This window comes from Pseudoalteromonas sp. SMS1 (assembly GCF_021530565.1).
In the GTDB taxonomy this organism is placed as follows: Bacteria; Pseudomonadota; Gammaproteobacteria; order Enterobacterales; family Alteromonadaceae; genus Pseudoalteromonas.
Genome location: NZ_JAKGBI010000029.1, coordinates 1 through 49,550, shown reverse-complemented (window position 1 = coordinate 49,550; position 49,550 = coordinate 1). Strand labels below are relative to the sequence as shown.

The following is a 49,550-nucleotide window of genomic DNA, read 5'->3' as shown; positions in this document are numbered from 1 at the left end:
ACTGTTAAACGCATTCGCTCGTGACGGGATATCGAGCATCACTCCAGGTTGCAACTCAGAGCCGGCTCCTAAACCATTCAGGTCTGCGATGATGTACCAGAGGTTTTCATTACCATAATAAAGCTTAGCAATGCCTTTGAGGGTATCCCCTGCTTGAACCTGATGACGGGCCATGACAGACGACGTTTTGCTATCTGGCGCGCTAAAATGCTGCTCCTTTATTGAGTTTGAGCCCGTTTTGCTCAGCTCTCCAAGGTAGTTGCTACTACTGTATAAGTAATAGCTGCCTGTCTCTCGGCCTAAGTAGTTTTCGTCTTCTTTAAAGCCCACGTTTTGTGCAACCGTAGTTTCCCAATCAATGACTTCGCCAGAGCGAGGGTTATAATATGAGCGTTTAGTATTTAAATGTGCACTTGTTAATACTTGCGTTTGCTGCCCGGTCACCTTAGAAATCAGCTTACCTTCAGCGTCGTATCGCATGTAACGTGCATTCACGTCTTTGTCGCCTTGATAACGAGAATCGGTAATATGCTCTTCAATACGTGTGCGATTACCATTCGCATCATAACTGGACTTAGTTTGCGCATCTTGCAGGTTTTGGCTGTCTTTATGTGCGCGACTACCCGTACCTGTTGTTAAAGATTCTAAATAGGATTCTCTCGCTTCATATCGCTTACTAAAATTATGAATAAGCTCCGTAACCCCAGAAGGCAGCCCACGTTTTTGATAATAAGCATATGAGCGCACATTACCCGCGCCATCATATAGGTAGTTTTGGGTAATGGAGTTCACAGACAGGTTTGATTCGCTCCATGGCTCAGACACATAGATTTCTTCCCCAGATAAATACGGGGATGCATATTGTTTCAATGTCGACTCAATATTGATATTGAGCCCCTTTTCTTGCACCCATACAACCTCACCAGCGGCGTTATATCGCGTTTCAGTGTGGTTCTTAATTGCCCCGCCATAATTGACTGTCACCCAAACATTGTCTTCCACACTCGGTGCCTGAGGTGCTAAATGCCTTGGGTCTTCATCACCACCTGATGACAAATGGATAACCCTAGAACTTGACGCGCTAAAGTAGTCTCTTTTATCTGTTACACGCCCAAGTGCATCATATTCAAATCGGCTACTCGCCACCCAATTAGCGTGAGATGGATTAGCTGACAACGTTGCGCGCGCATCATACAGATTGATATTGGCTTTATTTTGATAGCTATCAACCGCTGCCATTTGGCCCCAACTATTATAAATAAACTGCTGAGCACCTCGGTTATTTGCACTGATAAGAAGTGCTTGCTGACCAACGTCATTGTAAGCAATATATTGGCCCTGTGCTTTAGTCGTAATTTGACCATTTACTAAGCCACCACCATCGTGTATGACTCGATTGTTACCATCATAAGTAAACCAATACTCATCTACATTGTCTGCGCTAGTGCTTTGCGCGCTCGCCGAAGCCGTTGACACGCTTGCCAAAGCACTTCTTTGCATCACAGCCGGCTCTGCGCGACTGAGCATAGGAACCGATTCTGTTTCAGCAATGTTTGCTTGTGGCTGAGCAGATGACGCGGCCATAGGTGCAGCATCAAATTGCAAACTGCGCGCAGAAGAAAATGGACTTATAAAAGGTATTTCATCAAAGCTAGGTTCCACCTCTAGGTTGAGGATTAAAGACGCTGATAGCCCTTTAGGGTCTTTAGCAGTGATTTTGATACCGTATTGACCGGGGCTAGTTACCTTCCCGGAAATGCGATTGCCATTTAGACTGACGCCACGTGGCAAATTTGTCGCGGTGTAAGTAAGGGTGTCACCATCAGGATCAGTAAATGCATTTGATGGAATGGTGTAGTACAGGTAATCATCCGCAAACATAAACTTGTGGAGGTTTCCGTTTGATACCGGTGCACGATTGGTCGCACTTGTGGTTGTTACCGTAATGCTTCTTGTAGTCCAGCTGCTCCAAGCCCCGTCGTCATCTTTAACACGCACTTTGACCCATTGATTACCCCCTGTGATACCTTTGACTGCGACGCGGCTTCCGCTACCAGACAAACTCACCCCCGATGATTTTTGCCACTGGTATTCTCTAACCGAGCCATCGGTATCTCTGCCTGTTGCAGTGAATGTCACACTGCTGCCTTTTTTCACGCTAGTTGCACCACTTAGGCTGACCGTAGGTGCTTTATTAGGCACAACGTTGTTGATCTTTAACTCAAAATCAGCAGACGCAGAAAGCTTGGTTGACTTTTGTTCAGTCGCCACAACCACAACTTTATATTTACCCGAAGAGCTGTACGAAGGCGTGCCACTCAATACACCTGAAGAACTAAAGCTCAAGCCTGAAGGCTTAGATACTCGCTTCCATACCCAGCTCCCTCCATCTGTGATTGGATTAGAATCGGGACCGCGCTCCTCTCCTTCAATAAGCGCAGATGATAACTGCGGACTCACTGGCGATCTTAAGTCAACGGATCTTAAGTCAATGGGTCCCGGATCATATTCATGTTTATAGAAAGTCGCCGTATAAGTCAGCGCATCACCATCTGGGTCTTTAAATTTAGACGCCACATTGTGAGAAAAGTAGCTTCCCTCTGACACCGTTTTGTTGTCTATTGTCCCTGCAGGACGCCTATTAGGTGTTTGTGTATCATTGACCTTAACTACGTACTTTTTCGTGGCCAATACAAAGTTACGTCTTAATTCATGGTCGTATTCACTGACTTCTAACGTAAATGAGTAGGCGCTTGAACGACCATCTGATGCACCTGGAGTTAAGGTCAACGTTCTCTTATCATTAGATACTTTGACCCAAGCTGGTGCGCCAATTAGTCGTTTAGTGATACCTGAATAAGTTCCACCCACATTTGCTATATTTAGTGAGCGTGTCTGGCCTTCATTGATCGTCACATAGTCGATATTTTTGATACGCAACGAAAAAGTAGATGACGCAGTAATGCTACGGTTATTTTTATCTGTTGCTGTGACATTAATGGTATAGCCTTTTGCCGTGCCATCTTTTAGCACACCAGAACTAGAAATAACGCCGGTAGTTTTATTAATACTTACGCCAGATGGTAAGCCCGTCGCCGAGTATTCTAAAACACGGCTACTTGAGTCAGGGGTAAAATAGCTCGAGATATTATACGTAAAGGTTTGCCCTTCTTCCGACTCTTTATTTGGTATCGTTCGAGTCGAAATTGGCGGTTTCACGTTTGCAACATTTAACGTCAACACTGCAGTTGCCGTGTTCGGGTTTCGCCGATTCGTCTCTGTTGCAATCACTTCTAATCGATAATTACCCGATGAAGAAGACCCTAACGTACCTTGAATATAACCCGCACGATTAAATGAAACTCCCTCTGGTGGACTTGAAATCACCCAACGCCATTCATAATGAGGTTCAAGTGGGTCACCAACTTGCACCATTTGTCGTTTCAAGAATCGACCGACATAGCTCAACGAGTCATTGTCTGGATTTGTAAAGTAACCTTTGACATTGGCATTGGAATTGGACAGCGCCTGCCCTTCTCGGTAGCTGAGCGTTCCATTTCTTGCCGTCAGAGGCTGATTAACCACTTTCGTATCTGGTACTGACACATGATATTCATATGTACCCAAAGAGGTCTCAAAAGGCTCAATCCCTGGCTCAGATTCCACCATGTACTTTTCATATTTGATAATATAAGGCGCACTTCTACCATCGCTCGCAGACGGGCTAATCTTCAGTGTGTTACCGCTAAATACCGCAAAACTGGGACTGCTTAATCGACGAATATGGACACCAGATTCATTACTTTGTTTCACAGTGATGGTTAAATCACCTTCCTCTTCTACCGTTACATAAGGCGTATCAGACACCCTCAACGTAAATTGTTCTGTGCGTTTAATGCTGGCATTGTTCTTATCCGACACTTCAACAGTTATGGTACGAGTACCTGCATCCTTGTAGCCGAGCTTGCCACTGATAACGCCAGATTGGTTGTAAGATAAAGACGAAGGCAGGCCTTTAATGACATATTTAAGCTGCCTTGAAGCTGAGTCAGCAACAAAATGGCTACTTAGATCTATGCTGACGCTATACCCTTCTCTTACTGATTTTGCTGAAATTGGCTTTGTCTCAATAGGTGCTTGAACATTCGAAACGTTAACCCGTATTTCACCTTTAAACACCGGAGCTGGTGATTTAGAATTGTCTTTTGCCTCTACATCGAGTCGATACACGCCAGCAGATTCATAAGACGGCGTTCCAACCAGTAGGCCGTTAGTATTTAAGCTAATGCCATCAATCGTAGATACTTTGTCCCAGCCACCTTGCGTATTTTGCTTAAATATTTGTGCTGAATAAGCAAGCCCTGAGATTTGCAGCGCATCAAAAAATTGAGCAACACTGCCTGTCGTGCTATTAAGCGTTTGATTTTCATTAACCAGTAAAGTGCCGTAAAAAGTATGGGATGGATTTGCAGAGATCTCTCCCGTGATCCCATTTTCCACTCTCATACTACGGCGATTGCCTACTGCATCATATCGATACGTAACCCGAGAAAGGATCTTTCCTTTCACCCAATTAGGTGTGCCCGTTGTCTTTGTATTGTTGTATTCCTGAGTTTGAGTAAGCGAAATACGACCATGGCTGTCATAATCCGTTTTGGTTTCATGACGAATTACTCGTTGTAAATCATCCCAAGATTGACGTAGTTCTAGCGTCCTTCGACCCGCCTTATCATACTCAAAATAGGAATATGCATCGGTGGTTTTATCGGTAATGCTCTTTAACCAACCATTGTCATAGTATCGATATTCAATGTTTTGACCATGGTCATTCTGTTTGTGGATTAAGCGACCAATATTTGAAATTTCGGCTTCTTGGTACGAGCTGTTGAGGGTTTTGACTTTTGTACTACCAAAATTACGACCATAGGTGTAGTTAAAGTCTTTTCCACCCAAGTCATTGCCTCGTTGCAGATTGCCATAGCTATCAAAATAGCGATAGTTCTTGTCCTTATCTGGCTCAGAATTTGAGTACAAGTTTAGATAAGTTTCGCTCCTTTGAGTGCCGTCACTGTTATATTGATAGACCTTTTCTCGGCCCACTTCGTCACGCGAGTAAATCACATTGCCATACATATCAAACTTGTAAGACTTTTCTCCGCCTAACGCATCTCGCTCGTGAGTTCGATTGCCTAGCTCGTCATAGTCATAGCTGTTTACAGCACGATACGTACCAGACACATTGTTGATCACACCAAATTGACCTGTTTCAACCACCCTGTCTAACTTGTCATAAGTTGTGGTTGTCACCTTGCCTTCAGCATCTTGCGTTACCACTTTTCTACCAAAGTTATCAAAGTGATGGTAGGTCAGGTGACCCTCTCCATCTTTGATGAGGGTTTGATTACCCGCTTCATCATACTTGTAGGTTTGCGTGTGATTGTTGCCATCTACTTTTTGAATTAATCGACCAGCTTCGTCATAGTGATAAAGGTTAATTGGCGTCTGGGCGGTCGTTTCACCATTCTCATCAGTCACTGCAACCGTTGGCAAGGTCTCCTGAATCAACTGGTTATTGTGGTTATATGCCATTTTAGTAACAAAGTCATGCGCATCAACCACTTCAATTACATTGCCCCATCGATCGAATGTTTGTTCGATTTGTGGACGTATCGATTGACCATTTTGGGTAAAGTGCGGCTGTTTAATTAGGGTTGCATTACCCAGTGCATCTCGGGTGATCTCGGTCAACCCGTTAAGTGCATGTAGATTGCTAGTAAGTCGACCCGCATTGTCATAGCTGTATGTTTTTAATACCCCATCGCCTTTTGATGTTTTCCAAAGTAATCCCTCGTTATTATATAAATAACGACCTTCTTCATCTTTTTTTACTTCACCAAATGCATTGTAATAGGTGTAATAAGACTTTACTGCACCATCACGGTCACCATCGTTATGACCCAATGTTTTACGCTCTATTTGGCCATTTTCATTATAGTAGTACTTAGTGTATCTCTGCTTGGTTTCGTCATTACCGGTATGCGGTTTACGCCATGACGAAAATGCACTCACGCTCTTATTTGTCTCTTTACTGTTAAACGAACGCGTTTGACGCTTTGCACTGTCAGAGGAGAGATAATTAGCCTCTAAAGTAATTGTGACCGTTGAGTACCCTCCAATGCCGTCATCCAATGAGATGAAGTGTATACCACCACTCAAGACACCCGTTGTCTCATTGAATGACACACCTACTGGCAAGCCACCGACTTTACTGCTTGAGCTTAAGTAATTGCCTTGACGATCAAAATGATAATACTGATAACTGAATGAGTAATGCTCATTTGCGTGATTCCATTCATTGTAAGATTGTCTGGTTTCAATCAACTGACCTAATGCGTTGTAGCGATGAGTAATCTTGCTACCCAAAGCATCATATTCAGCAATTAATTGGCCTCTAACGTTATACTCATGCTGCGTCACTTTATCAAGATTGCTGCTTGATGGTGCAGTGATATCCAATGTGGATGAAGATACGCTGCCTGAATTTGCGTGCTCGGTGCGTTTCACCATGTTGCCGAAAGCATCATATGCCATCGTTGTGTAACGTCGCCCAGTTTTGATATTTATGGCTTGCGATTGCAATTGGCTGGTGTCGAGCTCAGTTTTCGCAACAGACTCACTCGCAGTATGGATAAGCCTACCCACAGCATCATATTCACTGACAAATTTATCGAAAGTCTGCGCCGTGACCTTAGACAAATCCCCCGTATTTGCAGTGCGCTTTTGTGACGAAATGGTATTGCCGAGAGCGTCATATTCAAACGAGGAAATAAGGTGTGAATGAAACTCAAAATTCGCCGAGTGTGTAAAATCAGCAATGTTCACGTTAGATTGCACGGTGTGAAGTACACGTCCCATATCATCGTAGTGATATTCAGTTACGCGATTTTGACCATACGTGCTATTGCCCGCTTGCCCTGTTGGCACACTTGTGCCACTAATACTGCCAGTCAGTGCTACCGCATACTCTGTGTGCGTCTTCACAGCACCAAATGCATCATAATTCCACGTAGTGAGGAATTTACCCGCATCAACAGTGGCCTCTTTTTGGCCTAATCCGTTGTAATACGTATAGTTCGTTAATGCACGATATCCTGCGGTATCAAAGCTACCCGAGAGTAATTTCTCTGATTTAATCTCTTGGCCAAACGCATTGTAGGTAAACTGAGTTGACTGATTACCAATATTGACACGCTGTTTTCTACCTGCGGCATCGTAAGTTGTCAAAATAGATCTATCTTTTGATGCGTTTACTTGCAAATTCAGTGGGTTGTCCGAAACGATTGCGCCACCGCTGTTGACCATATCAGACAGCACAATATTGTGGTTCTGCCCAGTTCTGACTGTCGTTTCATCGGCGTACTTTATCAGCTGCACTGCTTGCCCAAGCGCATTGTAGCGACGCTCCGTGATATTCCCGTCCCCACTCACTTCAAATCTCACATTTCCGACACTGTCGTAAATCTTCAACTGAGTCACATGGGGGTTCGTTTCGCTAACAGCTTGGCTTAAATCCGCACCTTTCGTTGATCTTATTGCTCGTCCTAACGCATCATATTTGGTAATACTTTCAGTCGCAGGTGAATTGCGTGTTGCTTCTTGCCTCATTCCAGTCTGACGACCCGCATTGTCATACTCAAAGTGGGTAACGGCTTTTTCAACTACACTTTGCCACACTTTATTTTTCTGTGCGCCTTCTGTGATTTTTATCACATTGCCCAAGCCGTCATACTCAAACCGTTTAGTTACATTAACACCATCGAGGGTTGAGAGACTGCCATTTGACCAGTTATGAATCGTTTGTGAAGGACTTCGTTCATAGGAAAGACGGCCAGTATTATCATAATCATAAGTCCATGTAGCCCCTTTTTGATTGGTATGACTGGTTTTCTCGCCTCGGGTATTGTACGTGTATGATTCTGTGGTCCCATCGGCATGGCGCTGCCACGTAAGCTTTCCGAGCGCGTTAAATGCCGCCTCACTCACGCGGGCACCAGTCAGTACGCTAGCGCCGTACTGCGCTACCAAATCACTATAACTTAGCTCACTGTTCGTATACTTAGTTTGCAGTGACGAGACAGCTAATACAGAGGTATTGTGTTCAATGCTGCTGATAATGTCATTGACTTCATTGTAGCGCTGCTCAGTAACGAAACCTAACGCATCCACAGTAAAACGCAGACGCCCAGCAGCATCATAGAACATATGACTAGCTTGGTCTTGTGCTGAAGCGGCCGGCTTGTTGATCGGCGCATTACTGTCAATCACCGTGTTGTAGCTCACCGCTGTTGCGTATCGCGTTGTTTTGACAAGTTTACCCGCCGCATCGTAATCATTCTGCGTCAAACTTGCCGTATTGCCTTCGAGTAATTGTATGCTTTGGTGAACTCGACCAAACTGATCATAAATGGACTTTATTTTTTGATCCGCATAAGCGGCACCTGATCGAGTTAAATCAGCTGCCACCAGTGTCCCCTGAGCAAGCTTGCTAAAACCAGACGCGTTAATTGTCGCACGCTGTCCCCAATTAATTCTCTCAAATACGCGCCCTTGAGCATCATATACCCACTGTGTTACACCGCCATCAGCGTTAATTGATAATGACTTACGACCATTTTCATCATAGGCCGTATAGTGCGATATCTTGTTTTTAGATTTGGCACCTGCAAGGGCATTGGCAATGTTTGTATATGAGAACTCACCCGTGCTTAAACTGACACTTTGTCCATGAGAAAACTCAGTATGGCCTACTTCTAAAACATCACTGAGTTGATGTGTCGCAATAAGATTGCCGTTGACATCATAGTCGAAGTATTTTGCTGATCCATTGAGCGTTAAATAGCCGTTGACAGCACCTCCAGATTGAGACACCAACGCGCTGCTTATTTGGGCACCTGAACTTACGCTCATCACCTCTCCAGGTGGCGTAATAGGGTCAATCACAACGGGAGGCTCAATCGGATTAACGATGCCAATCGACCCGCGACTACTCGCTGAACGATATTTAATTTCTGAACTTGTAAATTCGGCTATTCTTTGATTGGATTCGTTGTAAACAAAATAGCTAATACGTTGATCATCAATTGGGCTGTTGCTTCCAAGTGATGCGTCGTTTTTAACCTTGCTCCCCAACAACTCAACCTTTTTAATCAGGTTGTCATTTTTATCGTAACTATAGCGCGTGATTTCATCGCCTTGCTGCGTTTTAATCAAACGACCAAACGCATCATATTCGTACTGCTTAGAAACCGCTTCAGCACCACTTCCATCAACCGTCTTAAGGACATCTCCTGCAGCGTTGTACACAAACTCTGTTTTACTTTGTACCGTACTGCCTTGCATCGTCGTCACAGAGCGTGCTCGACCTTTGGCATCAAATATGGTTTGCGTGACATTAGGCGTCCCAGCACTGACAGTACCGCCACTTATCACAGTCTTGATTTGCTCTGTTTTAGTGACCTTTGAGCCATGCTTCTCAAACGAAAACGTCGTCGTCAGCTTGAGCCCATCAGGGTCAACGACATTCGCAATAACTCGACCTACTTTGTCATAGTGTGTTTCAACTTGACGCCCAGCACCGTCGGTGACCAAATGCACGCGATCATTGCGATCAAACTGTGTCAAAGAGGCTAATTTGCCATTGGTATATGTCTCGGTGAGATTACCATTCTTATCGTAGTGGTACTCACTTAAGCTCACCCGCTGTCCAATACGATCAAGCTGCTCTACGCTCGCTATCAGCCCTAACGCATTACGCGTTGTTGTGACTGAGGAGCCATCAGCTTGCGTTACGGTCATGCTGTTACTCGCATCATCATACGCATATGCCGTTGTGTGGCCTGATGCATGTTCCACCAGCAACTTACGCCCTAGCATATCGTATTGTGTCTCAATACGACGTGTAGCACCATCAACCACACGTGACATAGTTACGACACGGCCCACATGATCTGATGCAATATTCAATGTATGGTGATTGGTTAATGTGCTGCCATTTGCATCCGTTTGCGTTAGCACACGACCAAATGCATCATATGTTTGACTCGTTGTGGTAGACGAACTGCCATATCGCTCAGTTGTACTAAGCAGCAGTCCTCGGCCATTGTACTCAAGCGACGACACAACTGTCTTTTTGCGGCTATTTCCACCGAGTTTATCTGCATACGTAAAATGCGTCTGTTGTGACTGCTTAACCAATTGAGCAAATGCATTGTATTCAAACGTTGTTTCATAACCTTGTGCATCGATTTGCTTTTCTACGAGTCCTCTCGCGTCATAGTCGACTCGCTCATGAAACGCATCACCTTGCGAAACACTTGCTCTAAGGTAGCTTTCAATGGTCTGGCCATTGGCTAACCGATTGGTGATCAATCCACCTTTTAGTTTCACCGACTCAATTTGGGCCTCTGTCAAAGGAGTATGATGGCGCAGTACATCCGTGCGTTCATTAAAGCCATTATAGCGGTACTCTGTTACCTGCCCTTGCGCGTCTACTTCAAAACGTTGATTACCTTGTGCATCGTAAAAATAACGTGTTTTGGCCCCTACTTTGTCTGTATAAGACACAATATTGCCAAGTACATCATATTGCGTGTGGTCGCCTTGTGCTGCAAATGCCCCGGTTAATCCCTGCGTTAAACTGGTCCCAGTTGTAATGCCGCGTCGCGTCAATTCTGCCTGATCAATATCACTTAGGGTGATCTTACCAATTGAGCCAGAACCACGTATCAAAAATGCACTCACATTCGTAATGTGGTTATCAGGCTCTACCGATTTTAAATCGGCTTCGAGATCACGCGTAATCGTATGCCATTGTCCATTGGTCGTGGTTGTCGGTAAGCTGATATGCGCATACCCGTTACTGATCGAAGAAGCGCTGTTGCTAGGGTTGTAGGTTATATAACGATGTCCTTTAGGGGTGGCGACACTGATATATACCGTATAACTCTCAGCGTACTTCATATCCCAGGAAATGGTTTTGCTTTGTGCATCCCAATTCGTTCGATCTGAATTCCTCAGTCTATACCCATTATTTTTACCAGAACCTGAAACCGTCAGTACCTCTGCCCCATATTCAGCATCATATTGCGCTTGCATGATTGCCCCAGCAGGGGTGGGGTCATAGACTTCCCAGTTTGCGGTATCAACCGGGTGATTGCGGTTATCCCCTAGTAACGCATTGCCATCTAATGTGGCAACCTGTCTACCCAATAGATCATATTGATAACGGGTACTACTTACTTCGTTTAATGAACGTAATTTGTAGTTGTCGACGTAAACTTCAGCGTTACTGGCACCTGGTCTAGGATTGTTGTAGAAACGTAGCTTCGCACGATTACTCCAATCCTTTGTCGTCTCAGTTACTGAAACCGCTTCATGTGGCTGACCCTTTGGGTATACCGTTAAGGTCGTTGTCTTCTCGGTAGTAGACCAATTAACCACGTAAGTGGTGTTTTCTGACAATGCAAGCAGCGGTTTATATCCTTGGGTGATACCATTTCTGACAACGCCCGAACTGATATTCACTCCATCAAAATAGACCGCATGTCTATCTAGTGTTTTTGCAGCCCAGCTTCCCGAGTTATCCAACCCACCATAAAAATACATGCCACTCAATTTGCTGCCAGTCGTTACTTCGATACTGGTTGATACATTGTCCGCAAGCTCAAACGACTGCTTAGAAATAATGGAAGGCCACTCACTTTTTGCGGATGCTAGTCTGGTGTATTTAACTTTGCCATTAGCAACTTCAATAGAGTTAGATGTATTGCCAGAAACAGTAAAACCATCAATGGCGTTGTCATTAAAATCATCGACCGCATTAGTTTGCGTGACGCCCGCCGCTGAGCTGGACTCGAAGGTTTGGCGATGAACCAAATTCCCGACCTTATCATAAGTAAACTTATCTAAGCCGCCATCTGCTTTTGTGTGGGTTTCAATTTGCCCCAGAGAAGTATAGGTCCAGGCTTGCCTCACTGTCGTGCCATTTGGCACAGATAGTGGACTCCCAATAACGTGATTTTTAACTTGAGTTAGATACTGCGTTTCAGTAATTTTCTGGCCATTTTTATCGTATTCAAACGTCGTCAAAGCGCCTATGGAGGACAGCTTTCCTACAACTTGGCTTTGTTGGTTGTAAAATGTATGAGATATCAGGTCATCCGCAGTTTCAGTGATGTGTCCTGGCGTGCCAGTATTTTTATACTGGCGCTGGGCTATTTCGTTTCCAGCCTGGTCATAATAGAATCGCGTCACATAGCCATCGCCATTTGTCGTATATTCAACTTGGCCATTTGCATTATACTGATAGTGTTTTGAAATCGCATCGCGCGCACTGGCCTGCGCATTTAAACCAGAAAGGCGCACTTCGCCAATACGACCAGACCCCCTCACCAAAAAGCCATTTATATTCGTAATAGTGACATTGGGTTGCACCGCCGCTAAATCTGCGACGAGATCGCGCGTCACCGTTGTCCACTTTCCACTCGTGGTGTCTACGTCTAAGAAGTGATGAGCATATTGTCCGTTCATATAAGGCGACTTAGCGCCTTGATTGTACGTGATGTAGCGGTGGCCAGCGGTGGTATTTACACTGATAAAAATCGTGTAAGCTTCTGCATATTTCATGTCCCAAGAGATAGTGCGCTGCTCAGATTGCCAATTCACCCGGTTATCACCACGCAAACGGTAGCCATTTTCTTTGCCACTGCCTTTTAGGACCATTACTTGGGCACCGTAGTCTGCATCAAAGGTGGGGGTCATAGTTGCACCAGCAGGTGACGCATCATAATTATCCCATTGGTGCGTCAAAATAGGCTGATTAATTCGCTTTAATGCTGAGCTACTCAGCGCAGTTTTATAACGTTTCTCTTCGACAAGCTGCCCAAGTTCATTGTAAATAAATTGCGTAGCAAACCCATCCGCATCAACGTTGTATTCAGGTTTGCCCGATGGCGTGTACAATGTATAGCGGGTCCGGTTGTCTGCATGATTTGCCATCGTATTCAATTGACTATCCAGCCAATCCAATGTTTTAGTCACGCCGCCAGCACTGTTGAGCCACCCCGAAGTAGACAATAAAGTTGCAAACTCTGTGACTTGAATCTGTTTCCCCGCATTGTCATGCCAGTATCGCGTCACTTTACCCAACGAATTAACCGTTGCTGCGCGATTTCCGACATCATCATAAAACACATAGCTACGCGCACCTTGCGCATTTTGCTGCGCAACAACACGCCCTTGCGTATCGTGATAAAAGCGCTCTACACCAAGGTCATCTGCCCCCAGTGCATTGCCTTTGGATTGCGATACCAACATGCCGGCTTTATCATACACTGCGGTTTGCCAAAGGCCATTGGCAAAATGTGTCCCAATGCGTTGATTCGCATCATCATAGCTATACGCAGTCACCGCTTTATTCGATTCTGTTTTCGTCAGTATACGACCTAAACCATCGTAACTATATGACGTACTCTGATCACTCCCTTGCGGCCTTGTCTCTTTTAATAAACGGCCGTGAATATCATAGACGTACATAGTGGTACTAATCACACCAGTACCCGCACCTTGCGCATTGACATCACTATAACGAGTCAGTGTATTTAGCTGGCCCCTAAAGTCGTAATCATATTGGGTGAGCTCTTGGTCTTGTTTGACCACAGTACCAACAAATTGTGCTAGCGCAGACTCTGTGAACACATTCCCCGTGTACTTTAATTCGGTATATACACGCTGGGCAGTACGTTGTCCCAATGCGTTATAGTTATACTCAACCACCCCACCTTCCGCATCGATACTGAAACGTAAGCGCTGATTGCTCCCATATATGTTACGTGTAATATTTTGACCGGTTTGTTCAGTTAATAGTTGATTATCACTATTGTAAGTACGTGTTACCGTCACGCCGTCAGCATCGGTTTGTTTTGTTATGTTGCCATGCGCATCGTATTCAAAGTGGGTTGAATGGCCGAGTCCATTTTTAATTTCACTCAATCGGCCGTTCGCATCATAGCTGTATTGTTCTTTGACAATTTGGTGTTGTTCTATGCGAGCAACAGACGTTAAGCGTTTATTATTATCAAAGAAGTAGTCTGTCGTCACGCCGCCCAGTGTAACCGCTGTATGGTTTGCACTGACATAATCATAACTGGTTTGGTTACCCTCACCATCAGTCAAGGTCTTAACTCTAAAGTCACTACCATGCGCCTCATAACTAATTGTTAATGAGGTGCCATCAGATTGGCTGACTGTATGAACACGTTTGCTCGACCCATGGTAGGTATACTTGGTCTCGTACACATTGCCGTCAGACACTTTATTGTCTTCAGGAGTGAGGTCTATTTTGATAGAAGAAAGGCGCTTCTGTGTGTCATAACCGTAATAAACGCGGCTATATGCTTTTGACGTGCCTGACTGAACTTCCAACTTCTCCAATAAACCTTGCGCATTGTATAAAAGCGCTGTGGTCTCAGTACCCGTTTCAGTTTTTGTTATAATTTTTGCCACTCGACCAGTCGAGCTTGAGTATTGAATCGTGGTTTTGTGATCTTGCGCACTTTCGATGGCAGTGAGTCGGCCTGACGTGTCATATAACTCTTGCGCTTGTGTGCCATCCTGCTTTAAAACAGCGCCACTACTCGTATATTGGAGCGTATCATCAGCACCAGTACCTGATTTGCTGACATATAATTTACGCGCAGTATCATATGAAAAGCGCTGCTCAAATCCATCAGCTGTAGTGCGAATTACCACACTTGAAGACGAGTTTTTAGCGCCTTCTAGTACTATTTTCTTTAAAAAGCCCAATCGCCATTGGTCATTGTTGTCACCATCAAAGTGACCTTCACTGTTATAAGTTCTAACAACGCCTAATCCTTGCCCAAGACCTGCTACCTGCTCGTCTTTGTTTTGAATAACCAGATTACCCGTCGCCGCATTCACAAACACAGACTCGTTACTTTGCCCTATTTGTTTCCCGCTTAACGATGAAAGAGAGTGTCCAAAAATGCCTAGACTTTCTGAAGAGAATACAATACCCACTTGTTTACCTATTTTTTTCTTATTTATAACCCTCTTCCTCTGTTTTCAAAAAAAGTTTAATTTTCTTTGAAAAAAAATGAATTTATTTTTGAAAATCCATATTTTTTGCTTTTTTTTGTGACAAGTAACACGTGTCCGTATAACTAAACTTGACAGAATTTCAAGAGTTCAATACCCACAAATTACCAACGATTTACATTGCAAGACGGCGTAACCAATAAATGATCAAATAGTATGCGCATCGATAAGTGGATGGCTCACTACTTATCTCAGTCACGAACAAAATCGCATTGAAAATAGAGTTACGTCCTATTTTCTCAAAGTATAGGGACGATTTTTTAGGCGCTAAATCAGGATGAAAATCGAGCGCGCTCTGCGAGATAGTTCAAATAAGATAGCGACTTATTGAATAGAGAAATAATCTTTGAATATAAACTGGCTTATGTGTCAAATAGCAGTATTCGAAACATGTATTCTAAAAGCATTAATAAACTCGCCAAACATAAGCATTTATTAGCAAATTCAAAACACAAAGCGAGCCATATTTTTTCTTTCCAATGGCAATCAGTTATTGCCTCGCGCGCGCTTAGGTGAGAAAATTAGGGCTATATTTAATTAAGACTTGAGCATTATGAACAAACTAGACAGCTCGTTAAAAGCCATTATTGAAGCCATGAATAATGGGCAAGAAGACACTATCGCATTGATAGAGCAAGCCACTTTGGAATTTCCAGATAACGCGGCATTGCAATTTTTACTGGCGTCTGAACTAGCTCAAAAACAAGATACTGCACAGGCGTTAAAAGCGTTTGAAAAAACAGTCATGCTTGACCCGAATATGCACATCGCAAGATACCAATACGTATTTTTTGCCATGGTTTCACAAGCATCCATTGATTACGAGACCCACTTAAATATACTGCTTTCTCTAGATGAATCATCGTACCTGTTGCACTTTTCTGCGGGCATTCAGTTTTTACTTTTAGATCAGGAAGAAAAAGCCATACAAGCTTTTCGTAAAGGTTTAGAACTAAATAACGAAAACATCGCGCTTAATGATGATGTACGCAATATCATATCTTTACTTTCAGGTGAGCAAACTGACGAGCAGCCAGTTGTAGAAGATGAAAACACAGAAACGGAAAAACAAGCTGAAACAGATGTTGAGAAAACATCTATATTGCTCGATATATACAAAAACCAGGTTTAAATATGATCAAGCCAGTCAGTCATTCTAACCATCATGCGAAAACCGTATCCTCGTCTAAAAAGAGGCCAGTTAGAAATACGTCGACTGTTAAAAAATCAAATAAAACTGAGTTTAACAGCAAAAATCCAGATAAAGATTTAAAACAGAAAATAGCTGGGGTATTAGAAGCGAGGTTCGGTCATGCTTTCGCACAAGAAGCTGAATTTAAAAATATGGTAGAAGCTATATTTTCTCAAGTGCAATCAAGCGCTTCTAAAGACCCAAAAATAGCAGAGTTAGTAAAGCTTGCATCGGTGAAAAAGTAGCGTCATTAAACTCGACTACTGAGCTCTGTTATCGCCTCTTTGTATAGCTGACTTACTCTGCCATTTGACAAATCTAGTGCGTGCGCAATTTCCTTAAATTTGTATCCCCTCAAATAGTACAGCTTTAGAATGATTGGCTTAGGCTGCTCTAATTCGTCTACAGTATTCAGGCACTTTTGCGCTAATAACGCGGTCTCTGTTTGTGAATATGTTTCACCCTTAATCAATAAATGTTCATATTCATTAAAAGAAAAAGACAACAGGTGATCAATCGCGAGATTAGATACCCAGTCAGAAAACACATCATCGCACGAGTCTAGATTTTCTTCATACGACTCCATCAAGAGAAAGTCTTCGGAGTCAACCTTGCACTTTTGTAAATAGGTTCCATTTTCTGAATAACTAAAAATCTTATTCAGAATACTGCCTTTGATACGATATTGCGCATATGTCTTAAACTTATTACCCAGCGCAGGCTTAAACGAGTCCATTGCATCCAATAGCCCGACATAAGCACACTGAATAAAATCATTTTGCTCAACACCGTGCAATCGCAACTTTCTCGACCAACTGAGTGCTTCTATTTGCGCCCAGCTTTGGTAAAGCTTGAAGATTGATTCTCGTGACTGAATACACTGATCAGACTTCCAGCGCTCCCAAAGCACTAACTCCTCTACTCTCATCACTAAGCGAAGCTGGCGACTAAGGATCCAGTGACCAATGACCAGCCATCGATTAACACGAATAGCATGACTTTGATCGGAAGTGCGATAGAGATAGGCGGCACCATAATCATACCCAACGACATCAAAACACTCGCCACAACTAGATCAATCAATAGAAAGGGTATAAAAATAACAAAAGCTATTTTAAACGCCGTGGTTAATTCACTCAGTAAAAAAGCAGGTATTAGGTGTTTAAACGTGACGTCATCCATCGTATCTGGGGCATGCGATTCTCCCGCCATATCTAACACAGCAAGAAAATCTTCCTCTCTCGTTTGCTGAAGCATAAAAGCTTTGAATGGCTCTGCACCATTTTCAATCGCCTGCGACAAAGAGATCTCGCTTTTAATATAGGGCCTTAACGCATTTTCATCCGCTTTCTCAAATACCGGTGACATGGTAAAAAAAGTTAAAAATAACGAGAGTGTAATGATGACAACATTTGGCGGTGTCTGCTGTAAACCCAGCGCATGTCGTAACATTGATAGCACAATTACAATTCGGGTAAATGCGGTCAGTGCAATTAACATCACAGGTACTAACGACATCAGTGTTAACATACCTGCGGTCTTGAGCTCTGGCGCCAAGTTATTTAGAAGCTCAGACGTTTCAATATCTTCAATAAGACCGTTTGCTTGCGCTGCCACATCAATGGAAAATAACAAAAAAAAGCAAACAAAAAAAACTGACTTAATCATTACTTACATCTTTTACTTTGTGCGGACTGGTTAGCTCAACAAGCCCTGCTTTCGATTCAAACACCAAATATTCTTGACCATCTATATTGATCTTGTGCAGCTGAGTGTTGTGACTAAGCTTTTCATTGGTATAGAGGTTTTTGCCATTTTGCGAGACCTTTTTCTTTTTTTGGCTGTAGAAATACACCACAAGCAAAAGCATGCAAAAGGCAATGACGATTAACCACTGAAACTCAGAAACCGGTTCAACACTTCTGAAAGTGATTGTGTCCATTAGTCTTTGGCTGCAATGTGCGTAATTTTTAGTCCAAAGTTGCCCTCAACAGCGACCAACTGACCTTTAGCGACAACTTGCTCGCCCAAGACCAATTCAACATCAGCGTCTACGCTTTGCTCCAGTTTAATAACATCACCTTGTTTGCTATTAAATAACTGCCCAACAGACATCTTAGTATTGCCAATCTTCACCTCAACTTCTGCTTGTAGGTCTTTGAAAAGATCCACATCAATTGCTGGTAATGCTGGCTCTGTTGAAGGGGTAGACTCATCAACATTTGTAAATTCAACAGTCTTCATGTTTTCCATTTATTCACCCAAAAAAATAACTGATTTATGTTTATGTTTAGAAACGAGATAACCTACTTTAGGCAGAAGTGTTCCATTTACTTTCAAGTTAACTGCATCTTTAACAGAGGGTGAAAGTGGTAAAACATCACCTTGTTGCATAGACATTAATTGCGCTAAATTAATCTGTGTCTTGCTCAACAAAATATCGGTATCTACGGTTAAATGAGAGATTGACGAGGTCAATGTCTGTTCAAAAGTATGTGGCACTGGCTTCAAAATATTCTCAACCGCAGCGGCGCTCACAAAGAGCGTAAACTCGCTTTGCCCAATTTGAATATCGAGTGCCACGCCCCATTGGCGGTTAGCTGATTTGTCTGACTCACCTAACGTTGTCAGCATGGCTGCTAAATCATTGAGGATGTGCGTACTGAATTCATCGGCCAAGGCGTCATCATCGTTGTTCAATGAGCCCTTGTATGCCGTTGCAGTGCAAAATAGAGAAGCACATAATGCTTCCCCTTTCGCTGCCACATGTGCACTTTCAAACACTGGCGCTTCAAGTGCCAGAGAACCAAACAATGTCTCGTTAAACGTCGCTTCGCATTGAGCAAGTGATTTATTAAGCCACTTGCTCGACCACGCATTTAGTGTCTCAACTAAATGCGTCTCGACTTTATTGCGACTAGAAAGTCCCAGAACAGCGCTATAACTAAAGCCCATTAGCGCCCTCTAGTATTTTCGTACAACTGCTCCAACAGCTGATTTGAAACGTTAAGAATACGAGAACTGGCCTGATATCCACGCTGAATGATCATCATATCGGCAAATTCACGAGAAAGATCCACGTTTGACAGTTCAATACTTTGTGCTGCGATTGAACCGATAGCACCTTCACCCGCAGTAGAGATCACTCGGCTGCTGTTGTCATCCGCTTTGAAGATCGCACCTTCGACTAGTTTAAGCGCGGTGGTATCTGAAAAGTTAGATAACGCAAGCTTAGGGCCTGTTTCCGTTTTACCATCAGAATAAGTTAGTTTAAGTGCGCCGTCAGACTGGAACTCAACGCTTTGTAATTCAGCCATTGCCGTACCGTCAGTGACAGTTGCACGTAATGTAGAGTCTTCACCCAAATCACTTGAGGTTGCACCCGATACAGAGCCTTGTTTACCAAATGAGAAGCTAATATTCGCAACACCACCATGAGAATCGCTAACCGGTACCGTTAAGCTGTTAAAGTCAGCACTTGGCGTGCCATCTGTATCAAAACGAATTTCACCCGTATGAAGTTCAGTGCCATTGGCGTCTTTCACTGACACATTCCAAGCACGATCAGTATCCGTGCTCTTAGTGAATGTCATCGTTAGCTCAACTTCTTCACCAAGGTTATTGAATACTTTAATACCACCAATTTCATGGGTTGTATCACCAGAAGATAGAACACCTGATAGTTCAACTAATGACGTTGCCGAAGGTGCTTTGGTTCTTAAACCACTGATATCAAAATCAACTAGTTGGCCTTGATCGTTTAGTGCGCCTACGTTCAAACCCGAAGCAGGGTCAATCAAAATGCCATCTTGGTTAAATGAAAATTGGCCAGCTCTGGTATAAAATTGCTGGTTTCCATTCATCAGAGTGAAGAAGCCTTGACCAGAAATAGCGACATCCGTTGCATTACCTGTCTGGCGAATATCACCGGTTGAGAATCTATATCCTAAACCAGAAATTTGCGTACCATAACCAGAACCACCTTGGTTAAGATTGTCACCGTTAGTTAAACTTTTGTAGAACGTATCTGTTCCACGGTAACCTGGTGTGTTCATGTTTGAGATGTTGTTACTCACGTTATCTAGATTTCTAGAAAATGAGTACATCCCTGACAAACCTGTAAAAAATGACTGTAGCATGTAATACCTCTAACTTATTAATTTTGTATTATTTTTACTTGCCCAAGGGTAATGTTGTCTAAAAAAGTGCCTTCCGCGCTTTTAATAGTCAGACTTGGGCCGCTCGCCGAATAATGAACAGCTTCAATCGTGCCGTTGAAACTTGAATTGGTATTTGTTGTCACTTCAACGGTTTTACCAAGTAAAGTAAGTGCTTGATTGGATGAGTTCATTGCCAACAGGGCAGTTAAATTCTCGTTTGACAATCGAGATTGTTCTAACGATGAAAACTGCGCTAACTGAGCCAAAAACTCTCTGTTATTAACAGGTTCCATCGGGTCTTGATAATTCAGCTGTGCAAGGAAGAGTTTGATAAACTCTTCTTGAGAGACTGAGTTATTGTTCGTCACTGCGGAATTTGTGGCCGCCGCGTTTCCTATAGATTCAATTTCCATTCATTTGCCCTTGCGACCATATTTTTTGACCATTAATGGTCAGTTCGGCCACTTGCTTATGCATTGTGCTCAAGTTATTAACTTCGCTAAATAAAGCCCTTAAGCTCTCAATATCACTGTAATAATCTCGGTAGTAGACTTTGAACTCACCTTTTTTGTCAGTCACAAAGCTCAGTAATTTAGGCGCAATCTCATGGGCAAATTCATTGTAAAAAGCACGAGGCTGTGCCTGCTTTTCGGTTCCCTTAGCATCATGGCTTTTCTTTTGAGTGGACGTAGATACCAAAAATTGTTCTGTGAACTTTTGGTTAGCCGTAACCTTTTCTTTATGCTCTAAATCGCCAGAAGTACGGGTTGGTTTTGCAACTTGAACGTGAACGGTGCTTTTAAGATGACGCGATGCGTCTATTTGAGCCCCTTTTGTAAGTTGCTCTCCACCATAAGATTGAGAAAGTAAACCGATGGCATACGCCGTCCACTTATATGATGCTATGTGCTTTGACTGCGTGCCTGATCCGTTTACCACCACAGCATCCAAGATCACACCTTGGTTATTTTCTTGCCCGGGCGACATCACAGACGCCATCAACGCTTGTAGCTGCGCGCCTTCATGCTGAGAAAAAACATTGACCAAGGCCTCTACTTGTACATTATCTAAGGGCTTCATAGAAAGCATCTGTGCACTTAATATCGCGCCGTTTTGAACAGACATAGACGCAGGCAACGTGTAGGGGGTGGTTTCATCAAACCGCACAGGGAACTGCATTGCATCTACATTCGGGTTAATGAATTTTGCAAAAAGTGTTTCGTGCAATGTGTTTGGCTGATAATTCGCAACAACCCCCTGAGTAAGACTGCCCTCTTGCCCAGCCCCGTCCTGATCAACTAGCCCAGGCGACACTTGAGCTGCGCCACCTAAGAACTGCGTAGGGTTAACAACGTGTTCGTCATCATTTTCAGTATGTAGTACGGGAGAAGCTTCTTCATTTCCATACAGTAACGCTATCAATGTGTGTGAAGCCGTGTTTTGTGGTACCGAAGCCGCTCCATTGTCAGCAATCAATGCATGCTTGACGTAGACTTCTTGCGGCAAGATATCAATGTTCTTCAAGAACGTGCCAGAAGCATTGTTTACCTTGATATTAGTGTGCTTCAAGTGCGTACCTGAGGCATTGTTTGTCTTGATATCAGGTGTCGTCTTATGCTCACCCAGGTTATGCTGATGACCTAAATCAATTTGCTCATTTGGGCTAAATGAATGTTTGGAATTGAGCATTTCCAGAAATTCATTCACCTGATTAGCATCCCGCTTTCCTGTTTTTTGTTGCAAGAGAAGCGAAAGGTTCAAGTTAGGATCTACGACAGTCATACCAAACTTCTCCTTTGGTTAATTGCGGCAATTTCGCCACACATTTGATCCCATTTTTTATCCAGCTCAAGCATGAAACCACGCTCTGCTTTACCCATATTTTCTTTGACTACCTGCTCTTTGGCATTCAGTAGCCTCAAAGTTTTTTGAACCTCAACCAATGAAGCTTTTAACGCCAATACATGCGCGTTCTTTTGTTCGATAAGCTGGTGTGATGACGCCAAGTGGCGTAGATGAGACTCGTGACAACCGCTTCCCATAGCCAGAAATTGAGTATGCTTTTCGCATTCTCGCTCGAGCGCAACCTCTAGCTTCGCGATCGTTGTTAGTTCATCTTCTATACGCCCTTCCAGATCCAGTTTTTTTAACTTCGCCTGATCGGATTGCATTTCCAGCATGCGCCTGAATTGGTCTAAGGTAGATCTGGTATCACCCATTTGACGCCCCACCAAACTTCAATTTATTAAGCGATAATTTAGCGTCTGCACTACTGACATAAGTGCCCAAGTCTTGCTGTAAAAAGCCGCAAGCGACTTGGTAATCGCTTTTAATCTGCTCTATATGTGATTGAGAAGACTCAAGCATGCCAAGTTCTAAAATCATCTTATTGTCGTCATACAGAGACAAAACATGTCTCAGCGACTTCACATCAGATTTTTGCTCAGCGGTGGTCAACCTATTGAACATACGGCTCACAGACTTCAACACAGAAACCGCTGGATAGTGATTTTTCTCGGCGAGTGCACGATCCAATACGACATGGCCATCTAATATTGCACGTAGAGAGTCAACAACCGGATCATTTAAGTCATCTCCTTCAACGAGTACACTTAACAACGCAGTGATCGCACCTCGGTTTTGAAAATTTCCACAACGTTCGACAATACTTGGTAGTATGGAAAACACTGAACTCGTGTAACCTTTCACGGTAGGAGGCTCACCGACTGCGAGGCCAATTTCCCTAAGTGCAAATGCAAATCGTGTCATTGAATCAATGGACAGAAATACATTACGCTGCTGATGAGAAAAGAACTCTGCCATTGCCATCGCGGTGTATACTGCATGCGCCCTGATGAGCGCGGGCTCTTCTGCAGTTGCAACAATCACGACTGAATGCTTAAGTCCGTCTGGGCCCAAGGTTTCATGCACAAACTCAGCGACTTCTCGACCACGCTCACCCACAAGTACAATAATATTCACTTTTTGTTGGTCTAAATTGTACTTACATATTCCACTGAGTAGCGAGCTCTTACCGACGCCACTGCCTGCAAATAAACCCACTCTTTGACCCTGTCCAATCGGTAAACAAGCATCCACCACTTTTAGCCCAGTCGAAAACTGTGTATCAACGGGTGCTCTTGACAACGGGTTAATAGCGGGTTTATGAATTGGCGCTAAATCATACGGTGCAATGGGACCTTTATCATCTATTGGCTCACCAAATGCATTAACAACGCGTCCTAAAAACGCCTGACCTACTTTTGCTTGAGCAGAGCGACCTTGCGGTACCACCTTTGAACCCAAAGTAATGCCCACCGCTTTTTCAAAAGGCATCAAAATAGCAGTCTCTTTTTTTAGCCCCACGACTTCAGCAACGACATACCGGTCTTGAGTCGTCAGTTCGATGTGGCATATCTCACCAATAAATAAATCCGGACAGACCACTTCTAATGTAAGCCCAATTACTTGAGTAACACGTCCAATGGCCTTAGGTTCATTGACCTTTTCTAAGGACTGTTTATAAAGAGATATCAACGACATAAGTTAGCCTTTTAACCCAACTAAAAACGCATCAAGTTGCTGTTTCAATTTATTGGATAGGTCGCTGTGCTTATCACCATTTGATAAACACAGTTTGTGGCTTCCAGCTGTTAAAGCAGCGTCTTTTTCTAGTTTTATTTGTCCGTTAAACTCCTCTAACAAACCGCTCTGTTGAAGGAAGTCAAATTCAGTTTCACCGAGCCTTAAAACAACTTGTTTATCTTCGGCATATTTATTTGCGATCTCTGCAAGTAACGTTTTGAGATACGATTTATCTTCTAGCCGCTCTCCTAAATAGACATAAACAGCTTGATTCACGATGTCTACCAAGGCTTCAGGTTCACTGATCTCGATGGTTGGCGACAAGCTTTCCAAAGTGGCTTTTAATGAATTCAGATTATCAAGGTGGTCTTGCTGCTGTTGAGCCCACTCTGCTTTCATGGCTGCTAACTCATCCGCAGCTTTTTCGGTGCCCGCTCGATACCCTTGCTCTCGACCCTTATCCGTTTCTAGTTTGACCAAGTGATCAAGGTCTTCTTTAAACGCTTGCAACAGCAAGGATTGACGCGCTTGTTTACTCAACTGTGCAAGCTCATGCTCTAAGTCGACTGTAGGCGCCTGTGTGTCTGCTTGTTCAGCGTGTTGCGGTTGCATCGCAACGTCGTCTGCAACCGCTTTGGCCTTAAATTCAAACGTTTTAACTACATCAACCATGGCCATTCTCTTTCGTTAGCACTTGCATCAAATAGCGCTTTGTTTCAGTGGCCAAAGTGCTTTGAGCCATGTTGAACTCAGCGTCTAAATGCGATCGAAGCCCGTCTGATAAAGGCCTTTGCTGCGTAGGCTGCGTGACTTTTTCAGCGTTTTTCTGTGCCAATTGATGGATTAGATCAGGCTTATTCTGTATCCCAAGCTTTTTAAGCTCTTTCAAACCTTGCTTTATCTGCAAAGCCTGAGCACCGTCTAGTTGCCTTAAAATCTTGTAACGGTCCCACCAACTTAATACCGACAGTTTGAGCGTGATCTGTTTAATTGGATCTTGATTAATGTGCATGCTTTTCCTCAGGCTTCTTAATCCAATCATTGATTTCAAGCAGCAGCGCTTCTTGTTCTTGCTGGGTTAACTTTGGCTTCTTTGACCTAAGTGCAAAAAAGAGGCAAGCCACCACCAGCAGTGCAACCACAATCCAAAGTACCATCATATAGCTAGATACTTTTTCACTTGATGGCTCGGTTGCTTCCACTGAGTTCACTACAGGCTCTGCAACTATAGCTGTCACAGGTTTAAGCGCTGTCGCTTCTGAAGATAATTTTGCGATCGGAGGGAAATTACTGACTTGTACTTTGTCACCACGGCTTTGGTCGAACCCAATGGCCGCCTTAATTAACCCGGTTAAGCTTTGAACTTGTTCATCGCTTATTTCCGCGTTTAATGCAACGGCAACAGACACCTGCTTTACAGCGCCTGCATGGCTTTTCAGCTCTTCGGTTCTTGAACCATGCGCGTATTGTACTTCCTCATGAGAAAGGCCTTGATTTGATTGACTACCCGCCTCGGCATTTTGAGTAGAGACATTGCGCTTCTCTTTAATAACGTGGCCCTTGCCGTCTTCAACAGTCAATAGCTCTTTCTTAACTGCAACAATGTCTTGTCTGTCAATTACGATGGACGAAGAGACAGCATATTGTTCAGGTTCCAGATACAACGAAAGTAGTTTTTCAATCTTTTGCTCTAAAGCCGACTCTTGCTGTGATTTGAAATCATCAAGTCGCGTTGTTTGCTCATCCGATGTTGTTGAATTAGAGATCAACTCACCATTTGGGCCAAAGATAAGTACATTTTCAACTTGTAAATCTTTAACACTAGACGCAACTAAATTTTGGATCCCTTGGATCTGCACAGCCGATAACTGAGTATTCTGTTCAGGGAATACCGTGACAGACGCTTTTGATAAGTCTGCATTGTCTGCAAATAGCTTCTTTTCAGAAAAAGTAAGGTGAACACGTGCGTAAGTAATAAACGGCATCGCCCCTAAGGTACGCTCTAACTCGCCTTGCAACGCACGCTGCATTGTCACCGCTTGCGCATGGGTTGTCATACTGTAATCAGCGTTGTCAAACAGCTCTAAACCTTGTGACGGGAATTGGCTTTGCTTTTGCTGTTCGAGTAACATGTGGCTTTTAGCCAAAGCTTGCTCGTTAACGAGCAGTTCACCCGATGCGCCGAGCTTATACTCAATACCTTGCTCTTCAAGCGAAGAGATCAATCCAATTTGCTGACTCTCAACATTAACAGGCAACTCACTGTAGCGAGTCTGCAATACAAAAATGATCAGCGATACAGTAATAATCACGAGCGCCACGAGCGTAACTAATAGTGATTTTTGCTTTCCTGAAGAAAGTGAAGTCCAAAACTCTTTCATATCTGCCTACACCTGCATTCTCATAACTTCTTGATATACTTCAAGTAGCTTATTTCTTACTTGTAACGCAAATTGCAATTCAATTTTTGCTTGCTCCATTGCGATCATTAATTCATGCGTTGGGATGCTTTCACCACTTGCCGCAGCTTGCGCCATTGCCTCAGTTTGGTTTAGTGCCTCATTGGTCTTACTAATGCCATCCATTAGCACAGATTCAAACGCAGCAGGTGCTTGTATTTGCTTAATATTTACCTGGTTTGATAACTCGCTTAATGCAAGTTCTTCTATTGCATTGATGGCCATCACTATTTACCTATTTCCATTGATTTAGAACTCATTGTTTTATACGCGTTAAATGCTTTCACATTGGCTTCGTACGCGCGTGTTGCACTATTCATTTTTAACATTTCACTGGCGATGTTTACATCTGGCATATAAACAAACCCTTTTTCATCAGCCAACGCATGTTGGGGCTTATACACAGCTTTAAACTGAGCAACCTCAGTCAAATGGGCAGAGTCACTGTTAAGCAAACTGGCAAATGAATTCACACTTGCAACCTCTTTTAGTTTTACAACATGCGTTGCATTTGCAGAGATTGTATTGGCATGCGCAATGTTGTGCGCGGCCGCCTCTAAGCGTGCTCTCTCATATGACATACCGCTCATGCTGATCGCATAAATATCATGTGCCATTATTGTTTCCCTCCAGATACTGCAAGCCTCATTAGGCCCATTTTTCTATTTAGTACTTCAGTCATCTTGTTGAATTTGCCCGCCGCTTTCATTGAAAGTGCCACTTCTTCATCTAATTTCGAAGTGCGTGCATATTCCGAAACAAATTGACCCTCTTGCGTATGCCAGCTGTCTGAATATTGCTTTGCGAGTTCAGCACGTACATCTGGTGGCAAGCTATTTAATTCTTCTAACAGCGCATCAAAATTAACCTCTGACGTTGACTTTACTTGCGCATTAGCACTGGCAATGTTTTGCATTGCCAGTCTTTGCTCCGTCGCAGCCATGTTCATGGCTAAGCGGAGCATCTCTATTGAATTCACTTCATTCATATCAGCCTCTTACTGCACAACCAGCTCTGCGTGAAGCGCACCGCTTTGTTTAAGCGCTTGAAGAATCGAGATAATGTCTCGTGTAGACAACTTCATGGCTTTAAGAGAATCAACCAAATCAGAAATGTTTGTACCATTCTTGTTGGTATACAAAGCCTCTTGATTCTCAGTCACTTGAATCTCACTATCCGGTACAACTACCGTTTGAATCGCATTGCTGGGGCGGCCAAGCATTGTATTCGGTTGTGAGGTTAAGAAGTTGGTATCGATTGTGAGTTTCAAACTACCATGAGAAATCACCACGTTACCTACTTGAACATCTGCGCCAGCTACCAAAGTTCCGGTGCGCTCATTAATGACAACACGAGATATGGCTGGTGGCTCAACATACAAATTTTGTATTTGCGCAATGCTCGAAATGACCGAGCGGTCTTGCGGCGGTACGATCTGAATTTTTCCAGCATGGAGCGCTTGGGCTGTTACGCCTGAAGTTTGCAATGCCTGAACGACTCTATCGGCCATAATAAAATCAGGTTTGCGAAGTACCAAGTGCAGTAATCCATCATCAGACAAAAAGTTGCTTTTAACTTCTCGCTCTACAACGGCACCTTGGTGGATAACCCCCACCGTTGGGTGATTTTTTTGCACTGATGATTGATTAGCTTCAAATTGATAGCCACCAACAGCAAGTACGCCTTGCGCTAACGCGTAAATTTCATCATCAGCACCTTTGAGCGGGGTCATGAACAAAGTACCACCAGACAAGCTTTTCGCATCCCCTAGTGATGAAACGTGTACATCAATTCTATCGCCTGGCTGTGCAAATGGCGGTAAGTCGGTACTCACAATTACTGCTGCAACATTGCGCGCTTTGATGTCTTCTAAGTCTAAAATAAGTCCGAAGTTTTCAAGCGTATTTCTAATTGATTGAATCGTCGCGCCATTTCTAGAGGTGTCACCCGTACCCGCTAAACCAACGACAATACCATAACCGACTAATGCATTGTCTCTGACACCATCAACACGGGCGATGTCTTTGATTTTAACGTTGGCCTGACTTGCTTGCGCTATATTTCCGACTTGGCTCAAACACAATAGGGCCGTAAAAATGAATAAAAACTTCATGATAAACCTAACCATTTAAACAACTTAGCAATCACACCAGGTTCTGTACCTTCACTCACACTTCCCTGACCAATAAACACGATGTTGGCATCAAACAAACGTGATGAAAGCAGCGTGTTTTGAGATGAAATATCACTATTTCTGACACGCCCAGTGACTTCTATACTTTGTACTTCTCCATCAAGCGTAATATTTTGTCGGCCGCGAATAATTAAGTTGCCATTGGCATCTTTGCCTTCGACCAAAGCCGTTATCTGTGCTTTGATAAAACCGTTTCTATGGATGGCGGCATCACCATTGATCTCAGAGCCAACGCCAATACCAAATGGCCAACTGCCATTTGGGCTTGACCCAGATGCCGATAACCCAAACCCTTTATCTGTGGCAGCGCCAGCAGATGACTTAGCCTGTGCATTTTCCATCACGATAATTGTCACAGTATCGCCAACGCGACTCGCTCGTTTGTCTGCGGTGTATGAGTTAAATGTCTCTTTACTAAATAACGAACTGGCCTGTGTGTTTACACTCATCAGACTGATCACGAATATTAGAAAGCCAGAATACTTACTGCTTAATCGCATTTACTTTCTCCTTTGCAGCGACCGTTACGCGTAACGCGCTGTTACCTTTTTCTAATTTGACTGGGATCTCATCACCTACAAACCCATCCTTTAATGCTTTGGCTTTTGCCTCAAGCTTTATACCTTTGTAGTGGTAGGTTAAATCTACCCACGTGCCCTTTTTAACATCGGGCTTTTTTCTAAAATCAGACGCTAAAATTGCCTGACCCGCTTTTATGGCTCTCGCCGCTATCAAACCACTTTCTGGTTTGACTTGCTTCGTCCTTACAAGTGACTCCGCGTCACGCCATTGCCAAGTCAAATCATCCTGATGAATATCTCGATTGGCACGAATTGAGCGCACTGCCACCGCTTGATTTACCGAATAAGTGAGTTCAGCAGTAATCCACCATTGCTGCTGGCCTCGCGTGACACTGAATCGCTTATGGCGTCCCCACAGATCAGATGTCGCCTTAATCTCAAATTCACGTATGCTCGAATGCGTTTGCGTACATATTTTTTGCGCTTTACGATCCCAAGCTATGTGTTTTAACGTTGCAAAATGCGCGTCAAACTGCTGCTTAAAAACCCCTTGTACTAAAGGAGACAAATCTAACAGTGGTACTTCGTAACAGTGCTTTAATATCACTCTCGGCCAGCCAGACACCGTAATCTCACCTGTTTGGAATGACGTATTTTTCACGATGTACTCAGTAATATCTGATTTAGATACATACTGCTGATGCGCCGGCCAAGGCATTCTTAAATTGCTTATTGCTTTTTGGGCGCCCGAGCTGGCTTTGCTAAGGTCGAGTATGCTTGCCAAGGCAATGTACTCATTGCCCTGATACAAGCTCTGCGACAGCTTTATATTTTCCGGCTCGGCGGCAACATAAAGCGGCATTAACGTGATAAACGAGATCCAAGCAAATTTCATGTTATCGGCGTAAGTTATTAATCGTCTCTAAGATCTGATCTGAAGTTTGAATGATTCTGGCATTCATCTGATAGCCGCGTTGAGCAAGCATTAAATTTACCATTTCTTCATTCATCGATACGTTTGATTGCTCAGCGAAACCTTGAATTAACTGACCAGTACCATACTCACCCGGCGTCGCTGTCTGTGCGCTGCCCGACTGTTCAGTCTCCATAAATAGGTTATGACCGACGCGATTCAAACCATGGTTGTTACTGAAATAACTCAGTTCTATTTGGCCAATTTCGATCAGCCCAGTCTCATTGGGCACTTTCACAAGCACTGAACCACTTGCAGCAAAGGTTACTTCGCTCACATTGGCTGGTAATTGAATCCCTTGGGCCAATTTCAGACCTTCAGATGAAGTCAAAAAGCCTTGTGAATCCAGCCTTAAACGACCCGCTCTGGTGTATGCAATGTCTCCATTTTGAGTCTCAACCGCAAGAAAACCATTGCCGTTAATTGCCACATCAAAAGGATTACCAGTTTGCTTGAGATCACCGACAGAAAAGTCAGTTTGCGTTGACGCAACCCCAACCCCAGCACCTTGAACCAAAGCACCACTTTGCTCAGTATTGTGCGTTTGGTAAACCAAATCGACAAAGTTAATACTGCTGCTTTTAAAGCCTGCGGTATTGGTATTTGCGATGTTATTGGATATCATCTCAATGAGTTTTTGCTGAGAGTTCATCCCGGATTCTGCGATATATAGCGAATCTATCATTGTTATTTTCTTCCCATTTCATTTATTCCGCTGTTCAGCATTTGATCATATGCATGAACGACTTTTTGCAGGCTTTGAATATTTCGATTGATACTCATCATCTGCGTCATTTCGTCAGATGAAACAACAGATGATGCGTTGAGTGCGGACGGCTTCACGGTTCGTACTTCAATGGCTGTCACGGCCGAAGAAGCGCGATATAAACTCGCCACTTCCGTGCGCGCTAAATTGTCGGTTTTAACCAGTGCAAGCTGAGCGATTTTAGAGCCATTGACAGACACATCACCATTGGTATTTATCGAAGGTACCTCACCATATGTGTCTATCTTGCCATTCTCGCCCACCAGCTTTGCACCGCTTGAGTGCGTTAGGTAACCATCGGGGCCGACATGGAAACGCCCATTTTTCGTCAAGAAAAACTCATTGTTTAGTTCAACAATAAAGTACCCCTCTCCCACAATGGCGACATCGAGTGGTCTATTAGTGTCATTAATTGCAGACTTACTTGGAGCAATATGCGTGACCGTTTCAACGGTGCCACTTTCAAGTACTTGATTAAACGTTTGTACCGATTGATACCCAGGCGTGTTCACATTTGCAATGTTTTGACTCACCGTAGATAACATTTGTAGTTCTCTATTGATGCTGGCATCGATAAGGTTAATTGGATCCATTGCTCACCCCGCCGCCTTGATTGGTTAACCCTTTATTCGACACAACCCCCAATGTTTGTACAGAAATATTGACTGGGATCTCAGATACGGCGACCACAGATAATTGCGGGAGTACCCTTTCAAGCAATTGTTTTAGGCCGAGCCTGATTGGAGAGTGGCAAACCAAAACTGGCGATATACGATTAGTAATTGCTTTTTCACATAGCCCACCCAACTGTGTAATCAGTAATTCAGTTGTCGCGCCATCCAAACTCAGTGACACACGCTCACCCTCGTGCTGTGCGCCAGAGATAATTTGTTGCTCTAGCAACGGATCTAGCGTCACGACATGTAACGTATCGTTTTCATCCGAAAGCGGTTGAACAATGCTAGTTTTTAATTTTTCACGCACTTTTTCAGCTAAGAAAGACACTTCTTTTGACACTTTCCCTTGGTCGACCAAACATTCAAGGATCAACTCAATATTTTTAATTGATACTTTCTCTTTGAGCAGCATCTGGAATACTTTTTGAATATCCGTATAAGACAAAATATTTGGGATCAGTTCATCTAATAAGCTGCTGTGCGTAGTTTCAATTCTGCTTACTAACGCCTCTGTTTCAGAGCGTGTTAAAAGTTCCCATGAGTGAGATTTAACCACTTCTGTAATGTGAGTCAGTAATGTGGTTTCCGAATCAACAACCGTGTAACCCGCTTGTTTTGCATTAGGCACTTGCTCCTCAGGGATCCATGCCGCTGGTAACCCGTAAGTCGGTTCTTTGGTCACGTCTCCTTGTACTGCTGAAAGCTCCCCTTTGGGGTCTATTGCCATATGTAAGCCATATTGAACGGTCCCCTTCCCTACACGTGACGAGAACACCCTAATTTCATACTCGTGTTCGGAAAAAGCAGGCTCTTTGACCACTTTATACTGCGGCAAAATTACCCCTAACGATTGCGCTTGCTGCTTTCTAAAAGCTTGGAAACGGGTCGACAATAAGTCGCCACTTTGTTCAATTTTATCGGCCAGTGCGTGTGACACCGCTAGTTCCAAAGGAAACACTTTGAGTAGCTCACCAAAGTCATCGCTTTTAGATTCAGTTTGTTCGCCAGAGGACGTACCTTGCTCTTGCTCAGAACCTGACTCATCTTGCGCGCTGCGCTTTTTAGCTGAACGGCTGACAAAAACACCCAAAGTAAAAAACAACATAGCAAGCATGGCGATAGGTAGGCTCGGTGCGCCAGGCAAGAAAACCGCAGCGCCCAAGGTACCTGCAACAATGAACAATGTTTTTGGTGAAGAGGTAATTTGCTTGCCTAGTTCATCACTCAGGTGCGCATCGGTCGCAGCACGGGTAATAATAATACCTGTTGCAGTTGCAATGATCAGAGAGGGAATTTGCGTCACAATACCATCACCGACGGTCAGCAAGGTATACGTCTCAAGGGCCTGATCCCAGCTCATGCCTAGCTGTACGATACCAATCGACAGGCCGCCGATAATATCAATCAATATGATAATGATGCCGGCGATAGCATCACCTTTAACAAACTTACTTGCACCATCCATAGCACCATAGAAATTGGCTTCTTTTTCTATATTTTTCCGGCGCGTTTTGGCCTCTTGATCATCGATCAAACCCATATTCAAATCGGCATCGATACTCATTTGTTTGCCAGGCATTGAGTCCAATGTAAATCGCGCTGCCACCTCTGCCACACGTTGCGCACCGTTAGTAACAACAACATATTGCACAACTATAAGTATAAAGAATACAACAAGGCCGATGACGTAATTACCGCCTACCACAAATGAACCAATTGCATGAATTACTTCACCCGCATCGCCACCTTCAAGAATTAGACGAGTTGCTGATATATTCAGTCCAAGTCTGAATAGTGTCGCAATTAAAAGCAATGAAGGAAGAGTTGAAAAGCTTAAAGGCTTATCCGTATAAAAAGTTAAAAGCAGGATCAATAATGCCAAACTAAAGTTAGTAATTAGCATTATATCTAGAATAACAGGTGGCACGGGCACAAATAACATCGTTAAGATGCCAATAATGGCTACCACAAGTAAAAGGTCTTTATGTGTCGCTAAGTTTTTAAGCATCGGTGTCATTTTGTTTTAGTCTCCATGCCAAGTAGCCACCTAAATACTGGCGCTATATCTTTAAAGCATGACATTGGTACAGCCTCATTTAATTGACATTCCTTATATAATTTTCTTGCCAACTTTTTATTCTGAATCATTGGAACTGAATATTTTCTTGCTTGTTTCCTGATTTTAAATGCAAATTCACCCTTACCCATTGCAACAACCTGCGGGGCGATCATTTTTTCTTTGTCGTATTTCAACGCAATTGAAATATGTGTTGGGTTATTTATCACCACATCTGAATCTTTGACTTGACTCAATGCGGCACTTTTCATTAAGAGTTCTTTTTGATTCTGCTTTTGCTTTTGCTTTACTTCTGGGTCGCCTTCTTTTTTCTTGTGCTCGTCTTTAACTTCTCGCTTGCTCATCTTCATTTTGTTCATGAAGTCCCACTTGTTGAACAAAACATCAAGCAAAACAAACGGTATGACTGCCAAGAAAAACACGCCAGCCACCTTTGCAAAGATAGAGAACCACGCATTCTTTATTTCTTGTTCGCTTCCAAAGCCTATTTTATTTATGTCTGCATATATGTAGTCATAGAATAAGTAGAAAATTCCACCTACCATTGAAAGCTTTAAAATACTTTTAATAAGCTCAAACAGCGTTTTCTTTGAGAATATTTTTTTAAACCCAGAAACAGGATTTATTTTTTTAAAATCAGGCTTCATTGGGTAGGATGTAAAAATAAACCCAGTTTGCATAATCGTAATTGATATGCCGACCAATAGAACTATCAACAGTAATGGTAAAAACACCGATAACGCAGACCAAACACCAAAGTTGAATAAATTAACTAGGTTTTCCGCATTAACACTAAAACCACTTGCAATAAAAAAGTAATGCCTAAATAAGTCAGCAATTTTACCCAAGACAACATCACCAAACATAAATGAAGCGGCCACAAAAGCACCACCCGTAAAAATAAGGTTTAACTCCTGGCTTTTATTTACTTGGCCTTTCTTTTTTGCTTCCTCTAATTTATAGGGGGTAGGCTTTTCTGATTTATCTTGCTCTTGGGACACGACTTAAAAACCCAGCTCTCTTATAAAAAAGAATGACTTATCATATAACAGAGCAAATAGTTCTTTACTGTGCAATACATTCACTCCAACTACTGTGATGCCAATAAATATTTTAAAAGGTAGCATTACAAAATATATATTCATTTGCGGCATTGTTCTGGACAAAAAACCAATAAAAATATCTAAGCACCACATAACTAAAATCATTGGTAAGAATAAGTACATAGAGATAACAAATATAAAAAATGACATCCCTAGATAAACTTCAAAATCAAAACCACTTATCCAACGTCCAACTTCAATGACTTCATACGTAAATAACACGCCTGCGAGTAGCTCTGTATGTAATCCAAGTACATAAAACAGCACCAATGCTAAATAGCTGTAGAAGGTCCCTATCAACGGCTCTTGAGAGTTGGTCGTCGGGTCCATCACCCCTGCCGCACCAAAGCCGATTTGCATATCAAGCACTCTTCCCCAAAAGCTAATAGACGCTATTGCCAACACGATTGGAAAGTACAGTAATGCACCGATGAAGAACTCGCCGATTGCTACCTTTATAAATTCAATGCCGGTGTAGGCTGTGTTGATATCAATAAATACCGATATCACTAGGCTCAAAACTAACAGCACTTTCGCTCTAACCACACCAGGCAGACGCTGTAAAGGCCCTTTGTTTAAGCCGATAAACATAGGTAGTAGTCTGAATGAAATGAGAATCCACTCATCAAAAACAGTCATCATGGTGTTATTTAAAAATGCTTAATCGACGAAATGGTTTCAATCGCAAACTCAGTCAACACACTTAACATCCAAGGACCAAACAGACCTAACACAGCGACAGATATAATTATTTTGGGCACGAATGTCAGTGTCATTTCTTGGATTTGCGTCACCACCTGAATAACACTTATCAGCAAGCCGACAAGTAAGGTAGCGAGGAGCAAAGGAAGTGCAATTTCTAGTGCAACTTCAAACATTGCCCCCATCAGGCTCACTACGTGATCAGCTTCCACTGACTGTGCCTGAGTTTTGTGCGACCGCTTTAATTAGCTCCGCATAACTAATGCCATCAATATGACTTGGCATGGCAATAATGGCTTCGACCTGTGATTTCGCTTTGTCTACATCACCATTTTTCTCGTCCATAAGTGATTGCGCATATAAACCGGTCAGCGAGTTTTTATCCAAACGTAACGACTTTTTAATATTGTGCTCTGCGGCAGCAACATCGCCTTTATTTATATTTATGACAGCGAGTGCGCCATAGGTCTCAGAAAACGCAGGAGAGAGCGCTAACGCAGTGTTAAAGTCTCGTTCAGACGCGTCAATATTACCTAAAATCAAGTGACACCAGCCACTCATATGATAGGTACCAACGTGGTCAAATTTGTTGCTAAACGCCTTATTAAACGATTCAAGCGCAGCTTCAAATTCGCCTTTTAAGAAGTCAACTTGGCCTTTGACAGCCCATGCACGTGCCAGCTGAGGGGCGACTTTCAAACAGTGGTCAATGACCTCGTTACCTTGTGGCACTTCGAGTAATGCGACCTTAACAGATGCCAGAGCTAGCAGCGCGTCAACTTGCGTATTGTCTTTTTTAACGGTTGTTTCTGATAGCGCGAGTGCTTGTTCGTAATTACCAAGATCAAACTCGACCAGAGACAGCAAGCCTAGTAGTTCTGGCTCATCACTCTGTTCTGAAAGGCTGTTCAGTATACCTTTCGCCTCATCTATCTCCCCTTTTAGATAAAGGATACGCGCAAGTAACGTGAAGCTATCTATGTTCAGGCCTGCTTGATGATAAGCGCTGTCTAATATTTGTTGCGCGGCGTCCAAGTCCCCGCCAATAAATTTACAAAGTGCTTTGAAAAACACACCTTGCGGACCTGTATTTATATCGATGTCTAACGAGAGTAAGTACTCAGACTGAGATACAAAATTACGAAGGATTAGGGTATTGAGTATTGCATAATGAGACTGAGGGTCACTCATCACTTTAGTTGGAATTTTAGATACAAACTCTTCAATTAATACCTTATCTGAACTGCTATTTACATGACTCAATAAGTCATACATTAACGACTGGTTTTCAGTATCCTGAATCCAATAATTAAGTAGCTTTGACAAATCCATTCTTGATTACCTTTCATTCGAAATATTTATTTTAAAACTAGTACGGGTGACGAATAAATCATCAAATCCATTTAAGTACAGAGTCACTGCAAGCCAAAAATTCAAGGGAATTATAAATATTTTCACATCAATGTGAAGAAAAGAAATTGTTAAAGGCCGCTGAAAAAAGCTCCGCACTTGTAAGTTTATTTTTTTTCAACTTTAAATCAATCAGTTACAACATTGGCAAGTCACTTACATTTCTTTACAAAGTGAATATTCTCTGTACATTTCTACCGAGCTAATGATTGAGAAATGCACACTTAGTGATCAATTGAAATTTTGAAGCTGTCCCTAGAAAGATATCTTATTGAAATTCACCACCCCATTATTAAAAAATTAAAATATTAATAAAAAACATTATTTTATATGCTCACATATAGAAAAATCGCATTCAAAAACAACACTGGAATTAACATTCATTAAATGAACGGCAATGGTATTTCACATTACATAAATTCTTGACTGAACCCACCCTCTCTATTGCATAAAAATCAATTAATATCTTCATAATTTGGTCATTTATATGAACGTACGTGCGTGAGCGAAAATCATAAAATCACATGTAAACGCCTCAATTAGTTTACAAATTCAATGTAAATGCTAGCGAAAGGTTTCATTTGATATTGTAGGTAATTTCGAATTGAGGCCTAACGCACTAGAGGCACAAGTAGCGAAATAATCATCCATAAGAACACCATAAAAGATATAAAATTTAACTTTTAAAGTCAGCGCGAGGGTTTGTCTCAGAGGGCGCATCGCTATGGAAAGTCACTCACTAGTTTCTCCCCGTAAGTAGTCGATAATTTGCCGTTCGAATTAAGTCTATTGTCGAGAATCCGAGAAGGAGAACCTACTAGTCAAACTGTGCGCAAAGTAACACGCACTGGGCTAAGTCTTCCACCCGTACTGTTCATTGCTTTTTTAAGACTGAACTCTCACAGTTTTAACTGACAGCGTCTCCTTCGCGGTTTTTTATAAAGCATGCATACGTCATGACCAATTAGAAAATTACTTACCGACAACCACAGATTTTCATTGAAAGGCGCTCAGCCATACAACAATAACGACTAAAAAACCGTATAAGGCCAAGCTTATGAATAAACTGCTAACACCTTAAATTTGCCATTCAGGAAAAGGATCGGGTAATTGTGCCCAGTAGTCTTGGCCTTTTTTTAGCTCTGCTGGCTTGAGCAAACAGTTATCCAATCTTGCTATTATGTCTTCTTTGTCTAAGCCTTGGCCGATAAATACGAGTTCCTGACGCATATCTCCAAATGGCTCCTCCCACATTTCAGCAATTGCATTAAGATATTCCGGATCTTCTGGCCATCGCTCTTTTGGCACAGCTTTCCAAAATAATCCCGCCATACCATATCTAGCCATTCCACCAGCTTGACTCCAACTACCCGCAATATGCGGTCGTGTCGCTAACCAAAAAAAGCCTTTAGACCGAACGAGCTTGCCGGCGACCTCTTTGCAATGCAGAAAATCAAAAAACTTTTTCGGATGAAATGGCAATCTCGCTGTATACACAAACGCACCTATTCCATACTCTTCAGTTTCTGGTATATGTTCGCCGCGCAGTTCTTTAAGCCATCCTGGTGCCAGCTGTGCTTTTTCAAAATCAAATAGACCGGTTGCCAACACCTCTTCGAGGGGTACCGCGCCATTTTGAATTGGGATTTGCTTCGCCTCAGTATTCAATGTTTTTAAAATGCCTTGCAACCTCTGTAGCTCACCATCACTAATTAAATCGACTTTGCTAATTAACAATACATCTGCAAACTCCACTTGTTCAACCAATAAATCAGCGACACTTCTCTCATCGCCTTCGCCTAAGCTTTCACCGGTTTCTTGCAGTAACTTGGCCTCATCGTAGTCCGTTAAAAAGTTCAGCGCATCCACCACCGTTACCATCGTATCGAGCTTGGCGATATCCGATAAAGCATTACCCTGCTCGTCAGCAAAGGTGAACGTTTCAGCGACGGGTAAAGGCTCAGAAATCCCCGTCGATTCCACCACCAAATAATCGTATTTGCCTTCTTGGGCTAGACGGTTGACCTCTTCAAGCAGATCCTCTCGTAGCGTACAGCAGATACACCCGTTGCTCATTTCAACCAGTTTTTCTTCTGCACGATTGAAGCTCACTTCATTTTGGACAATTTCAGCATCAATGTTGATTTCACTCATATCGTTGACAATAACAGCAACTCTCAACCCAGCTCGGTTGTTGAGAATATGATTAAGTACCGTCGTTTTTCCCGCGCCAAGAAACCCTGACAAAACGGTGACAGGCAACCGTGGCATTGTATTTGACATAACCGCCCCTTTTTAAACATGGTTGTCTTATAAATAAGTCACCACACCTTCGTTATGGTCGCCCTTCAAAAGTGCAGCAACGCAATGATTTGTTCACTACCCTTTGAATAAATGTTCACCCACTTCTTTAATATTCTTTACGTCCGCACAGAACTCTGTGGTTGGCCTCGCTAGTAGCCTAGGAATACCAATGGGTTCGCCAGACTCCATACAGTATCCATACTCTCCAAGCCTAATACGCTCTAAAGATTGAATGATTTTTGGTAGCAGTTTTTGTTCCCTTTCGACTATGCGCATAGAAAGCGCCCATTGTTCTTCCCAAGAAGCCCTATCATTAAAGTCAGCCAAATCGGGCTTGTCTTGCATATGCGCTTTTACTTCACGGATCCTTTCTCGCGTTGTATCGTGCAAGTCGATTAATCGCGCTTTAAAAAACGCAAGTTGTGCGTCATTCATATATTCTGATTCAGGTGCAGCTAAAATTTGTTCTTCAGTTAACAAGGGCAAAGATTTGTCTTCGGCAGTCATTATAAAACTCAACTCACTAAGTTGTTACACTATAACATAGCACAATATAGTGACTTAAGTTCTCTAGCAAGGAACAATTTATGAATGTGTTTTTCGAGCAGATCAGCGCGGCCTGTTTTCAGTGATTACACAATGCAAAACAAGACAAGTTGAGCGCTTAAACCTAATGAGGTCATAGGCTGTTGGAACAGCTAAATTGGCCCCACAGTACGTATCTCTTGCCGCTTTCTAGCCGCTCTTTTTTATTTTTAATCATTTAGGTGACAGAACCCCATACATTTTCACTCTACGCAGGTCTTTAGCTTTCAACGGCAAAATTGCGCCTTGCTGAAGAATACAGTTATCTATCTTTGATGTCGTTATTGCACCGTGAATACTGCTAATGACAACAACGGTGTTGTTCAACCATCTCAAAGGCATTCTTACACTGCAATAATCTGCACTATCGCACCTATTTTGAATACCACATTGATCATATACAAAAATAACAGGGGTGTTCACCAAGTTATATAGAAGCAATACAATATTGACGATAAGCTTGACACTGTATTTTTAGTGCTTGTCACACCTATTGATTGGCCAATCTAAGCAATCAATATGTAATAAACAGGCACCTGCACACTCATATTTTTAAACCAGCGAACGTGCGAGTAAAATAACTCTACCTTTTGGTTATTTACCTTAAAACCGATAAAGCAATTCACCATTGATCGCGCCTCTCCATACACATAGCTGTTTACACAGTCATATATGCGGCCCAACTCAGAGTAAAATGGGATAAGCGTGAATACGAGATGATTTGCGGCTAGAAATGGCGGTGTATAACCCTTCACACTTGTGAGGCAAGCAAATTCAAACCCTTTAAATTTAGAGGGTAAATCAGCCACACCTATCATTATGTTGTGACTGTCATGAGTTTGAAACAAGTAGCATACCGACTTTACCTTCATTGACTTTACATGGTGTTTAGTCGCCAGCGCACTTTTTTCTCCAAAGGGTATTTATCCTCCGCTGTCATTATATTTTCCCGCTCAGTGATCAGCTGCCAGCTAATTTACGCAGGTAAGCACATATTTTGCTGGCACAGGTCAAGTTGATACACGTACGACCCCTTTTCATTTGTTGGGTTTATATGCGGTGTATTATCATAGCCATTTTCATAGAACATTAATTAAACAAACACTGGAGGCAATAAATAGGATCACGTTATTGTCGAATGACGGGTTAAGCGCATCGCATTGGCACGGCGTTTACCTGTTTGCACTCTGCGACGGTACGTTAGATAAGCACACCAACCACCAATCACTTGTGCTTAGATACAACTGAAACACACTTTGTGACTGAGTGCAGTGCATTTACCTATCTAAACTCTAAATTATAACCACATACTTTTATTCAGCTTATGATATGTAAGGAAAAGGATTTTTATCCACTCCTTTGTGCATCTTGAGGAAGCATATAAATAGGCTGTATGCGCAACCTAAACTAAGCAGGTTACTTCACGCACAATACAAAGTGCTTCGTATGCCTGTTAGACACACCTATATAGTCAACGCAGTTCAGCTTTAATGTAATTTCATAGAGCTTATAACCAAGTCTTCAGTTGTTTTTAACTTATGTCACCATACCCGTTTACGCATTCACTTTTGTGCATGCCCCGCTCTGATCTGAGTAATCCGTTGATATGTATTATTCGTTAGTATTTCTTTTAAGTATGCTGTAAATAACAGTATGACCTATCTTAAAAGGCTGGTTATTTAAAAGGAGAGAGTATTTTTAGTAAGCCCAATGAACATCTTTTTCACCTCATCATTCCTTACTATAATTGGCCGCTTAAAAAGCCCAAATGCGCTTGAATTAGCACCTATTCACTCATAGTTATTCATACAAGCTATGTGCCTCTCTACATGTATGATATCGATAAGACTCAGCTCAGTGTTTGTTTTAAGTCACTTTTATTACCCCCCTATTTGACACCTTTTAGTCTAAATAGAATAGGAATAAATGCGCGTTTTTCACTATAAATTTAGGCGTTAACTGGGTAAGAGAATCACAAAGAAGTGAATTTCACGCATATTCGCCCAATTATTTTGATTAAAAATAAATTTTTTTATAAAAAAAATTATTTATTCCCACACAATAGTCATCCAAAGTGAAAATACGCAAAACTGCATAGTACTTGAATAAACATTAAACAAAACTAATGGTTGACAGTATAAGAATCGTCAAAATTTATGCACTGAACCATCCATTTTTTAAGCTTTAATGCGTCATCTTGAACAAAAATCAACCACATCAATAGAATGACAAAAAGGATCCCTCTTTTTATTCGACAAAAGTCTAGCAAGCCTGTTCTCTATAGATAATTAGATTTTTAACCTCTCGTTTAGAATAAAAATTCTAGCTTACTTTAACAGCCAACAGCGATTTTTTAATTTTTTCGATTAATGAATTAAAAACCAAGAACGCCTGCTTTTTTGAGCTGTTATTTTTCCTGTTTTTTATTGCTAAGATGCCCACGTTTTTTACTTACAGAATTAGGAAGGACTTAGGATGAAGTTAAAAAATGCATTGATATCTTTATGTGCTACTGCAAGCTTGGTCGCCTGTAATAGTATTTCTTCAAACACAAACTCAGGTTCTGCGGCAAACCTCTCAACAGGTCAAACAGAAGCAACCGTGGTCTTTATCCATGGTGCACACTTACGAGGTGCAGCTTGGCAACCCGTAGCCAGTGAATTAAAAAAAGCGCAGGTTACACCTCATATTATCGACTTACCTGGTCGCGATAAAAAAGTGGCGCCAAAAACCATTACTTTAAGCCATGCAGCGGATGCACTGTGTAAACGTACTCAAGACCTCCCACAACCACAGGTTTGGGTTATGCACAGCCAAGGCGGTGCGGTTGCCCATAAAGCGCTTGCTTCATGTAATCAAGTCGAAGTGAATCACTTAATCTATGTGAGTGCCGTTGCCCCAGTCGAAGGCGCTAAACCTTTTGCGCTATTGAATAAAGATGACGAAAACAATTACTTCAAGGGTGTAACCTACGAAGGTGGGTGGATGAAGATTACCAATCAATCGGAATATATCACCGCTTTTACCAACACTAATTCAAAATCTTTACAAGCACAGATTTGGTCACAGTCAGTGGATGAACCGGCGGTAACCGGCGAGGGAAAAGTGTACTTGAATAAAGCGAAATTAAATGCCATCCCGAAATCTTATGTGTTTGCAAAGGAAGACAAGATTATATCGTATGCAACACAGCAGAAAATTGCGGAGTCTATTGGTGCGACACAAACCTATCATATTGAGTCGGGTCATTTGCCGATGATCACACAACCCGTTGCCTTAGCTGATGCAATAAAGTCCGCTTTGGCACTCTAAATTTTCAATCACCATTCAATCTATCGTTAAAAGGACTTTTTAATGACGAAAAATACCCTTGCCCATAGTGGCGAGCCAATGGCGCTATTAAACAGCGTCAGGGCACTTGCCTCACAAAGTTTACAGCACTCGCCTTCTGTAACAATTATAGGAGCTGGTATCGCTGGTTTAACCAGTGCATACGAATTACTTAGGTTGGGCGCAAAAGTGACGATTATAGAAGCAGACCCGGGCCACATTGGAGGCCGCGTAAGAACCTTGCGTGAGTCTGACACTTTGTATGCTGAGCTGGGTGCTATGCGCATTCCAACGCACCATCAAGTTACTCGCCATTATATTGCTGAAATGGGATTAAAATTACGCCCATTTGTGCAAGACAATGCACGTACTCATGCCATGATCCGAGGCAAAAAAGTGACACGCAGCCCCGAAGGCTTTGAGCAGTTAAAAAGCGCTTTTGAGCTTACCCCAAAAGAGCGCAGCATGAGTGCCGACAACATGTGGGATCTTGCAGTCACTGAAGTGTTAAATGCATTGTCGGATAAAGAAAAGCGTGCACTTTATGAGAAAAACTTAACCACTCAAAGACTCAAAGAACTGGATGCGATGTCGCTCAAAGATGCATTTAAGCAAGCAGGGCTCAGCTCTGAAGCGCTCGAATATGTGTCTTCTATTTATGGCGTTTCGACCCTGCTTCATACCGCTTTTTCTGAACACTTGCGAGAACAACTTGAGCGAGTCTGGTTCGAGGGTTTCGACGAAGTCGTTGGCGGCACCGATCTCCTAGCCAAGCACCTTTATCAACGCATTGAGGGTAAAGTGCAATTTTTGGCTGGCGCTAAAGTAGTCGAAATTAAAAACCAACCAAATAAGGTGTCTATTTGTTATCAATCCAGAGATAGAAAGAAGCACACGTTAGAATCTGACTATGCAATTTGTACCCTCCCCTTTGGCGTGTTGGGCAAAATCGACTTTCATAACAGTATCAACCCCAAAAAGGCGCGGGCATTTGCTCAGGTGCACTATGACTCAGCAACTAAAGTATTGATCAGAACCAAAAACCGTTTTTGGGAGCTTAAAGAAAAAATTTATGGCGGGAGTACCATTTACGATGCAGGCCTTGGTCATACTTGGTACCCAGCTGACAATGCCGTCGCTAAAGAGCGTGCTATTTCAAACTCAGCCAGTTACTTGTTGGCTTCTTATACCTGGGGCCAACACGCCAGACGTGTCGACACACTTAATAACTTTGAGCTCAAAGAGTTGATTTATACAGAGCTGAAGAAAGTACACCCTTATATTGAGCGAGATGACATTTTAAGTGTATTACGCTGGAGCTGGAGTAACCATACTCATTCGGCGGGTGCCTACGCGTTTTTCAACCCTAGAGACCATCAAGACTACTATGCGCTAATGAGCGAACCCGAACAGCGCCTATGTTTTGCCGGAGAGCATTGCTCGGTTTATCACTCTTGGATCCAAGGCGCTTTAGTATCCGCCCTAGAAACCGTTCAGTACATTCACAAACACGCTTAAGCTTATTTATCACTTTTTAATATTAGATTTTTGTAATAAGGAAATATCATGTCTTATACAGTCGCTGAGTTTATTACGCTCAGACTTAAACAATTAGGTTGTCACCATGTTTTTGGTGTACCGGGCACTTCTTGTTCTGATTTTATCGACAGTTTGGTTGCCGATCCAGATATGCATTTCATCAATACGGTTAACGAGCTCGAAGCTGGCTATGCCGCAGATGGATATGGTCGACAAGGTGCATTAGGCGCGGTCTCGGTTGCATATGGTGTAGGCACTTTGAGCATGGCCAACGGTATTGCCAGCGCCTTAACAGAGCGCGTGCCACTGGCAGTGATCAATGGTGGACCAACCGACAAAGATCTCAACCTTGAAGCCGAATATGATGTGTTATTTTCTCACTCAACCGGGTTTGGTAAAACCGATTTGCATGTCTTCAAAGAGCTGACGCTCGCCGCAGAAGAAATTCGCGACCTAGAGGGCGCAGCTGATCGTATTGACCAACTACTCATTACTGCATTAGAGCAATCTGGTCCTGTCTACATCGAAATCCCTCAAGACTTATGGAAAAAGCCAATCGGTCACTTTTCGGCCAACTTAAACTACTCTGCAAGACGCTATCGCGGCGGTAGGCGACAGTTTGTTCGCGCCATTAAAAACACATTGCCCCAAGCTAACAAGCCTGTGGTATTGCTTGGTGCTGAGCTGGTCCGTTTTGGGTTAATTGATGAAGCAATGCAATTTGTTGAGTCACAAGGCTTACCGTTTTATACCACACTACTTTCAAAGTCTTTGGTGAGTGAGTCTCACCCGCTATTTTGTGGTGTTTATGACAGTGATTTGGCCCCCTCAACCATTACGCAAGGCGTGGAATCATCAGATTGTGTGATTGCCCTAGGTTGTTTATTTGGGATTGACCATCGCTATATGGTGGTTTCTCTCAAAGAAAAATTGATCCGTGTGGCCTTTAACAAGGCAATGGTAGGTAGCAATGTGCTACGTAAACTCTCTTTAGGAGCAGCATTAGAAGCGATTAATGCCCTTCCGAAACTGAATGAGCAAAACAACATTGTACCCAGTGTTGCAGGTTTAAGTTATCAACAGCGCCGTGAACAATGGCAAACAAAATTCAGCAATGACCCTTATTCTGGCACTCTAGGGCATGATGGCATTTTTGCAGCCATCGGAGATTTTTTAAATACCATTCACTCCCCTTACTACATTAGTTTAGATACTTGCTTGGCGAGCTTTCCAGGCGCGGATATTCCCGTTACAGATACACAGTGTTTCTTAGCGAACCCTATTTGGCTTTCGATCGGACAAGGCACACCCGCAGCAATAGGTAGTTATTTCGCTACGGGTAAAAGGCCGCTCATAGTGACTGGTGATGGTGGATTCCAAATGGTCTCGCAAGCGTTTTCGTCGTTTGTACAAAACAATATTCCGGCCATTATTGTCATTGTTGATAATGGTTCCTACGCGATCGAGCAGTTCTTAATAGATGGTTCTTTTTTCACAGAGCCAGGCAAAGCACCATTGGACTACGTGATGCTCAATGGCTGGAAGTATGAAAATATGCCCCATGTATACAATGGCGGTATAGGGTTAAGAGTCAATACCTATGAAGACTTGCTAGGTGCGTTACAACACGCGCATGCACGCCCTGATCAACCTTGTGTTATAGCGGCACAGATCCCGATGAAAGATCTCCCTGCTGAAAACCGTGCATTTTTGGGAATTTAATCAAAATTGGCCGACATAACTGACTGTCGGCCTCGTTAACACAAGGGTAAAAGGATGACATTGTCGCGACGCGCTTTTTTAAAAAGCGGTTTTGCTGTAACTGGCTTAACCAGCATTGATGCATTTGCCTCGCCTTGGATAAGGGCTTTGCTCAATGAATCAAATAGCTATCATGCGTTATATCTCAATAAATACTTATATAACGATTTAACCGCTTTACTGGCGAAACAACTCCACCTATATCAGGATTCAGAAATACACGCTCAAGCACTTGAGTGTGTCTCTAAAATGCAGGATGAAGGGCTCATTTATCAGCGTTTATCAGATATTTTAGCCAATAGTAAGCTCAACATGCATTTACTGAATATGCATCGGTTGCAAGATCAACAAGTACGTTTCAGTCAATATTTAACTGAATTAACACGTACACACAGCCTCTCTGGTTATATTAGCTTTGGGTTACCCAATAGCGAGTTTGACCCTATTAATCATCTACCATTTTTTAATGGCCAAACTTATACCATGACACATGCACTCAATGAGTCATATTCTCCACTACAACGGACCGACTTTTCGGGTGTAATACAGCCAATAGAGCTAATAGATAGCCCGCCTAAAATCAATGCTTCAAGCGTGGAACTGGCTGCTATTTACGATGGCCCTCACAGCTATTCAAGCACTGACTTTACGCGCATGATGCTACGTATAAAACAAGCCATGCCCTCTGGCGGTAAATTAGTCATGCCGCTGTTCAATGTGCAACAGCCTGCACACAAGCATGTGGTATCCGTGTTCAATGATTGGAAAAACTTGTTGCATGGCCGCTCATGGCAAGCAGCGCAAATTCAGCGAGATAGGCTGCAATCTTTAACCGCTTGGCATAAAGAAATGGCGATTTATGGCTATAAAGTGCATGCCGTTATTCCGCTGGAAGAAAACACCATGCTCCCTGAATATCTCAGCATTTACGAAAAGGTTTAAACATTATGGAACCATTAAATAACAAAGGACTATCAAGACGTTCATTTTTAAAAGGCACCGGCATTGGCATGGGAGTCTTGGCCAGCAGTATGCCAAGCTTTGCTTTCGAAAACGTGTTTGACAACCACAATGGCGCAGTGGCTACCGCTCAATTAAAAAATGCAGGGTTGTTAGAGCAAGCGCAAACCAACTTGCTATTCAAGCAATTGACTGACGCACTCAATTTTAAACACTCTAACGCGGAAAAAGTACTCATTGTCTTAGGGCAAGTCAGCGACCAGGCTTTTCCATACAGTGTTGATCACAAATTACTCAGCGCTTGTTTGACACATTTACACACTAAAGGGATCAGTAGATCGCACATCACCGTTGCCTATCGCGCACCAAGCACGCTCGGTGACAACGCCCCGCTCGTAAAAGCGATTGCATCAACACAAAGCGGTAGTCAACTTAATAACGCTCCGCTTGTGAATGTTGCAACTAGCAATGCCTGGTCAACCATCAACATGCCCAAAGCATTGCCCTCAGTGAAAATACTGGAGCAAGCAAAAAGTGCCGATCACATTATTTATTTAGATCAGCTAACAGACCAACATGGTGCGCTACACTCCCCAACAATGGGGCTAGCTAAGGTTGTATTTGACCCACAGTCATTTAATCAATACCGTAATCAGTATGATGACTTATTTAGTATGGGTGAAATACAAAACGCTATCTCTAAAAAGGTCCGTTTGCTTGCTTATAATGCTTCACGTTTTATCGCTAAATCGACTGAGACAGCGGTGCAACCGCATCATGTTCACCCAGGCCTACTTGCTATATCCAATGATGTTACAAGCCACCAACTGTTCGCTGAAAATTACTTACATAGCGTATTAAATACCACTCCGGCGCTAAGGCATAACGCTCAGCAACTCACTTGGTTTCAATCTGGGGTGAGCCGTGACCCGATGACCATCGAACAGATAGAAAAAACGATTCAGAGATCGGGGGTTGCATTAAATAAGGTACAGCTTGTATAAACATTGCTTTTAGCAATCCGTTAAAGCTTGTCTATACCTCTCTAAAAAGCGGCCTGCATAAATCAAGTAGGTCGCTTTTTGGGTCTAAGCTGACCTATTGGGCAAGTGACAAAGACTTGCCCCGCTTCTGCCAATGCTCTTAACTAAGTGCTTGCTCTTTTCACATAAAACACAGTGTACACACCATGTTATTAAGCAATAAATTTGTGCCTGTCTTGTTATAAATTCTTTATATTGCGAAGAAGCCCGCCTCTTTATCATACCTTTCTTCAACCAATATGCTCGTGATTATGTGACCTTCAGCAAGGCCTATTAAGAAACCTATCAAATTGTTATTATAAAACTCCAAGTCATGACCATCTTCACTCATCACTGCTATTGTCCAATCTTCAGGCCTGCCATTACAAACCCAAAATATGTACTCACCATTATCACTCAGAGCAAAAGTCAGCAAACCTTTTGGTTCAGGGAATAAACAATAGTTATAAAACTCTGGGAAGTCCTTCCGATTAACCTCCATGAGCTTAAGCTTACTTGCGATTTCATAATTTACTTTCTCTTGTCCACCATCCATTTGAGGACTCAATAGCCTTATACGATCTAGAAAAAAGCCATCGGCAAAAGTTTCGCATAACACTTTATAATCTAAAGGCAGCGTGCTCTTCAAACTTTTCTCAATCTTACTAAAGTCTAATTTAATCTGAGCTCTAGAATCTTTAATTTCTTTTAGAGCACAAAGTAAGCTTTTTTTACTTATCATGAGGTAACCTTAGGAAAAAATAGGACAGACACATTTTAAAAAGCAAGTAACCTTGCCAGCGTTCGTTGGTCCAATTCAGCGCGTGTTGCTGGTTCACTTTTACAACTAAGTGATAATGATTGCTCATGATGTCATACGCCGAATTTTCTATCGCAAACACGTCACTAAGCAGCTTTAAACGCTCGATTAACCATGTGCGCCTATGGTCAAAGTTCTCCCTGTATATTTGTCATCTCCACACAAAAAAGCACGGCGTACACACCGTGCTATTAAGTGATAATAAGAGGTCGAGGACAAATCTATCAATGCTTTCC

General features: G+C 42.7%; 37 protein-coding genes and 1 pseudogene. 7 read left to right on the top strand and 31 right to left on the bottom strand.

Annotated elements, in window-relative coordinates; genetic code table 11:
• Nucleotides 1-15,096, bottom strand: a 15,096-nt coding sequence (locus L1286_RS22390; RefSeq protein WP_235409266.1) for a putative Ig domain-containing protein, incomplete at its 3' end; no start/stop codon positions are given.
• Nucleotides 15,097-15,727: 631 nt separating this feature from the next.
• On the opposite strand from L1286_RS22390, the gene L1286_RS22385 reads away from it, so the two are divergent.
• Nucleotides 15,728-16,306, top strand: coding sequence for a hypothetical protein (locus L1286_RS22385; RefSeq protein ID WP_235409265.1), 579 nt, complete (start codon nt 15,728-15,730; stop codon nt 16,304-16,306).
• Between the two features lie 2 nt (nt 16,307-16,308).
• Nucleotides 16,309-16,611, top strand: coding sequence for a hypothetical protein (locus L1286_RS22380; protein ID WP_235409264.1), 303 nt, complete (start codon nt 16,309-16,311; stop codon nt 16,609-16,611).
• 5 nt (nt 16,612-16,616) lie between these two features.
• Here the strand turns inward: L1286_RS22380 and L1286_RS22375 are convergent, their stop codons facing one another.
• The 28 genes from L1286_RS22375 to L1286_RS22240 form a co-directional block, all read right to left on the bottom strand.
• Nucleotides 16,617-17,294, bottom strand: coding sequence for a sigma-70 family RNA polymerase sigma factor (locus tag L1286_RS22375; protein ID WP_235409267.1), 678 nt, complete (start codon nt 17,292-17,294; stop codon nt 16,617-16,619).
• Nucleotides 17,295-17,296: 2 nt separating this feature from the next.
• Entirely contained in the window at nt 17,297-18,034 is a 738-nt protein-coding gene (fliP, locus tag L1286_RS22370) for a flagellar type III secretion system pore protein FliP (RefSeq protein WP_235409263.1), read from the bottom strand.
• Nucleotides 18,027-18,308, bottom strand: a complete 282-nt coding sequence (locus L1286_RS22365; protein WP_235409262.1) for a hypothetical protein — start codon at nt 18,306-18,308, stop codon at nt 18,027-18,029. The genes fliP and L1286_RS22365 overlap by 8 nt, the downstream gene beginning before the upstream one ends.
• Nucleotides 18,308-18,619: a FliM/FliN family flagellar motor switch protein gene (locus tag L1286_RS22360; protein ID WP_235409261.1), complete on the bottom strand. Its 312-nt coding sequence runs from the start codon at nt 18,617-18,619 to the stop codon at nt 18,308-18,310. The genes L1286_RS22365 and L1286_RS22360 overlap by 1 nt, the downstream gene beginning before the upstream one ends.
• Complete coding sequence (locus tag L1286_RS22355; RefSeq protein ID WP_235409260.1) at nt 18,620-19,321, bottom strand: FliM/FliN family flagellar motor switch protein; 702 nt, start codon at nt 19,319-19,321, stop codon at nt 18,620-18,622.
• Nucleotides 19,321-20,505: a flagellar basal-body rod protein FlgF gene (flgF, locus tag L1286_RS22350; RefSeq protein WP_235409259.1), complete on the bottom strand. Its 1,185-nt coding sequence runs from the start codon at nt 20,503-20,505 to the stop codon at nt 19,321-19,323. The genes L1286_RS22355 and flgF overlap by 1 nt, the downstream gene beginning before the upstream one ends.
• A 17-nt stretch (nt 20,506-20,522) precedes the next feature.
• Nucleotides 20,523-20,939, bottom strand: coding sequence for a flagellar hook assembly protein FlgD (locus L1286_RS22345; protein WP_235409258.1), 417 nt, complete (start codon nt 20,937-20,939; stop codon nt 20,523-20,525).
• Nucleotides 20,929-22,308 carry a hypothetical protein gene (locus tag L1286_RS22340; RefSeq protein ID WP_235409257.1) on the bottom strand — a complete coding sequence of 460 codons (1,380 nt, stop codon included), beginning with the start codon at nt 22,306-22,308 and terminating at the stop codon, nt 20,929-20,931. Before L1286_RS22340 ends, L1286_RS22345 begins: the two co-directional genes overlap by 11 nt.
• A complete protein-coding gene (locus L1286_RS22335) occupies nt 22,305-22,745 on the bottom strand; it encodes a hypothetical protein (protein WP_235409256.1) in 441 nt (146 codons plus the stop codon). Before L1286_RS22335 ends, L1286_RS22340 begins: the two co-directional genes overlap by 4 nt.
• Nucleotides 22,738-24,069 (bottom strand): FliI/YscN family ATPase, encoded by a 1,332-nt coding sequence (locus tag L1286_RS22330; RefSeq protein ID WP_235409255.1) that lies wholly within the window; start codon nt 24,067-24,069, stop codon nt 22,738-22,740. Before L1286_RS22330 ends, L1286_RS22335 begins: the two co-directional genes overlap by 8 nt.
• 3 nt (nt 24,070-24,072) lie before the next feature.
• Nucleotides 24,073-24,783 carry a FliH/SctL family protein gene (locus L1286_RS22325; RefSeq protein WP_235409254.1) on the bottom strand — a complete coding sequence of 237 codons (711 nt, stop codon included), beginning with the start codon at nt 24,781-24,783 and terminating at the stop codon, nt 24,073-24,075.
• Nucleotides 24,776-25,123: a hypothetical protein gene (locus L1286_RS22320; protein WP_235409253.1), complete on the bottom strand. Its 348-nt coding sequence runs from the start codon at nt 25,121-25,123 to the stop codon at nt 24,776-24,778. Before L1286_RS22320 ends, L1286_RS22325 begins: the two co-directional genes overlap by 8 nt.
• The gene (locus L1286_RS22315) at nt 25,113-26,492 is read right to left on the bottom strand and encodes a flagellar M-ring protein FliF C-terminal domain-containing protein (RefSeq protein ID WP_235409252.1); all 1,380 of its coding nucleotides are present in this window, start codon (nt 26,490-26,492) and stop codon (nt 25,113-25,115) included. Before L1286_RS22315 ends, L1286_RS22320 begins: the two co-directional genes overlap by 11 nt.
• Before the next feature lie 6 nt (nt 26,493-26,498).
• Entirely contained in the window at nt 26,499-26,795 is a 297-nt protein-coding gene (gene fliE, locus L1286_RS22310) for a flagellar hook-basal body complex protein FliE (protein WP_235409251.1), read from the bottom strand.
• 2 nt (nt 26,796-26,797) lie between these two features.
• Nucleotides 26,798-27,187, bottom strand: coding sequence for a flagellar basal body rod protein FlgC (locus L1286_RS22305; RefSeq protein ID WP_235409250.1), 390 nt, complete (start codon nt 27,185-27,187; stop codon nt 26,798-26,800).
• Nucleotides 27,187-27,558 (bottom strand): hypothetical protein, encoded by a 372-nt coding sequence (locus L1286_RS22300; protein ID WP_235409249.1) that lies wholly within the window; start codon nt 27,556-27,558, stop codon nt 27,187-27,189. The genes L1286_RS22305 and L1286_RS22300 overlap by 1 nt, the downstream gene beginning before the upstream one ends.
• A 9-nt stretch (nt 27,559-27,567) precedes the next feature.
• Entirely contained in the window at nt 27,568-28,683 is a 1,116-nt protein-coding gene (locus L1286_RS22295) for a flagellar basal body P-ring protein FlgI (RefSeq protein ID WP_235409248.1), read from the bottom strand.
• Entirely contained in the window at nt 28,680-29,264 is a 585-nt protein-coding gene (locus L1286_RS22290) for a flagellar basal body L-ring protein FlgH (RefSeq protein WP_235409247.1), read from the bottom strand. The genes L1286_RS22295 and L1286_RS22290 overlap by 4 nt, the downstream gene beginning before the upstream one ends.
• Entirely contained in the window at nt 29,248-30,180 is a 933-nt protein-coding gene (gene flgA, locus L1286_RS22285) for a flagellar basal body P-ring formation chaperone FlgA (RefSeq protein ID WP_235409246.1), read from the bottom strand. Before flgA ends, L1286_RS22290 begins: the two co-directional genes overlap by 17 nt.
• Nucleotide 30,181: 1 nt before the next feature.
• Nucleotides 30,182-30,943, bottom strand: a complete 762-nt coding sequence (flgG, locus tag L1286_RS22280) for a flagellar basal-body rod protein FlgG (RefSeq protein WP_235409245.1) — start codon at nt 30,941-30,943, stop codon at nt 30,182-30,184.
• Nucleotides 30,944-30,945: 2 nt separating this feature from the next.
• Complete coding sequence (locus tag L1286_RS22275) at nt 30,946-31,617, bottom strand: flagellar hook-basal body complex protein (protein WP_235409244.1); 672 nt, start codon at nt 31,615-31,617, stop codon at nt 30,946-30,948.
• The gene (locus tag L1286_RS22270) at nt 31,604-33,718 is read right to left on the bottom strand and encodes a flagellar biosynthesis protein FlhA (RefSeq protein ID WP_235409243.1); all 2,115 of its coding nucleotides are present in this window, start codon (nt 33,716-33,718) and stop codon (nt 31,604-31,606) included. The genes L1286_RS22275 and L1286_RS22270 overlap by 14 nt, the downstream gene beginning before the upstream one ends.
• Nucleotides 33,715-34,779, bottom strand: coding sequence for an EscU/YscU/HrcU family type III secretion system export apparatus switch protein (locus tag L1286_RS22265; RefSeq protein ID WP_235409242.1), 1,065 nt, complete (start codon nt 34,777-34,779; stop codon nt 33,715-33,717). Before L1286_RS22265 ends, L1286_RS22270 begins: the two co-directional genes overlap by 4 nt.
• Nucleotides 34,780-34,782: 3 nt before the next feature.
• Entirely contained in the window at nt 34,783-35,523 is a 741-nt protein-coding gene (locus L1286_RS22260; RefSeq protein ID WP_235409241.1) for a flagellar biosynthetic protein FliR, read from the bottom strand.
• 8 nt (nt 35,524-35,531) lie between these two features.
• Nucleotides 35,532-35,795, bottom strand: coding sequence for a flagellar biosynthetic protein FliQ (locus tag L1286_RS22255; protein ID WP_235409240.1), 264 nt, complete (start codon nt 35,793-35,795; stop codon nt 35,532-35,534).
• The gene (locus tag L1286_RS22250; RefSeq protein ID WP_235409239.1) at nt 35,785-36,915 is read right to left on the bottom strand and encodes a tetratricopeptide repeat protein; all 1,131 of its coding nucleotides are present in this window, start codon (nt 36,913-36,915) and stop codon (nt 35,785-35,787) included. The genes L1286_RS22255 and L1286_RS22250 overlap by 11 nt, the downstream gene beginning before the upstream one ends.
• Before the next feature lie 1,155 nt (nt 36,916-38,070).
• Entirely contained in the window at nt 38,071-39,276 is a 1,206-nt protein-coding gene (gene zigA, locus L1286_RS22245) for a zinc metallochaperone GTPase ZigA (RefSeq protein WP_235409238.1), read from the bottom strand.
• A gap of 96 nt (nt 39,277-39,372) precedes the next feature.
• A complete protein-coding gene (locus L1286_RS22240) occupies nt 39,373-39,804 on the bottom strand; it encodes a TraR/DksA C4-type zinc finger protein (protein WP_235409237.1) in 432 nt (143 codons plus the stop codon).
• Nucleotides 39,805-42,357: 2,553 nt separating this feature from the next.
• On the opposite strand from L1286_RS22240, the gene L1286_RS22235 reads away from it, so the two are divergent.
• The 5 genes from L1286_RS22235 to L1286_RS22215 are packed head-to-tail and all read left to right on the top strand — an operon-like array spanning nt 42,358 to nt 48,476.
• Nucleotides 42,358-43,194: an alpha/beta hydrolase gene (locus tag L1286_RS22235; RefSeq protein WP_235409236.1), complete on the top strand. Its 837-nt coding sequence runs from the start codon at nt 42,358-42,360 to the stop codon at nt 43,192-43,194.
• Nucleotides 43,195-43,236: 42 nt separating this feature from the next.
• Nucleotides 43,237-44,730 (top strand): flavin monoamine oxidase family protein, encoded by a 1,494-nt coding sequence (locus L1286_RS22230; RefSeq protein ID WP_235409235.1) that lies wholly within the window; start codon nt 43,237-43,239, stop codon nt 44,728-44,730.
• Nucleotides 44,731-44,778: 48 nt separating this feature from the next.
• Complete coding sequence (locus tag L1286_RS22225; protein WP_235409234.1) at nt 44,779-46,473, top strand: thiamine pyrophosphate-binding protein; 1,695 nt, start codon at nt 44,779-44,781, stop codon at nt 46,471-46,473.
• Nucleotides 46,474-46,527: 54 nt separating this feature from the next.
• Complete coding sequence (locus L1286_RS22220; RefSeq protein WP_235409233.1) at nt 46,528-47,454, top strand: hypothetical protein; 927 nt, start codon at nt 46,528-46,530, stop codon at nt 47,452-47,454.
• Between the two features lie 5 nt (nt 47,455-47,459).
• Nucleotides 47,460-48,476 (top strand): twin-arginine translocation signal domain-containing protein, encoded by a 1,017-nt coding sequence (locus tag L1286_RS22215; RefSeq protein ID WP_235409232.1) that lies wholly within the window; start codon nt 47,460-47,462, stop codon nt 48,474-48,476.
• Nucleotides 48,477-48,705: 229 nt separating this feature from the next.
• On the opposite strand, the gene L1286_RS22210 is transcribed toward L1286_RS22215, so the two are convergent.
• Both L1286_RS22210 and L1286_RS22205 read right to left on the bottom strand, forming a co-directional pair.
• On the bottom strand, nt 48,706-49,236 hold the full coding sequence (locus tag L1286_RS22210; RefSeq protein ID WP_235409231.1) for an SMI1/KNR4 family protein: 531 nt from the start codon (nt 49,234-49,236) through the stop codon (nt 48,706-48,708).
• A 55-nt stretch (nt 49,237-49,291) separates the two neighbouring features.
• Nucleotides 49,292-49,550, bottom strand: a pseudogene (locus L1286_RS22205) (hypothetical protein); the annotation flags it as partial.

What these genes read in the sequence shown, in the direction of transcription:
- L1286_RS22385 (WP_235409265.1), top strand. Translation starts at nt 15,728, where the DNA reads ATGAACAAACTAGACAGCTCGTTAAAAGCCATTATTGAAGCCATGAAT.
- L1286_RS22380 (WP_235409264.1), top strand. Translation starts at nt 16,309, where the DNA reads ATGATCAAGCCAGTCAGTCATTCTAACCATCATGCGAAAACCGTATCC.
- L1286_RS22375 (WP_235409267.1), bottom strand. Translation starts at nt 17,294, where the DNA reads ATGAGAGTAGAGGAGTTAGTGCTTTGGGAGCGCTGGAAGTCTGATCAG.
- fliP (WP_235409263.1), bottom strand. Translation starts at nt 18,034, where the DNA reads ATGATTAAGTCAGTTTTTTTTGTTTGCTTTTTTTTGTTATTTTCCATT.
- L1286_RS22365 (WP_235409262.1), bottom strand. Translation starts at nt 18,308, where the DNA reads ATGGACACAATCACTTTCAGAAGTGTTGAACCGGTTTCTGAGTTTCAG.
- L1286_RS22360 (WP_235409261.1), bottom strand. Translation starts at nt 18,619, where the DNA reads ATGGAAAACATGAAGACTGTTGAATTTACAAATGTTGATGAGTCTACC.
- L1286_RS22355 (WP_235409260.1), bottom strand. Translation starts at nt 19,321, where the DNA reads ATGGGCTTTAGTTATAGCGCTGTTCTGGGACTTTCTAGTCGCAATAAA.
- flgF (WP_235409259.1), bottom strand. Translation starts at nt 20,505, where the DNA reads ATGCTACAGTCATTTTTTACAGGTTTGTCAGGGATGTACTCATTTTCT.
- L1286_RS22345 (WP_235409258.1), bottom strand. Translation starts at nt 20,939, where the DNA reads ATGGAAATTGAATCTATAGGAAACGCGGCGGCCACAAATTCCGCAGTG.
- L1286_RS22340 (WP_235409257.1), bottom strand. Translation starts at nt 22,308, where the DNA reads ATGACTGTCGTAGATCCTAACTTGAACCTTTCGCTTCTCTTGCAACAA.
- L1286_RS22335 (WP_235409256.1), bottom strand. Translation starts at nt 22,745, where the DNA reads ATGGGTGATACCAGATCTACCTTAGACCAATTCAGGCGCATGCTGGAA.
- L1286_RS22330 (WP_235409255.1), bottom strand. Translation starts at nt 24,069, where the DNA reads ATGTCGTTGATATCTCTTTATAAACAGTCCTTAGAAAAGGTCAATGAA.
- L1286_RS22325 (WP_235409254.1), bottom strand. Translation starts at nt 24,783, where the DNA reads ATGGTTGATGTAGTTAAAACGTTTGAATTTAAGGCCAAAGCGGTTGCA.
- L1286_RS22320 (WP_235409253.1), bottom strand. Translation starts at nt 25,123, where the DNA reads ATGCACATTAATCAAGATCCAATTAAACAGATCACGCTCAAACTGTCG.
- L1286_RS22315 (WP_235409252.1), bottom strand. Translation starts at nt 26,492, where the DNA reads ATGAAAGAGTTTTGGACTTCACTTTCTTCAGGAAAGCAAAAATCACTA.
- fliE (WP_235409251.1), bottom strand. Translation starts at nt 26,795, where the DNA reads ATGGCCATCAATGCAATAGAAGAACTTGCATTAAGCGAGTTATCAAAC.
- L1286_RS22305 (WP_235409250.1), bottom strand. Translation starts at nt 27,187, where the DNA reads ATGGCACATGATATTTATGCGATCAGCATGAGCGGTATGTCATATGAG.
- L1286_RS22300 (WP_235409249.1), bottom strand. Translation starts at nt 27,558, where the DNA reads ATGAATGAAGTGAATTCAATAGAGATGCTCCGCTTAGCCATGAACATG.
- L1286_RS22295 (WP_235409248.1), bottom strand. Translation starts at nt 28,683, where the DNA reads ATGAAGTTTTTATTCATTTTTACGGCCCTATTGTGTTTGAGCCAAGTC.
- L1286_RS22290 (WP_235409247.1), bottom strand. Translation starts at nt 29,264, where the DNA reads ATGCGATTAAGCAGTAAGTATTCTGGCTTTCTAATATTCGTGATCAGT.
- flgA (WP_235409246.1), bottom strand. Translation starts at nt 30,180, where the DNA reads ATGAAATTTGCTTGGATCTCGTTTATCACGTTAATGCCGCTTTATGTT.
- flgG (WP_235409245.1), bottom strand. Translation starts at nt 30,943, where the DNA reads ATGATAGATTCGCTATATATCGCAGAATCCGGGATGAACTCTCAGCAA.
- L1286_RS22275 (WP_235409244.1), bottom strand. Translation starts at nt 31,617, where the DNA reads ATGGATCCAATTAACCTTATCGATGCCAGCATCAATAGAGAACTACAA.
- L1286_RS22270 (WP_235409243.1), bottom strand. Translation starts at nt 33,718, where the DNA reads ATGACACCGATGCTTAAAAACTTAGCGACACATAAAGACCTTTTACTT.
- L1286_RS22260 (WP_235409241.1), bottom strand. Translation starts at nt 35,523, where the DNA reads ATGATGACTGTTTTTGATGAGTGGATTCTCATTTCATTCAGACTACTA.
- L1286_RS22250 (WP_235409239.1), bottom strand. Translation starts at nt 36,915, where the DNA reads ATGGATTTGTCAAAGCTACTTAATTATTGGATTCAGGATACTGAAAAC.
- zigA (WP_235409238.1), bottom strand. Translation starts at nt 39,276, where the DNA reads ATGTCAAATACAATGCCACGGTTGCCTGTCACCGTTTTGTCAGGGTTT.
- L1286_RS22240 (WP_235409237.1), bottom strand. Translation starts at nt 39,804, where the DNA reads ATGACTGCCGAAGACAAATCTTTGCCCTTGTTAACTGAAGAACAAATT.
- L1286_RS22235 (WP_235409236.1), top strand. Translation starts at nt 42,358, where the DNA reads ATGAAGTTAAAAAATGCATTGATATCTTTATGTGCTACTGCAAGCTTG.
- L1286_RS22230 (WP_235409235.1), top strand. Translation starts at nt 43,237, where the DNA reads ATGACGAAAAATACCCTTGCCCATAGTGGCGAGCCAATGGCGCTATTA.
- L1286_RS22225 (WP_235409234.1), top strand. Translation starts at nt 44,779, where the DNA reads ATGTCTTATACAGTCGCTGAGTTTATTACGCTCAGACTTAAACAATTA.
- L1286_RS22220 (WP_235409233.1), top strand. Translation starts at nt 46,528, where the DNA reads ATGACATTGTCGCGACGCGCTTTTTTAAAAAGCGGTTTTGCTGTAACT.
- L1286_RS22215 (WP_235409232.1), top strand. Translation starts at nt 47,460, where the DNA reads ATGGAACCATTAAATAACAAAGGACTATCAAGACGTTCATTTTTAAAA.
- L1286_RS22210 (WP_235409231.1), bottom strand. Translation starts at nt 49,236, where the DNA reads ATGATAAGTAAAAAAAGCTTACTTTGTGCTCTAAAAGAAATTAAAGAT.